Below are 57,671 nucleotides of genomic sequence, written 5' to 3' on the forward strand. Positions count from 1 at the left end.
ATGTTGAAAATGCACAAGATATTATTGATGGTAAGAAAAAACCGGAAGAGTTAGCGGTAAAAGCGGTAGATGATTTTACTTTCCAAGTACAATTAAGCCAGCCGGTACCTTATGCAGTAGAGCTGGTTACTCATTCTTCGTTATTACCTGTGAATAAGGCGGTGGTTGAAAAGTTTGGTGACAGTTGGGTAAAAAAAGGAAATTTAGTTGGTAACGGTGCTTATAAGTTGGTTGACCACGTTATTAATGAAAAAATTGTGTTTGAGCGTAACGCAAATTATTGGAACGATAAAGAAACCGTGATTAATAAAGCGACTTTCTTAGCTATTCCAAATGCTACAACAGACGTTGCCCGTTACCGTGCCGGTGATTTGGATATTACCAACTATTCGTTACCGCCGGAGCAGTTTGCAACACTAAAAAGTGAAATTCCAAATGAAGTGTTTACTGCTAGAACTCTTTCAACATACTATTATGAGTTCAACCATAAAAAAGCACCTTTTGATAATATCAAAGTACGGGAAGCATTAAATTTAGCGTTAGACCGTAATATCATTACTGATAAAGTGCTAGGTCAAGGGCAAACACCAACTTATGTATTTACCCCGACTTATATTCATGAGGGTGAAAAAATCAAACAGCCAGCTTATGCAACAGAATCAATGGCGGATAGAAAAGCGAAAGCATTAAAATTATTAGAGGAAGCCGGTTATAGTAAGTCTAATCCGCTGAAGTTTACTATTCTCTATAATACTAATGACAACCATAAGAAAATTGCGATTGCTGCTTCCTCATTATGGAAACAAGGCACTGACGGTATTGTGGATGTGAAATTAGAAAACCAAGAGTGGAAAACTTTCTTAGATAGTCGTCGTAACGGTAATTATGATGTTTCTCGTGCCGGTTGGTCTGGAGATTATAACCAAGCAACGACTTTCGTAAATTATTTCTTGTCTAACTCAAGTAATAATACAGCGTTCTATAATAATAAGGCCTATGATGATGCGGTGGCAGAATCTTACAAAGCCAATGATGCTAACGGAAGGGCAGAAGCCTATGCAAAAGCAGAGGAGATATTAGCAAAAGATTATGCGATTATGCCAATTTACAACTATGTGAACCCGCGTTTGGTAAAACCTTATGTAAAAGGTTATAGTGGCAAAGATCCACAAGATGATATCCTACTTCGCAATTTATATATTGTGAAATAATGAGCGTAAGGCTGTTTATTGAAAAATAGGCAGCCTTTCTTTTTACTAAAAATGTGAGAGAAAAATGGCGATAAAATTGTTTTCTATTTACGGGAGAGTGCAAGGCGTGGCATTTCGCTTCTTTACCCAGCAAGAGGCGCAAAAGCTCGGGGTAAAAGGTTATACCCGAAATCGTGATGATGGCTCGGTTGAAGTTGTAGCCGAAGCTAATGATGAAATAATGACTGAATTTGAAAAATGGCTCTATAAAGGCTCGCCTTCTGCTCGAGTAGAACGGGTGGTCGCAACTGATTATTTAGGCACAGAGATTTTTAAACGATTTGAAATTCGGCGGTAGTAATAAAAGCAAGCGGTCGAATTTGTTCAAAAAATTGCAAAAATTTTTATAAATTCAACCGCTTGTTGTTTTTATTTTTAAGATTAATCTAACGCTTTTTCGATTTTTTCAAACAGATCACGAGCGAGATTATCTAATTCACGTAAGCGTTCTAACCCACGGCGCATAAGCGTTTGACGTTGGTTGTCATAGCGGGAGAGTTTAATTAACGGCTCAATAAGTCGTGCGGCAACTTGTGGGTTGCTGTCATTGAGCTTAATTAAAATATCTACTAAGAAACGATAGCCTGAGCCATCAATGGCGTGGAAGGCTTTCGGGTTCTGGCTACAGAATGCTCCAACTAATGAACGTAAGCGGTTTGGATTATTGAAATTGAAGCTTGGATGTTCCATCAATCCTTGAACAATTGATAGTACATCTTCGTCCGGACGACTGGCTTGTAACATAAACCATTTATCCATTACTAAACCATCATGCTTCCATTTTTCTTCAAAATCGGCTAACAGAGCATCACGACAACTGAGCTTCGCTTTTGTAGCGGCTTGCAATGCAGCTAGAGTGTCAGTCATATTATCAGCATTTTGATAGTGTTTATGCACAAGCGTGTTACCTAAATCGGTAAAGGCTAAATAGTTTAAGCATACATTCCGTAATGCTCGTTTGGCAATATCTTGTGCAATGACTTGATATTCACCACATTTGTTTTGGTTATACACCTCAAAGAATTTATCTTGCAAGGCTTGAGCAATAGACACTTGCATAAATTCACGTACCAAGGCAATACCTGTTGGGTCAATCGTTTTAAATGATTCTGCAAATTCAGTTTCTTTAGGCAGCGTTAAGGTTAACGCGGTTAATGCCGGATCTTGTGTGCTGTTTTCCAGCACAAACGTTAAGGCATTTGCTAACTCAGTTGAGAAACTTAACGGCTGGTTTTGTTGATAACGGCTTAAATTTTCACGCAATTCATTGGTATAAAGCATTTGGGCTGCATCCCAACGAATGAAGTCATTTTCAGCATGTTTTAACAGTGTTAATAATTGCTCAGAAGTATAGTTATAATCTAAACGAACCGGCGCTGAAAAATCACAAAGCAGAGCTGGCACAGGGCGTTGTGTTACATTATGGAACTCAAATGTCTGATGCTCTGCAGTTACGTCTAGTACATCGCTTACGGTAAGTAATTCATATTGAAGCGGAATCTTTTTCCCGTCATTTTCACCATATAACGCTACTTTAAGTGGAATATGTAGATTTAATTTTTCCAACTGATCGTGAGTAGATGGGGTCATTTGCGAAATATGTAAGCGATAAGCTTTACGTCCGGCATCATATTTATCGGAGATAGTAAGTTCTGGTGTGCCGGATTGGCTATACCAACGGCGGAATTGCTCTAAATTCATACCTGATGCATCTTGCATAGCATCAATGAAATTATCACAAGTCGCTGCTGAACCATCATGTCTTTCTACATAAAGCTGCATCCCTTTTTGGAATTTTTCTTCACCTAATAAAGTGTGAATCATACGAATCACTTCAGCGCCTTTTTCATAGACAGTTACAGTGTAGAAGTTATTCATTTCAATCACTTTTTCTGGACGAATCGGGTGAGCCATTGGGCTGGCATCTTCAGCAAATTGTACGGTACGCAGTAGGCGAACATCTTCAATTCGTTTTACCGAACGAGACCATAAATCGGAAGTAAATTCTTGATCACGGAAAACCGTTAAGCCCTCTTTTAAGCTTAACTGGAACCAATCACGGCAGGTAATACGGTTGCCTGTCCAGTTATGGAAATATTCGTGAGCAATCACTGACTCAATATCTAAATAATCGCTATCTGTTGCGGTTTCGGGTTTTGCTAACACAAATTTAGAGTTGAAGATATTTAAGCCTTTATTTTCCATTGCCCCCATATTGAAGAAATCAACGGCAACAATCATATAAATATCTAAATCGTATTCAAGACCGAAACGCTCTTCATCCCATTTCATTGAGCGTTTTAAACTTTCCATCGCCCAAGGTGCGCGGTCTAAATTGCCTCGGTCAACATAGATTTCAAGTGTCACTTCACGCCCGCTTTTGGTGATAAATTTATCTTGTAATAAGTCAAAATCACCGGCAACTAAAGCAAACAGATAGCTTGGTTTAAAGAATGGATCTTGCCATTCAACCCAATGGCGACCGTCATGTAGTTCCCCTTGGGCAATGCGGTTGCCATTGGAAAGTAAGAAAGGATATTTGTTCTTACTAGCGGTTATTTTTGTCGTATATTTTGCAAGTACGTCCGGGCGGTCAAGCATATAAGTAATTTGACGGAATCCTTCCGCTTCGCATTGAGTGCAAAGCCCATCGCCTGATTTATACAGGCCTTGCAGTGAGGTATTTTGAGTTGGGTTAAGTGCAGTTTCAATTTCAAGCTCGAAGCGATCGGCTGCTACATCGGCCAAATGTAAGGTTAAAGATTCAGCATCTTTTTCGTACGCAGAGAAGGCTTGTCCGTTGAACTTAATCGAGAGGAAATCAAAACTATGCCCATCTAGACGTAGAACCGTTGCTTCTGGATTTTTGCGCTCAACGCTTAATTTTGAAGTTACGAAAGTTCTGTCGGGATCGAGTTGGAAATCAAGATAAATATCGGTAATGGTAAAATCGGGTGCTCGGTAATCTTTTCTTAATTTTGCTTTAGGTTGCATAGGATTTCCTTTGATTTGATGGGCAGAAATGTTACCCGTAGAATTAGCTCGACTATTTTACTAAAATTGTAGCAAATTTTCCAAAAAATCTGACCGCTTGTATCTGTATTTTTAGCTTAAAGAGTACGGCGGTTTTATCGTTTATTTATGTTATATAGCCCAGGCATTCAAACGATGTAGTTGGGAAATACTGAGTAAGATATTGTTGCAAGTAACGCTGGGTTTCTTGCTCAATAATGGTATCTGTACTCGGATATTGGTTGTAGATTAAAGACAGTATGTTAATCCCTCTTTGCTTACATACTTCAAGGCTGAGTAAGGTATGGTTAATACTGCCTAATTTCCCGGATGTGACTAAGATAAGTGGATGACCTTGTTGTTGGATATAATCTAAGGTAGTCTCCGTTTCGTTATAAGGAACTAATAGACCTCCAGCGGTTTCCAGCAAAACATAATCATATTTGGTGCTTAAAAGTTCAGTAGATTGTGTAATGATTTCCGGCAAAATTCGTTGCTGTTCTAATTGAGCAGCAAGATGTGGAGAGCAAGGATAGCGAAAGACATAAGGGCAAGTAATACCTTGTATATCTTCTTCAGTGAGATTAATTCCCTGAATTTTTCGATGAGCGATAATATCATCTGATATCTTTTCACACCCTGTTTGAATCATTTTTTGTGTAATCACCGAGAATCCTTGGGTGGCTAATTTTTTTGCATACCAACCTGTAGCGACTGTTTTGCCAATATTGGTATCAATACCGGCTATAAAAATCACGTTTGTTGTCATTTTATTTCCTTCTCTTTTTTCTTCGCTACACAATAAAGTGGTTCATAGGTCAGAGAGACCTTATCCGTTGCTGTAGTGTAATTTTCCCGATAACTATGATAAAAATTTTGTAAGGTGTTTTTTGTCCAAATAATGTTGTTAGTTGCGGTAACCCCTGTTGATTTCAAATGTTGTAAGACAGCTTTAGGCGAATCTAGCTCTAAGATTATTTTTTCTTGGTTTAGTTGAAGAATATCGAAATCATTTTCTAACCATTGTTGCCATTCATTCATAGAAGGATAGCTTAATCCGATCCCGGTGAGCTGTTTTATTTCTCGTAAGTTATGCTCGGCAAAAGTGCTAAAAAGTAAGATGCCATTAGCTTTTAGCTGAGAGGCACTATGTCGGATGAATAACTGTTTTTCGTGAAACCATTGCACAGCCGAGGCTGAAGCAACTAAGTGATATTTCCCATCAAGCGGGCAGAGTTCAGCATTACTTTGATGGAAATGAAAATTTCCTTGCGGCAGAATTTTTTCTAAAAACGAGCTGCAGTCACATAAATCTTGGATATACCATTGTTTGATTTGGTATTGATTATTTAACGCTCTTGTAAGGTGACCTGTACCACAGCCGATTTCTAAACAAGAGTCGAATTGAATAATAGATTGCTTTGTTAGCAATGAAGTTAGTTTTTGTGCAATCTGTTGCTGGACAGTTGCGTTTTGCTCATATTGATTTAATGCCGCACTAAAACATTTTTGTATCTGTAAAGCGGTTATTTTTTCCATAATTCTTCCCAATCATGAAAATATGGTAGCAAGTAGTGGCCTCCTTCCAACGAGCAAATATTGGTTTGTGGTGAAAAAGTTTTCCAATAGGCTAATTGATTAGCGGTTGGAAAAATCCTATCTTGTGTGCCGATAACCGCGTGAGTCCAAGCGAGTGTTTTTGGCTCTTGTTCATCGTTAATCAATTGATAAAGTGCGGCTAATTCTTGTTGAATTTCAGCAAGCGGCCGTGGCTTTGGCAAATTTTGGTAGTGTTCAAACAAGGTTTTATCGTGGCACATTCTGCGTTCAAATTTTATGCGATTGGCTTCATTTAAACTCTCTAATGTTCCTTTAAACACCGCTTTGGGAATACCAAATTTATCATCATAAGGCAATGCGGTGCCGTTGATAGCTGTGGCACTGGCAAGTGGAATAGGCGGCATTACTTGGTTGGCAACCCAAACGCCCATAGACCAAGCGACCAAGTGAATACAGTCATAGTCAGAAAACTGAAAATCCAACTGAAGATCTTGATAATCATAGCAGATCAGTAAATCATGATTTTCAGGCAATGCTAAATGTTCCACCGCAGCTAGCGGAGTTCCCCAACCGGCAAAATAGACCACTAAATTTGATGAGCGTGGGAAGGTTGAGGGGAAAAAAGCCGTTTTCATCGGTTCTCCTTAGCTAAGCAAGCAATAAATTGCTCAAGTTCTTCAAAGCTGATATCTGCCGTTAAAGATAAACGAATACGAGATGTGCCTTTAGGCACTGTCGGTGGGCGAATAGGCAGGCAATAATAGCCTTGTTGTTGTAAATGTTCTGCTAAACGAACAGTTTTTGCATTATCGCCAATAATGTAAGGAACAATATGGCTGTGGCTCGGCATCGGTAATTGCATTTGTTCGGCTAAAACTTGGCGTAGGTGTTGGCTCAATGCTGCTAAATGTGTACGTTGCTGATGAAACTCAGGCAACTTCTCGAATAAAAAGTGAGTCCACGCAATATTTAATGGAGGCAGTGCGGTAGAAAAGATTAATGGACGCATTTTGTTAATCAGATAATCTTTGATGATCTGATCGCAAACCAAGTAAGCCCCAACTGACGCCAACGCTTTGCCGAAAGTGCCGACAATAAAATCAATTTGTGAAATGCAGCCTAACTCTTCCGATAAGCCTAACCCTTGTTTGCCATAAACGCCGACTGCGTGTGCCTCATCAACATATAACATAATCTTGCCAAACTGCTGTTTGAGTTTGACTAAATGAGGTAAATCCGTGCAGTCACCATCCATACTAAACAGGCTTTCGGTCACAATAATAATACGTTCAAATTCTCGGTGGTTTGTATGAAGAATTTGTTCTAAGTGCGATAAATCATTATGGCGATAGCGTAAAAATTTAACGCCACTTAACCGAATACCGTCAATTAGGCTGGCATGTACTAATTTATCGGCAACAATCAAAGTGTTAGGCGTAGCGATTGCAGGCAGAATACCAATATTGGCGTGATAGCCGCTATTAAACAGCAAGGCACTTTCTCGCTGGAAACGTTGTGCCAATAATTTCTCCAAATCGTCATAAATCGGAAAAGAACCGGTTAATAAGCGAGAAGAAGATGCGGTGAGAAGCGGTTGATTTTCACCATATTTTTGCAAAAATAGTTGGCGTAAATGGTCATCGTTTGCTAACCCTAGATAGTCATTTGACGAAAGGTTCAGCATTGACATTTCATCTCGAATGATATGTTTTCCTTGATGAATTAAAGAGGGAATAGTGCGAAATTGTTCTTGTTGTTTTAATTGTTCTAAGGTAGTAGAAAAAAAATCAAGCATCGTATTCTTCCTTAATAGCAGCAATAAGACCTTGTGTTAATTGGCTAAGTTGAGATGGCTCAATAATAAAAGGTGGCATAATATAAATTAAACGCCCGAACGGGCGAACCCATATACCTTTTTCCACAAAACGGGGTTGTAATGTTTTTATATTGACGGCTTGGTGCATTTCTAATACTCCGATAGCGCCTAAAACACGAACCTCTTTAACGACAGGCAAAGATGCTGCAACTTGAAGTTCTTGTGTTAGCTGTTGCTCAATCTGTTTAATACGATTTTGCCAGTCGGTTTCTAATAATAGCTTAATGCTTTCATTTGCAATAGCACAAGCAAGAGGGTTTGCCATAAAGGTTGGACCATGCATAAAACATTTCGCCTCTCCATTGCAAATTGTTTCGGCAATGTGTTGATTCGTGATAGTTGCAGATAAAGTTAGGTAACCTCCGGTAAGAGCTTTGCCTAAGCAAATAATATCAGGAGTAACATTAGCATGTTCAAGGGCAAACATTTTGCCTGTTCGCCCAAAACCGGTAGCTATTTCATCAAAGATGAGTAGTACCCCGTATTGCCGGCAAAGAGCTTGTGCTTTTTGTAAATAAATCGGAGAGTAAAAATACATACCTCCGGCACCTTGAACAATTGGTTCTAAAATTAATGCGGCAATTTCTTGATGTTTTTCTGCTAACAGATTAGCCAGAGGGGTAATCGCTTGTTCATCCCAAGGCTCATTGAATTTAATAGGAGGTTGAGGCAAAAAATATTGAACGGGTAGGCTGCGATTAAATAAACTGTGCATTCCAGTATGTGGATCGCAAACAGACATAGCATGCCAAGTATCACCATGATAGCCACTGCGAATAGTCGCAAATTTATGCCTTGTAGTTTGCCCGCAAGCATGTTGGTATTGCACCGCCATTTTCATTGCGACTTCTACAGCAACAGAGCCGCTGTCAGCAAAAAATACTTTATTTAAATTTTTTGGTAATAATTTAATAAGACTTTGTGCAAGTTGAACTGCCGGCTCATGTGTTAGTCCGCCAAACATAATATGGCTCATTTGATTTAACTGCTGATGCGCCGCTGCGTTTAAACGCGGATGATTATAACCATGTAGAGCAGCCCACCAAGATGACATTCCATCTATGAGTTGTTTGCCATTTTTAAGCGTGATGATGACACCTTCTGCTTTTTTAACCGCATATATTGGCATGGTGTTTGGAATACTGGAATAAGGGTGCCAAATATATTGATAGTCAAGATCTAAAAGTTGTTGTTCATTCATAATTATAGCTCTTGTCCGGTAAGTAAATCGCTGTTATTACCATTAGCTTAGTAAACAGTATTGTGCCATAAAAAGCGTATTTGTTCTAACTGGCTTCGCGATTAGGTTTTGGTGATTGAATTTAAAAGATAGGTGGGATAAAACAACCAAATGGTAGAATCAGCCCTTCTACTGAAGATAATAGCAAAGGGCCGATTATTGAACTAATGAAATAACTAGTTAGTTTGATGACCTTGGTCTAAATGGACGACATTGATTAAATCATCTACGCCAACATCAAAAGCTTTACCAAAACCTTTAACAAACAAGCCTGCACTTGGCTTGAAACAAAATAGGTTGAAGTCTTGCATTTTTGACAGTTCGTCAATTAAATCACCGTGGCGTGCTTTTAAAGCCGCAACACCGGACTCCCATTCTTCATTTCCGCGTTCAACAATGCGTGCGCTGGCATCAAAAGTGAGACGGCGACGGGCAAAAATTTGACGGCTTTTAGTTTCGTCTTCAATCAGCATTAGAGAAACTTTTGGCACTTCCAGTAAATTACGAGCATGGCGTGCAATGGTTGAAATGAGAACCTGATACTCTCCGTTATTAATGACAAATGGGGCATAGCTGACATTAGGTGTGCCTTCTTTATCTACTGTTGAAAGAACAATAGTTTTAATTTGTTGTTTTAGCTCTTCAATTTCCGGTCCTAAGCGGTTTTGCAAAACCTCTTGGCGATTTGTTGTCATAAAATACCTCCAAAATAACGATTAATCCTTAGGAAATTATTATAATGAATAAATCCTTGTTATCAAGCAATTGAGAATCATTATTGATATTTTTGTGTTTTACCTTTATTATTGATAATGCAGACCAATTAAAAAATAAAGATTATTAGCAATTTACCTAGGGAGAATTATTATGCTAATCAATCAACAATCAATAAATCTTGCTAAATTACGCCCAACGTTATTAGCACTAAGTATTAGTAGTGTTTTAGGGGCTCCAATGCTATATGCAGAAGAGCTAACAACAGAACTATCTGAAGTAAATGTTGTAGCTCAAGAAGAAGTTAAAGCATCTACAGAGAAAAAAAACAAAGAGGCAATTCAACAAGAGCTAATTCAAAATAATCGAGATTTAGTTCGCTATAGCCCTGATGTTGGTATTGTTAACCAAGGACGGCATCAAAAAGGCTTTGCTATTCGTGGAGTAGAAGATAATCGTGTTGGAATTAGTATTGATGGCATAGGTCTTCCTGATTCAGAAGAAAATTCACTCTATAAACGTTACGGGAATTTAAATACCTCTCGTCAGTCTATTGACCCTGAGCTGGCACGTACCATTGAAGTATCAAAGGGTGCGGATTCTTTCAATCAAGGTAGTGGTAATTTAGGTGGTGGTGTCAATTATCGAACACTTGAGGCTTATGATATTGTGCGTGGTGGCAATAAATTTGGTGCTTTATATCGCACAGGTTATGGTACGCGTAATAATGAATGGGTAAACACCTTTGGTGTTGGCTACTTAGGTGAGCAATTGGAAGCTGTATTGCTTTATTCTAATCGTCACGGGCATGAGATGGAAAGTGCAGGGGGGTATACTGTTCCTGAAGATTCATTGCAAACTCGGACAATCGGTAGTAGTAAGCAAACTCCTGATGATGCTACCCATAATAATCATAGTTATTTAGCTAAACTTGCTTATCGTTTTAATGATAAGCATCGTGTTGGTGTATCTTACAGTGGTCAAAATAATAAGAATTATATTATTGAAGACTCAGCGGTGTATTTAAGCTCATATTGGCGTGAAGCGGAAGACCGTAGTAAACGTGATACGGTAAATGTTTTTTATGAATATTTTCCGGAATCAAAATGGATAGCATTAGCGAAGATAGATGTAGATTATCAAGATACTGAAACTGCTGCCTATAACTATGAAGGTACTCGTGCTGAAGCGGCTACAAAATGGAGTCCGGCAAAACAAAGGAAGCCAAGTGATACTAATATTCGTATTTTTAATACCGAGTTAAAACGCTTAAATTTCCGCTTAGATAGCCAAGCATTAGAATTCGGTAAATTAACTCATCAGCTATCTTTCAGAGCTTCTACAGCAGAGCGAGATTTTGATGTTTTGCATAAAGATTCGGTTTACTTATCTGATACTTGGGTAAATTCGCCTAATTCTACAATGATGCATCCAATTAAAACTAAGCAACACGCTTTTTCATTGCATGACAAGATTGATTTAACTCATGATTGGAAAATGATGTTAGGACTTCGTTATGATTGGGCGAAATATGAGCAACAAGAACTAAATGGGCTTGCCTGTCGTAACTGTGTAAAAACAGATAATGCGAAATTTAATAAAATAACTTGGGTGGCCGGTTTGGAAAAACACGTGACTGATGCATGGAAAGTTGCATATAACATTGGAACAGGATTCCGTATTCCGAATGCTTCAGAAATGTATTTTGATTACCGTGATAATGCAGCCGGAGCCTGGGTGTCAAATCCAAACCTAAAAGCTGAGCGTAGTTTAACCCAAAATTTAAGCTTACAAGCTAACGGTAATATTGGACAACTCTCAGTCAATTTACACCATACGAAATATAAAGATTTCTTATGGGAGCAGGAAACATGGGATGTTTTTCGGGCTTACGGTAGAGAGTTCTGGCGTCCGGTGCAGCAAATGCAAAATATTGATTCTGCGAAAATCTATGGGGTAGAAGTAAGTGGTAAATGGAACCTAAATTCTGCTATGTCCATCCCTGGGGGCTGGAAGTTGTTTGGCTCATTAGGTTATAGTAAAGGCAGTATGTCAAATGGTGCAGATCTACTTTCTATTCAACCTATTAAGGCTGTTGTGGGTTTAGACTATGAACAAACTGAAGGTAAATGGGGTATCTTTTCTCGTTTAACCTTCTTAGGGGCGAAAAAAGCGAAAGATGCCAAATATCTCAAAGCCTTGCCGGAACGATGTGTCAAGGAGCAAAGAACGCCTAATCCTTATTACCCACATTGGGGAGAGGAATATGAAGTTCGTTGTACTGAATACTCACATGAGACAGGTTTAGATACTTGGAAACATTTAAATACGAAAGCCTTTATTGTGGATTTATACGGTTTTTATAAGCCAACGGAGAATATCACATTGCGTGCTGGCGTCTATAATTTATTTAACCGCAAATACCATACTTGGGATACTTTACGCGGTTTAAATACAACAGGTGGGGTGGTTAATTCCGTAGGGGTACGTGAAAATTATAAATATGGCGGCTATCCTGGCTTACAGCGTTATTATGAGCCAGGTCGCAATTTCTCGGCTGGCTTTGAATATCGTTTCTAACTACTTATATAACTCAAGAGAGCCATTTGGCTCTCTTTTCTTCAAGGAGAATCTATATGTTATCAACTGAACAACAAACCGCTTTACGTGCTGAACTGGCAGAAAATCCGGGACAGATTTTAGAAATGTTAGCGACAAGATATCAATGCTCATTAGAAGAGGTGATGTTGAATTTACCGGCTGAAATGTTAAAAGTAACAGAAGGCGAACGTTTTGCTGAAATATTACAAGCAATTCACGAATGGGATGATGCTATTACCCTGATTTCTCATACTGAAGATACGATTATTGAATTTGTCGGCAAACTACCAAGCGGTTCAATTTCTCGAGGATTTTACAATTTTGAACATAAAGAAGGCGGTGGCTTGCAAGGGCATTTGCGTTATGAAAATTGTGCCAAAATCTATTTGTTAGATCGCCCGTTTAGAGGAAAACGCACGGTTTCACTTATTTTTATCAATAAAAAAGGCAATGCGATGTTTAAGATTTTCGTTGGAAGAGATAAAGTTGGCGGTGCATTGAAAGAAAACCAAATAAAAGCGTTATATCAATTAATTGGCTAGTAGTGTAGCGGAAGAGAATATGCAAAAAAATGACGATTTTTGACCGCTTGTGATCTCGTTTTATTCTGTCATTTTAAAGAAAAAGGCTGCAATTTTTTGATTTGCAGCCTTTTGGTTTCTAGATTAACCCACCGCTTGTGGTAGATAACCTAATTGAATTAAAAATGGAATCACCATAATGATAATACCTGCAATTAACGCAATTACTAATGCAGCATTACCACCAATTACACGGTAAGGCAAATTAGGATGTTGGCTACGCGCTTTCCATGCTAAGCCGATTGGTAAAATCATACCGTAGAAAGCAAATAACAGGCCTGCATAACCTAACGCCATAATAAAGCCGTCCGGATAGAACAACGCAAACAGAATAGGTGGTAAGAATGTTGCAATGGTCAACCATAAGCGATTTGACGGTAAATTTAGGCGTTTTAATAAATCGCCCACGCCTTCAAAAATCCCTAATGCCACGCCTAAGAATGAAGTAATTAAGGCAAGTACCGAGAATAAACGAACTACTTCACCCAAAATTGCACTACCTGTAATTTGGCTGGTTGCTGTCACCAAACCATTTAAAGTCGGGTCTTGTTTTAAGATAGCAGTAAATTCATTCTGACTTAATACACCGTGAGTGGCTAATTGCCATAGTAGATAAGCTACCAATGGAATCGCCGTGCCGATATAAATCGCTTTACGGATTTTACTGATATCTGCATCTAAATAAGTATTAATCGTTGCCATAATTACATGGAAACCAAAGGCGGTAAAGAAAATCGGTACCGCAGAAATCACAAGTAAGTTATCTAACGGAATAGCAGTTAGATTTTCTAGTTTTGCTTTTGGCAACATCATCATTAACACTGCAATAAAGGCGATAATTTTACCGATGAAAAGCAGGCGGGTTAAACCATCAACAGATTTAACGCCAATTACCACAAACATACCCAAAACAACAGTGAAAATTAAAATGCTGATTTTAAGTTTCATATCCGCATCTGCCATTTCCGGCATAATGCCGGCAAGTAGTGAGCCACCACCGGTAATATAAGCTGAGAGAAGGGCATAAAGCAGAACCAATAAGCTGAAAGTTGCCAGCACACGTCCAATTAAACCAAAGTATTGCTCAGCAAGGCTGGCAACCCCTACGTCTTTTTGTGGCGCAGTTTGATATACTTCCATAAATAATAAGCCCGTATAGGCAAGTAATGCCCACAAAGCAATTAATAGTAATGCAGTAGCGGTAAAGCCCATACCTGCGGATGTTAATGGCATGGCAAGCATACCTGCACCAATAGTGGTGCCTGCAATCATCAATGCACTTCCTAAAATTTTATTTTTCATAATCTTATTTAAGTTAAATTAAAAGGGGAGTTATTCTATCAGAATTTTTTCTGAATGGATCTGAATGCAGCAATTTCTCAGCTAATTTTGCACAATAAGGTTTGCTTTAGTAAACTAAGCATAATTTGCAAAATTTTAGTTAAAAATAACCGCTTGTATGTCCTTATTAAATATGCACTTGCCACAAGTTGGCACACAATTCCAAGATCACCAAACCCTCGGCAACCTTGTCGGACACTCCGATGTGCTTGCCATCAGCCAAGCCGCCCAACAGTTTCACGGTTTGACGGTGGTGGTGACTCCCGACACTCGCACGGCATTACGGCTGGAAAAATCGTTGCCGCAATTTGCGAATTTGCCGGTGCAGCTTTTCCCTGATTGGGAAACGCTTCCGTACGATAATTTCTCGCCGCATCAAGATATTATTTCCGCCCGACTTTCTGCTCTATTCGAACTGCAACAGGGGCGTAAGCAGATTTTTCTGTTGCCAATCAATACCTTAATGCAGAAGGTCTGTCCGCCGAGCTATCTTGCCAACAATGTGTTGCTGATTAAAAAAGGCGACCGTTTTTCAATTCAAAATCTCCGTTTGCAGTTAGAAAATGCCGGTTATCGGGCGGTCGATCAGGTGCTGGAATATGGTGAATATGCGGTGCGTGGGGCAATTTTGGATTTGTACCCAATGGGGGCAGACGAGCCGTTCCGCTTGGATTTCTTTGATGATGAAATCGACACGATCCGCACTTTTGATGTGGATAGCCAACGTACTAAAGCGGAAATTGCTGAAATCAACTTACTGCCGGCACACGAGTTCCCGACAGATAGTGTTGGTATCGAGCATTTTCGCAGCAAATTCCGTGAAACGTTCGGTGAAATCCGCCGTGAGCCGGAGCATATTTATCAGCAGGTCAGCAAGGGCATTTTGAATGCAGGGATTGAGTATTGGCAGCCGTTATTCTTTGCGGAAATGGCGAGCCTGTTTGACTACCTCACTCCGAATACGCTGTTTATTACTTACGCCGATATTCAACAAAAAGCTGAGCAATTTCAACAAGATACACAAAACCGCTATGAAAGCCGCCGAGTTGATCCGATGCGTCCGCTCCTGCCACCTAGTGATCTCTGGTTTGCGATTGATGAAGTGAACCGCTGGCTGAAAGGCTACCCTCGTTTGACAATAACCGCAGAGAAAATTCGTAAATCGGCAGCGAAAATGAATGCAAATGTGGCGAATTTACCTGATCTTGCCATTCAATCCGGAGCAAAAGAGCCGTTTGCCGCTTTCCAACAGTTCCGCCAAGCATTCAAGGGCGATATTCTGTTTTCGGTGGAGAGTGAAGGGCGGCGTGAAACCTTGTTGGATTTGCTTGCTCCGTTGGGCGTGAAGCCGAAGCAGATTTTGCAAATTTCCGATGAAATTGCACCGCTTACGTTGATGATTTCCAATTTAGATCAAGGTTTTGTGATTGAAACAAGCGGTCGAAATTTAGCAATCATTTGCGAAACCGATTTGTTAGGTGAAAAAGTCCAGCAAAAACGCAGCGAGAAAAACCGTAAAACCGTCAATCCCGATACGCTGATCCGCAATCTTGCCGAACTCAAAATCGGGCAAGCGGTGGTGCATTTGGAAAACGGTGTGGGGCGTTATGGCGGTTTGACGGTACTCGATGCCGGCGGAATGAAAGCAGAATACTTGGTGTTGCATTATGCCAATGATGCCAAACTCTATGTGCCTGTTGCTTCGCTGCATTTAATCAGCCGTTATATCGGCGGTGCGGACGAGACTGCCCCGTTACACAAGCTCGGCTCGGAGGCGTGGGCGAAAACCCGCCAAAAAGCGGCGGAGAAAATCCGTGATGTGGCGGCGGAGTTGCTCGATGTGTATGCCAAGCGGGAGAGCCAAACGGGCTTCGCTTTTGCTTACGACAAAGCGGAGTTCGACCGTTTCAGTGCCACTTTCCTTTACGAAGAGACGGACGATCAGAAAATGGCGATCAACGCCGTCATCAGCGATATGTGCCAAGCCAAAGCGATGGACAGACTGGTGTGTGGCGATGTCGGTTTCGGTAAAACCGAAGTGGCGATTCGAGCGACTTTCTTGGCGGTGATGAACCACAAACAGGTTGCGATTCTCGCGCCGACCACCTTGCTCGCCCAGCAACATTTCGAGAATTTTAAAGACCGTTTCGCCAATTATCCCGTCAATGTCGAGGTACTTTCCCGTTTTAAAACGGCCAAAGAGCAGAAAGCGATTTTGGAAAAAGTCGCCGAAGGCAAAGTCGATATTTTGGTCGGCACGCACAAGCTGTTGCAGGACGATGTCGCTTTCCGTGATCTCGGCTTGCTGGTGATTGATGAAGAACACCGTTTCGGCGTGCGTCAAAAAGAGAAAATCAAGCAACTGCGTGCCAATGTCGATATTCTCACGCTCACCGCCACGCCGATTCCGAGAACGCTCAATATGGCGTTGAACGGTATGCGTGATCTCTCGATTATCGCCAGCCCGCCGGCTCGCCGCCTGTCTATCAAGACCTTTGTGCGACAAAGCGATGAAGCGGTGATTCGAGAAGCGATTTTGCGTGAAATTCTGCGTGGCGGACAGGTTTACTACCTGCATAACGATGTCGCCACCATTGAAAACTGTGCCGAAAAACTCAGCCAACTTGTGCCTGAGGCTCGTGTCGTAATCGGACACGGACAGATGCGTGAGCGTGAGTTAGAGCGAGTAATGAGCGATTTTTATCATCAACGCTTTAACCTGCTGGTCTGCTCGACCATTATCGAAACGGGGATTGACGTGCCGACCGCCAACACGATTATCATCGAGCGAGCGGACAAATTCGGTTTGGCACAGCTCCACCAACTGCGTGGGCGTGTGGGGCGCTCACACCACCAAGCCTACGCCTATATGCTCACGCCACACCCGAAAACACTCACCAAAGATGCCGAGCAACGTTTGGAAGCGATGAGTACCATCGACAATCTTGGGGCAGGCTTCGCCCTTGCGACCCACGATTTAGAAATCCGTGGGGCAGGCGAACTGCTCGGCTCGGAACAGAGTGGACAGATTGAGAGTATCGGCTTCTCGCTCTATATGGACTTGCTCGAAAATGCAGTCAAAGCCTTACAGGAAGGGCGTGAGCCAACCTTAGAAGAAATCACCCAAAACCAAGTGGAGATTGAGTTGCGAGTGCCGGCATTAATTCCGGACGACTACCTACCAGATGTGAATATGCGCCTCTCGTTCTACAAACGGATCGCAAGCGCCGAGAGCGATGAACAGCTCAAAGATCTCAAAATTGAGCTAATCGACCGCTTCGGCCTACTGCCGGAAGCCACCAAAAACCTGTTTGCAATTACCCAACTTCGCCTTACTGCACAACCGCTCGGCTTGAAGAAAATCGACGCCGGCATCCACGGCGGTTATTTGGAGTTCAAACCAACCGCCCAGCCCGACCCGATGAAGTTTATCCAGCTTATCCAAAAACAACCGGCGGTATACAGCTTTGAAGGGGCGGTGAAATTCAAGTTCCGCCTGCCACTTGAAGAAAACAGCAAGCGGTTGGAATTTGTCGAGAATTTGCTAAAACAGATTATGGCTGAATAGAAAAAGGCAGAGTTCATCTGCCTTTAGAAATAGCTCAATAGATATATTGATATTTTAGCGACGTGGTAGATGTTCACAGGCAATGCCATCACGATCTCTGTCTAAATTATATGCACCATATTGATGCATATAAGATTGTGCCTGTGCTTGTGTTGCAAAATCAGCACATTTAGCTGCGAGTGCAGAATAAGAAATGAATAAGATTGATAAGGCTAAAAGAGTTTTTTTCACGGATTTTCTCCTAATTATTGACGTAGATGAATTTTCCAAAAACCATAGGATTGACAGATCCTACTATTTGGAGCGGCTTTCCCATAAAGACACTGTTTAGCTTGTGAAACTGCAAATTCAAAAGCATCTTCATAGGAGTATTGTTTGTGCATCAAATCTTCAGCAAATTGTTGTACACGAGGATCTAGCTTGAGTGCCTCATCAATTTCTTCATTAGAGTATGTAAAGGGAGTTATTAATAGGCTAAAATAGAATAAGTAACTGCGAGACATAATTTTCCTTAAAATGATGTTAAATTTATTATGTCATTATCGTTTAATACTCTACAATCAACCCAAAGTGAACATTTCTACCGAATTTATGGAGATTAAAATGAATGTGAATGAAAAAATCCGTTTTTTGCGTGAAGCGAGAGGTTGGTCGCAGGAAGAAATGGCTGAAAGAGTAGGACTTTCCGTACACGGTTATTCCAAAATTGAGAGAGGGGAAACTCAGCTTAATATTTCTCGCCTTCGCCAAATTTGCGAGGTATTGAATTATGATATGTTGGAATTGATGACATTGGGCGAGAAAAATGTGGTTTATTTTCAAGAAAGTGGAAATAATCATAGTATCAATATCATTAATCCAACTTCGGAAAATTTAGTCTCGGAGATTACCAAACTAAAACAGACAATTTCCCATCAAGCGGAGATTATTGAAATGCAAAAGGCACAAATAGAGACATTGAACGCTCTTGTATCTTCAATGAAAAGTGCATAACAAACAACTTGGTATCATATAAAACGATTTTTGCGATCTCTGTCGTAAAAATCGTTTTTTATTTAATAGTATCGAGCGGAAACGAAAACCTACCATTAGTTGGTAACAAGCGGTCGATTTCGGCTAAAATATTGCAAATTTTATGATTAAGGACACGATATGAAACAAGCTCTACTCAACCGCCTCCTGCGCTACACCCAAATCCACACCACCTCCGACCCGAAAAGTAACAGTGTGCCAAGCTCGCCACAGCAGTGGGATTTACTCCATTTATTGCGTGATGAAGTGAGCCAAATGGGATTGACCGAGATTTATCTCGACCCAAACGGCTATCTGTTTGCCACGCTTCCAGCAAACACTGATAAGGCTATCCCTGTGCTGGGCTTGATTGCTCACGTCGATACCTCGCCTGATTTCAACGGTGAAAATGTGAAGCCACAAGTTATTGAACGCTATGAAGGTGGCGATATTCTGTTAAAAGGGAGTGTTGATCGCCTTTCACCAAAAGATTTCCCAAACTTAAACAAACTGATTGGAGACACGCTGGTCACGACCGACGGCACAAGCCTGCTTGGTGCAGACGACAAGTCGGGCATTGCGATTATTCTCTCGGCAATCGAATACTTGCAAGCCAACCCGCACATTCCGCACGGCAAAATCCGAGTAGGCTTTACTACCGATGAAGAGATCGGGCGTGGTGCCGATCATTTTGGTGTCAAAGCCTTTGGTGCCGATGTGGCGTTCACGCTCGATGGAGGCCCACTTGGCGAGCTGCAATATGAGAATTTCAACGCCGATGCTGCAACGGTTACGTTTTATGGGCGTAGTGTTCACCCCGGCACCGCAAAAGACAAAATGATCAACGCCTTAGAGCGAGCCTGTGAATTTCAGCACCGACTACCGCCACATTTAACCCCTGCGACCAGCGAAGGGAGTGAGGGCTTTATTATGTTGCACGGTATTGAAGGCGGGATTGATAAAGCCGAAATTCACTATATTCTGCGTAGCTTCTGTCGTGAAGAATTAGCAAAATTTGGCGGCTATCTAACGCAAACGATGAGCGAAATGCAGCGAATTTACGGCGAAAATTGCGGAAAAGTCGAGATTGTCGAGCAATATCGCAATATGCAGGAAGTGCTGGCGGATTACGGCTATTTGGTTGAGATTGCCGAAAAGGTGATGCGTGAACAGGGGATTGAGCCGAATTTAGAACCGATCCGCGGCGGCACAGACGGCTCACGCCTCTCATTTATGGGCTTGCCTTGCCCGAATTTATTCACTGGCGGCGAAAATTTCCACGGGCGTTTTGAGTTTATTTCGGTCGATACTATGGAAAAAGCGGCGAATGTGGTTGTGGGGATTGCTAAAGGTTTTGCCGAGCATCAATTTTAACACCTGAGCAAAATAGCAAGCGGTCAAATTTGTGCAAAAATTTGCAAAAAAGCCTTATTTTTCGCCATTCGATTTATTTTTAGCGGATTTCTGCGAAATTTATTTGACATTGAAACGGAAATCCATAGAATATGCACCTGTTGAAACGCTACGAGCTTCGTAGCGTTTTTAAATGCGGGAATAGCTCAGTTGGTAGAGCACGACCTTGCCAAGGTCGGGGTCGCGAGTTCGAGCCTCGTTTCCCGCTCCAATTTCTATATCGTGCTGCCCGAGTGGCGGAATCGGTAGACGCAAGGGATTTAAAATCCCTCGCCTTTCGGGGCGTGCCAGTTCAAGTCTGGCCTCGGGCACCATTTAGAAATCAACAATTTAAAATATGCGGGAATAGCTCAGTTGGTAGAGCACGACCTTGCCAAGGTCGGGGTCGCGAGTTCGAGCCTCGTTTCCCGCTCCAATTTTTCTACATCGTGTCGCCCGAGTGGCGGAATCGGTAGACGCAAGGGATTTAAAATCCCTCGCCTTTCGGGGCGTGCCAGTTCAAGTCTGGCCTCGGGCACCATTTAGAAAAATACAAATTTTAAAATCAAAAATTATCGAAGCCCGAGTGGCGGAATCGGTAGACACAAGGGATTTAAAATCCCTCGCCTTTCGGGGCGTGCCAGTTCAAGTCTGGCCTCGGGCACCATTTCGATAATATACCAAATATGCGGGAATAGCTCAGTTGGTAGAGCACGACCTTGCCAAGGTCGGGGTCGCGAGTTCGAGCCTCGTTTCCCGCTCCAATCTCAAAAGTAGATAGCACCACAGGGTGCTTTTTTTATATCTGAAATTACTTATTGTCGTGAATAAGTCTGTGATATATTTCTAAGCGAATCAAGTATGAATACAGCAGGAAATTATGAAAAAAATCACTATCATTGGCTTAGGTTGGCTTGGTTTTCCACTTGCTCAGAAATTACAACGTGATGGCTGGATAGTTGCTGGTACAAAACGTACAATGGGTGATCTGCCGATTGAGTGCTATCCGCTGGATTTTAATCATCTTGCGATTCCACCTGAAATTGAACGTATTTTGGCGGCAGAGGCGATGGTAATAGCTTTGCCACCCTCGATATCTAATGAAGATGATTACCTTTCAGGTATTCAGAAACTTACATCTCTTTCAATTGCTAAGGGGTTAAATCATCTGATTTTTATCAGCTCGACTTCTGTGTTACCCATGTTGCAAGGGGATTTTGATGAAAATACTGTAATCGATCCTAATTCATTGCTTGCTCGAGTTGAAAAGTGGTTGTTAAACCAGGAGATTAATTGCGATATTTTGCGATTAGCCGGGTTAGTGGGCAAACAACGTCATCCTGTTTTTTATCTGGCAGGGAAAACTAATCTGAAAGAAGCTGGACAGCCGGTAAATTTAGTACATTTAGATGATTGTTTATCAGCGATTTCTTTGCTTTTATCCAAGCCAAATGGGCAGAGAATTTTCCATTTGTGTTCGCCTAAACATCCTAGCCGTCAAGCGTATTATAGTGAAATGGCAACACGTTTTGGTTTGGCTGATTTGCATTTTTCCGATGAAAATCAACCGCTTGTAAGAACGGTTAAGGCGAAAAAAATTTGTGATGAGCTTGGTTTTGTTTATCGTTACGAGGATCCTTATCTGTTTGAATTCGAATTAAATAAAAAATAAAGAATAAATTACCTTATAATTTTTATGGTTTTGTGTTAAGATAAGAATTATTCTCAATAAGGTCTAAATATTATGCTTGAAATTTTATTAGAACCTTTCACTTACAACTATATGCAAAAAGCGATTTTTGTCAGTATGGGCGTCGGTTTGGTTTGCGCTTTTCTTTCTGCCTTCTTAATGTTAAAGGGATGGTCTTTAATTGGTGATGCTTTATCGCATGCTGTCGTGCCGGGTGTTGCTATTGCTTATGCGTTAAAATTACCTTATGCCTTTGGAGCATTCTTTTCCGGCATTTTGGCTGCTTTATCTATTATTTGGGTGAAAAGCCTAACTAAAATCAAAGAAGATGCGGTAATTGGTTTTATTTTTACTACTTTTTTTGCTTTGGGGATGTTTATAGTCTCCTTAAATCCAACCGCAGTGGATGTTAATTCTATCGTCATGGGGAATATTTTAGGTATTGCTGATGAGGATTTATGGCAGGTGGTACTGATTATTGCCCTTTCATTAGGGGGATTGGCAGTGTTCTGGAAAGGACTGTTGCTGGTGTTCTTTGATGAGCATCACGCCCTGTCTGTTGGGCTTTCACCATTACGTTATAAAATCATTTTTTTTACGTTATTAAGTGCTTGTGTTGTGGTGGCATTACAAACTGTTGGCGCAATTTTAGTGATTGCGATGGTTGTCACCCCGGGAGCAACGGCATATTTATTGACTGACCATTTTCCGCGTTTAGTGTTGATTGCAATGTGTATCGGTAGTTTAACTTCGGGGGGTGGGGCCTATTTGAGTTATTTTCTAGATGGTGCAACAGGTGCAGTGATCGTCTGTTTGCAAACTATTATTTTTCTTTTTGTTTTTTACTTTGCACCGAAATATGGGTTGATAAACCAAAAAAGTAAAATAAAAGGAGCTTGTGAGCATGCTTGAGTGGATTTTAGAACCGCTGCAGTTTGATTTTATGCAAACTGCCTTGCTCACCGCCATTTTAGTAGCAAGCGTGAGTGCAGTTTTGTCTTGTTATTTGGTGTTAAAAAGCTGGTCTTTGATGGGGGATGCTATTTCCCATGCAGTATTGCCAGGAGTAGTGGTTTCATCATTGATTGGCTTACCTTTATCTTTCGGTGCATTTTTTTCTGGATTATTTTGTGCGTTATCGGTAGGTTATTTAAAGGAAAATAGCCGATTAAAAGAAGATACAGTTATGGGTATCGTGTTTTCAGGTATGTTTGCTTTAGGCATTATTCTGTTTACAGCCTTTAATACTGGAGAGCATTTAACACATATTCTATTTGGAAATTTATTAGGTGTGAGCCAGAGTGATTTAATACAAACTTTATGTATCAGTCTATTTACTTTGCTTGTTATTTTGTTAAAACGTAAAGATTTCCTACTCTATTGCTTTGATATGAATCAGGCAAGGGTAGTAGGGTTACCTGTTAAGCTGCTGCATTATGGATTGCTATCATTACTTGCCTTGACAATTATCAGTGCAATGCAAGTAGTTGGTGTGATTTTGGTGGTAGCAATGCTGATTACACCAGGAATTACTGCCTATTTGCTCACAACTCGCTTTGATCGGATGTTATTTATTGCATTGGCTGTTGCAATTAGCTCTTCTGTGGTCGGCACGTTGCTTAGCTATCATATTGATTCCGCCTCTGGCCCAACGATTATCTTGTTACAAGCGGTCATATTTTTGTTAAGTTTTGCATATTCCAAATTAAAAGCCTAAAAAAAAGAGGGAATGTTTAAATTCCCTCTCTATATTTTTAGCTGTTTACTTCTTTCTGATAATGCAGTAAACCGCCAAATACCCTTTCTAAATTTTGATTATTAAAGGTTTCTTCCGTTTTACCGGCAGCCCTTAGTGTACGATTGATCATTAAAATCTGATCGCAAAAACTCGGCACGCTGGCAAGATTATGGGTAGAAACTAAAATCAAATGTCCCTCATTTTTAAGTTGCCTAAGTAGCTCTACAATTGCATTTTCTGTCTTAACATCCACACCGGTAAAGGGTTCATCTAATAAGATGATTTTACTCTCTTGAGCTAATGCTCGGGCTAAAAACACACGCTTTTTCTGCCCACCGGAAAGCTCCCCAATTTGTCGGCTTTTAAGATGCAAAACATCTACACGCTGCATTGCTTGTTCCACTTTCAGCTTATCCGTTTGGCTTGGGCGGCGTAAGAAATTCATATAGCCGTACCGCCCCATCATCACCACATCATAAACGGAAACCGGGAATTGCCAGTCCACTTCTTCACTTTGTGGCACATAAGAGACCAAGTTTTGCTTGAGTGCTTGAGAAATAGGTAATTGTCCAAGTTTAATTGAGCCGGTTAGAGGTTTAACCAGTCCCATTAAACTTTTGAAAAGAGTCGATTTCCCCCCTCCATTTACGCCGATTAATGCACAAATTGTGCCGTTTTCAAGATGAAATGATACATCTTGTAAAGCGAGATGCCCGTTATTATAACGGACAGATAAATTTTCGACAGAAATGGAGGCTGAAACAGTTGTCATAGTTAAATCTTATTATTTTTTGCTACGCTCGAAACCTTCAACAATAGTACCGATAGTCACTTTAAGTAAATCTAAATAAGTTGGTATAGGGCCATTTTTCTCAGATAGTGAATCCACATAAATTACGCCACCATATAATGCACCGGTTTCTTTTGCGACTTGTTTAGCCGGCTTGTCTGAAACCGTACTTTCACTAAAGACAACAGGAATCTTATTTGCTTTTACACCATCAATAACTTTTTTAACTTGTTTTGGTGAACCTTGCTCTTCTGCATTGATTGCCCATAAATAAAGCTCTTTTAGGTTGTAGTCTTTAGCCAAATAACTAAATGCACCTTCACTGGTTACTAACCAACGTTGTTGTTCCGGAATAAAGGCTAAACGTTGGCGTAGCGGTTCGGCAATACCTTTTACTTTTTCAGAATAGGCTTTAGCGTTGGCATTATAAGTGTCTGCGTTTTTAGGGTCGTATTTTACTAAAGCCGCACGGATATTTTCAATGTAAATTAATGCATTTTCGGTAGACATCCAAGCGTGCGGATTCGGTAGATTTTTATATTCACCTTCGGTGATTGGCATTGGGGTAATCCCTTCTGTCACCACAACTGCCGGTTTGCCTTTCACGTTTTCAAAGAAACGCTCAAACCAGCGCTCAAGGTTCATACCGTTCCATAAAACTAAATCGGCTTTCTGAGCTTTAACAATATCTTTTGGGGTAGGTTGATAATCGTGAATCTCAGCACCTGGTTTGGTAATTGATTCAACTGTGGCTTTATCACCGGCCACATTTTGTGCAATATCTTGAATAACAGTGAAGGTTGTAACAACTTTAAAAGGCTCTGCCATTGCCATAGCTGCACTTAAACCAAAAGTTAATACAAATGCTTTTTTAATATGTGATAGTTTCATTTTCAGCCTCCTTAATGTTATTGAGAATGAGAATTATCGTTTGTTATTCTATAGATTATTTTGAATGATGTAAATAGTCTTATTTTTCATAAGGTTATTGTTGATATGTCTGGTCAAGTATTTATTTCGTAAATATCAAAATTTCGATTAAAAATTGCTGGCTTAATGAACAAAGAGTCAGTAAAATTGCCGACTTCAAAAATCATATTGCAAAACTAACCTTTTGCCGTAATACGTGTAATAACGAGGCTTTCAATTTTATGTCAGAACAAATTGTGGGTGCAGTGTCTGCTGCAGAGCAACCAAAAGAAAAAATCAATCTATTAAACCTTAACCGCCAAGAAATGCGTGAGCTGTTTGCAGAAATGGGTGAAAAGCCTTTCCGAGCTGATCAGCTAATGAAGTGGATTTACCATTTTGGCGAAGATAATTTCGATAATATGAGCAATATTAACAAAGTATTGCGTGAGAAATTAAAACGTATTGCGGAAATTAAGGCCCCTGAAGTCGCGGTGGAGCAACGCTCTGCTGATGGTACCATTAAGTGGGCAATGCAAGTGGGCGATCAACAAATTGAAACGGTGTATATTCCGGAAGACGACCGTGCAACTCTATGTGTCTCTTCACAAGTAGGCTGTGCTTTAGCCTGTACTTTCTGCTCAACGGCTCAACAAGGTTTTAACCGTAACTTAAGTGTAGCGGAAATTATCGGGCAGGTATGGCGTGCTTCTAAAATTATCGGAAACTTTGGTGTGACCGGCGTTCGCCCAATCACCAATGTGGTAATGATGGGCATGGGAGAGCCATTACTGAATATGAATAACGTAATTCCAGCAATGGAAATTATGTTAGATGATTTCGCCTATGGTTTATCCAAACGCCGTGTGACGCTTTCAACGTCGGGTGTTGTACCGGCATTAGATAAAATGCGTGAACAAATTGATGTGGCATTGGCAATTTCGCTTCACGCCCCGAACGATGAATTGCGTGATGTGTTAGTGCCGATTAATAAAAAATATAACATCAAAATGTTGATGGAATCGGTAAATAAATACCTAGAGGTTTCTAACGCTAACCACGGCAAAGTAACGATTGAATATGTGATGTTAGATCACGTTAATGATAGTACCGAGCATGCCCACCAGCTTGCTGAGGTGCTAAAAAACACACCGTGCAAAATTAACCTTATTCCTTGGAACCCGTTCCCACAAGCACCTTATGGCAAGAGTTCAAACTCGCGTACAGACCGATTCCAAAAAACCTTAATGGAATATGGCTTTACCGTTACGGTGCGTAAAACCCGAGGCGATGATATTGACGCCGCTTGTGGACAGCTTGCTGGCGATGTTATCGACCGAACCAAACGTACCCTAGAAAAACGCAAGTTTGGACAAGGGATTGAGGTAAAAATGCATTAATTTTTTAATTTAATCTTGATTTCTCTATTAAGACAAACAGAAAAGCTGGTTGTTGTATAAGACTTTTCCCTCAATTTCGGGGAAATAAAGATATACAATCAACCAGCTTATTGGAATAGAGCATATCAAATAAATACACCACAGGATCATCTTAAAAGCTGTAGATAATTATTCATAGAGATGGTTTTGCCTCAACGTCCATGCTAATTCTAAGTAGATAAAGATTGTTACATCACTAAACGTAGCAAGAAAAATCAATAATGAAGATAAGCTGTTTATTTCGTACATCATAATAGCTCCAACTATAAGAAAAATTTTCTCTTGACCTTAAATCTACTCTAACCTTTATTATGCTAGTACCTTATTAGGTTATCCATTATTAAGTTTATTGAGGAATACTATGAGAAAATGTGCAGTATATCTAATTCCGTTATTATCTGTTTCAACTGCTTTCGCAGGAGAGGGGATATTTTCTGTTGGAGTAAGTGGTAGTATTGGTACTACTCCCTATATAGGTTACAAAAATAAACAGGATGCACTTCCGATACTCCAATACCAAAATGATCATTTTTATATTCAAGGTCTAGGAGCAGGTATTAAATTTTGGCAATCGCAAGATCAAAACCAAGAGCTTCTTTTAGGTGCTTCCTATTCGCCTCATTCTTTTAAAGCAAGTAAAAGTAGTGATGAGCGTATGAAAAGGCTTAATAATCGAAAAGCAACAGTAATGGCGGATGTTGTCTACAATATTCACTCGCTTTACGGTAGCCTGGAAAATGCTTTGTCTTGGGATATTCTAGGCAGAAGTAAGGGGATTTTAGCAACAACACAATATGGTATTTATTGGGACATTGCACCGAAGCTTACAATTAAAACGGCAGTTGGTTTAGCCTATGCTAACGCTAAATATAACCGATACTATTACGGCGTATCGGAAATAGAAAGCCAGCGAAGTGGTTTTCGAACCTATAAGCCTAAAAGCTCAATCCAACCTTACATTGAATTAACAGCAAATTACGATTTCACTAAAAATCTCAGTGTATTTGCATCAATTCGTAGTGATAAACTTGCCAAAACTATTCGTAATAGTCCGATTACCAATGATAAATACCAAAGCGAAGCTAGCTTAGGCCTTTTATATAGTTTTTAATTTCCTCCCTCCGCAAGCGGTCAATTTTTGTTAAATTTTTACTTTTATTGACCGTTCCCTTTTTCTTGCCTTGCATTTTTTCCCTTAAACAATAACATAATGATATTTAAAGGTTAAGCTAGATTTAAAATTAAATAATGAAAAGAAAAACAGAAGAGAGTCGGTGGCTGGAAGGTGGGCTGAGTTTGAAAGAAGTTTCTCAAATACTGGGAATACCAGCTTCTACCTTACGTTATTGGGATAAAGAAGGGATAGTAGCATTTGAACGTAACCAGCAGAACGATTATCGCCAGGTATCGTTGTTCACTATTTTAGATTTGCTTGATGTTTTGGATTACAGGGAAATGGATGTGCCGATTGACAAAATCAAACAAGCGCCACACATGACAACAGATGAGCTATTATCGTTATTGGATAAAAATCGCACAGAGCTGAAAGCTAAAATTGTCAAATTGCAGCAGACCTTATGTAAAATCGACCTCAAAGAACAGGCGTTGCAACGTTTGAAAATATTGGAACAGAGGAAACCAGCTCTGGTTTACCGCCAAATGCCAACTATTTATAAGGTAGATTTGCAGGATATGGATGATGTTAGAAAATATCTCGTTCCTATGCAGGCGGCGGATTTACTGCATGCCAATGATCTCAGTTATTGGAGGGCAGGTATGATAACGGAGAATAGCTGCGGAAAGATCCTTCGTTCCGCTGATATTAAACCGATGCCTTATCTCAATGGGTTATTGCGTTTTGAACGCAATAACAGGAAAGAGAATAGTAGTGAACTATTCAATCTTGCTCGTAGTATGGGCTATTGTCCGCAATATACTATTTTTCAATTTCTTGCTGTTGCTAATCATCCCGAATACGGATTATGCGATTACCATGAGTGTTGGATAGAATTAGCCGAGGGCTAATTTATTTTTGGATAAAGCTCTTGTTCCATCTCTTATACAGAATTAAATTGGTCGCTGGATCTTATGAGAATAATAATCCTAGGGAGCTTAATCCGAAAATATCAAATGCTGCGTGTGCTAAAAAAAACGGTACTAGCACTGGAATTTTTCGGCGAAATAGCCAGAACGACACACCTAACGTAGTGATAGTTAGAGCTCCTGCCAAGCCTTGATAAGTATGGAGGATAAAGCGCAAGAACAGGCTGAATATAACAGCTTTGGGTAGCATTTCCTGTTTTATGGTGAAAACTAAGCCCATAAAGAAGATCTCTTCAAAAAAGCCGTTAAGTAGCGAAGTTATGATCAATTCGAGCGTATAGTGTGTGCTTTTGTAATCGCTTTGTTCTGCTTCAGGATAGTGTTCGGGGATTATAAAGGCGTGCATGTACTGGTATAAGTCCGCAACTAGCCCGGCACCGACGAATAAAAGTAAGGCGAGTGGTATAGTGTTTCGGTTTATTTTGAAATTCAGAACGCTGAAATCAAACTTGCGCCAACGCAGATACAACCATGCGATAACCAACAAAAATAGTTGCATGCCGAAGGTTTTCCAATTAGCTAAATCATTGATAGACAGATTTTCGGGAACTACTTGATTCTGTTGCAGGAGTATAAAGTACCACTTTATGGAAGAGTATGCGGAAATACCGAAAAAGATAATTGCCAGTAGTACGATATCAACGAAGGTAAGGTGTTTTATTTTTGAATTAGACATAATTATTTCTCCTTTTAATAAATAATTTTTATCTATCTTTAAAGTAGAGATAATTGAATTACTACTATTTCTACAGTATTAGATATCACCATTTTTATATATAAATTGGGGGAAGTCTATTCTATGAATTTTTGTATTTTACTTTACAACTCGTTTTTTATCAATAACTTTTGACTAAAAATAGCTTAAAAACTTACATATAATAAAGATTAAAGTGGGTTTAAGATCAAGCTAGAAATTCAACGCAGATATTTCAATTTTTACCAGTAAAGCTTATGTTTAAAAGAGGATATACTTTGTGTCTTTAGGCTGTAATGTTTCTACGTTGAGATCGAAATGATAACGGAGTGAGTACCATTAAAAAATTATTTAAGTAGCAATAAGTATTTTTGCGATCTGCATCGAAAAATCAGTATTAAAAATTTCCCTTAGCTTGCAAAAATCACTAGTCTTAGCGGTTATTGAACAGTAAAATTTAGCCTTTTGATGATAGGAGAGCGCTATGTTTGCAAAATTTTTTAGAAAAATAACCGCTTGTGCTGCTATTTTATTATTAGCAGCTTGTTCTTCTAACCAAGAAGTATCTTCCGAATCAGCATTTAATCGCTCGGAAGCTGTAAAAGCCCGAATCAATCTTGCTTTAGCTTATTTAGATCAAAACGATTTCCCTAAAGCGAAACAGAATATTGATAAAGCCCTTGCTCACGATGAAAAAGATTATTTGCCTTACTCGGTACTTGCTTACTATTACCAACAAACAGGTGAGGTAGAAAATGCAGAAAAAGCGTATCAGCAGGCCTTAAATTTAAGCAAAAGTCGTCCTGACGTGCTGAATAATTACGGCACCTTTTTGTGTAAACAAGGTCAATTTCAACAGGCTTATCAACAATTTGAAAAAGCGATACAAAGCCCTAAGCCTTATTATCATCAAGCCGATAGTTTAGAAAATATTATTCTGTGTGCAAAAAAAGAGCCCAATCCGCAGAAAGTGATCGAAACATTAACCCAGCTCGAAAAATTAGATAAAGCTCGAGCAAATTTATTGAAGGAAAATCAATGACCCAATTAAACAGTGAGTTAAATCGTCAAATTAGCCAGATTATTGCGAGCGAATTAAATGTTGCTTCAAACCAAATTTTAGCGGCCATCACCTTGCTGGATGAAGGGAACACAATTCCCTTTATTGCCCGTTATCGCAAAGAGGTCACAGGTGGGTTGGACGACACTCAATTACGTCATTTTGAAACACGCCTTATTTACTTGCGTGAGATGGATGATCGCCGTCAAACTATTCTGAAATCTATTGAGGAACAAGGCAAATTAACCGAAGAATTGAGAGAAAAAATCTTAAATTGCGAAAGCAAAACCGAGTTGGAAGATCTCTATTTGCCTTACAAACCTAAACGCCGTACTCGCGGACAAATTGCGATTGAAGCAGGACTTGAGCCGTTGGCGGAAAGTTTGTGGAACGATCCAAGCCAAATGCCTGAATTACTTGCTGAGCAGTTTATTAATGCTGAAAAAGGCATAGCCGACAGTAAAGCAGCGTTAGATGGGGCAAGATATATTTTAATGGAGCGTTTTAGTGAGGATGCAGAATTACTTGCAAAACTTCGCCAATATTTGACCGCTTACGCCACGCTTGAATCCAACGTTATTGAGAGCAAAGAGGAAGAAGGTGAAAAATTCCGTGATTACTTTGCTCACAGTGAGCCTTTTAAAACCGTGCCTTCTCACCGTGCTTTAGCAATGTTTCGTGGACGTAACGAGGGCATTTTATCTCTTTCTCTTAATGCTGATCCGCAAGCGGAGGAAGGCAGTAAAACCAGTCATTGTGAAGAGATCATTCGCAGCCATTTAGGGGTGATATTCAACAATCAACCGGCAGATAAATGGCGTGAGCAAGTAATTGCTTGGACGTGGAAAATCAAAGCAGCCCTGCATTTAGAAACGGAATTAATGGGAAGCCTACGTGAAAAGGCGGAAGAAGAAGCGATTGATGTTTTTGCTCGTAACTTATCGGCATTGTTAATGGCTGCTCCTGCCGGTGCAAGAAACACGATGGGTTTAGATCCCGGCTTGCGTACGGGGGTGAAAGTCGCGGTGGTGGATAACACCGGAAAATTGCTCGATACCACCACAATTTATCCACACACGGGGAGAGAAGCAGAGGCCCAAGTAGCCATTTTCACACTGATTAAAAAGCATAATGTAGAGCTGATTGCGATTGGTAACGGTACCGCCTCACGTGAAACCGAGCGTTTTGCTAAAGAAGTGATTAAAGAGATCAAAGAGAACAAACCGCAAACGGTGGTCGTGAGTGAGGCCGGCGCTTCGGTTTATTCAGCTTCGGAATTTGCGGCAAATGAGTTCCCGAATTTAGATGTGTCACTGCGTGGTGCGGTATCCATTGCTCGCCGTTTGCAAGATCCATTGGCAGAATTGGTGAAAATTGAACCTAAAGCCATTGGTGTGGGGCAGTATCAGCACGATGTAAACCAATCACAATTAGCTCGTAAATTAGATGCAGTAGTGGAAGATTGTGTAAATGCGGTTGGCGTGGATTTAAATACTGCTTCTGCTGCTTTACTTGCCCGCGTGGCAGGGATGACCAAAACGCTTGCACAAAATATTGTCGCTTATCGTGATGAAAACGGCCGTTTTAACAGCCGTTCTGATCTGAAAAAAGTGCCACGTTTAGGGCCTAAAGCTTTTGAACAATGTGCAGGCTTTATGCGAATTATCGGCGGTAAAAATGCTTTAGATGCGTCAAGCGTTCACCCTGAAGCTTATCCGATTGTTGAAAAAATCTTACAAGCAACCACCTCAACTTTGGCAGAATTAATGGGAAATACCACTAAAATTCATTCACTGAATGCTAAAGATTTTGTGGACGAACAGTTTGGTTTACCAACGGTTAATGATATTTTCAAAGAGTTAGAAAAACCAGGGCGTGATCCGCGCGGTGAATTTAAAACCGCAAGTTTTATGGACGGTGTAGAAGAGATTTCTGACCTCAAGGTAGGAATGATCTTAGAAGGCACGGTTACAAACGTAGCAAACTTCGGGGCATTTGTGGATATTGGCGTTCACCAGGACGGTTTAGTCCATATCTCAATGCTTTCCAACTCTTTTGTGGAAGATCCGCATACAGTAATTAAAGCCGGTGATGTGGTGAAGGTAAAAGTATTAGAGGTGGATGTGGCTCGCAAACGTATTGCATTATCTATGCGTTTAGATGATAAACCTGCAGAGAAAAGTGAGACAACAAGCGGTCGAAATTCAGCAGAAATTCGCAAAAATCCGGCAAAAAATGACCGCTTGCGTTCGGATAATCGCAATAGCTTCGGCAATAATGCCTTTGCCGATGCGTTGAAAGGGTGGAAGAAGTAATCAAAATAACCTAGCACGAGCCGTGCTAGGTTCGTTAATCCCAGCCCCTCAGGGGCTGAAGAAAGAGCCGCAGAGCGGCTCAGATTAAATAACTCTATACGGCTCGTATAGGGTTTGGTAATGGTCTTATTTTTATCAATTATCCACCAAATTTCCGATTCATATAATCAAACGCAGCTGTTGGCAAAATTCGTCTTAACCACCAAAACAATTTGGTCGGAAAAGTTACCTGATAGCGTGCTTTGGGCTTTTTATCATTCAAGGCTTTTAAGCACGCTTCTGCACAAGCTGAGGCAGGTAAAGTAAAAGGATTTGCATTGCTTTTTGTGGTTAAGCGTTGGTATTGCGTTTGGTTTAGCGCTTTATGATAAGAGTTTTCCACATCAATATACTGCTCTAATTTCGCCACTGAATTAGGGCGGAATCGGCTTTGAATCGGGCCAGGTTGGATAAGCGAAACATAAATATTTGAGCCGTGTAATTCACAACGCAAGGTATCTGCTAAACCTTCCAAGGCAAATTTAGTGGCATTATAAGCTCCACGATAGTGCATAGCCGCAAAACCTAAAATACTACTGTTGATTAATATTCTGCCGTGATTTTGCTCTCGGAAGATTTTCATTGCCTGATTAATTACTTCCCATGCCCCGAACACGTTAGTTTCAAAAATTTCACGCAGGGCTTCTCTCGGCACATCTTCTACACAACCGGGCTGACCGTAGCCGGCATTGCAAAAAATTGCATCTAATTGACCGCTTGCTCGAATATAATCGAAAGCCTGTTGGATTTGGTTGCTATCAGTAACATCAAGCAAAATCGTTTCAAACCCTTCTGCTTGTAAACGTGCAACATCTTCAACTTTACGGCAACTAGCGATAACTCGCCAGCCTGCTTGTTTTAAATGTGCTGCTGTTGTATAACCGATACCTGATGAGCAACCTGTGATTAAAATTGTCTTCATCTTATTTTATATAGCTGATAAAACCGTCTAAACTTTCGCTTTCAGGTGCTAAGTTGATCTGTTCGTCTTCTATTGGTGAACCCACCATTAACAGAGCAATGATTTTATCACCCTCTTGGCAGTCAAAAGCGGTACGAAGCGAAGAGCCGTTTACCCATTTGTTTGTGATCCAAACTGTATCAAAACCTAACGCATTGGCGGCAAGTTGAATGGCGTAAGTGGCACAACCGGCAGAGAGCATTTGTTCCCACGCAGGTACTTTGGCGATGTTATGGTCTAATTTTGCTACAACACCGATAATCATTGGCGCTCGGGAGGCTAATTTTTCTGCTTTTGCTAAATGTTCTTCGCTCAGATTGAATTCAGCCACAGCAGCTTTGAAATGTTCACAAATTTTTGGCATTCCGCTTTTTTCAATGACCACGAAATGATAAGGCTTTAAGCGACCATGATCCGGAACCCGTAATCCTGCTTTTAAAATTTGTTCAAGTTGTTCTGCATTTGGGGCTTTATCGCCAAATTTTTTATTGGAACGGCGACGCTGTAATAAATCTAATATTTGCATAAAAAATACCTATAGATTCAGGGGTAAGAGTGGTAAAAGCATATCATATTTTACTCATTGCGCGATTGCTTTATACTATGTCCCGAATTATTTTATATAATTTTATTAGGAGACAAGCTTATGTTTAAAGTTTTTAATATTTTTTATCGCATTTTCCGATGCATTAGAGAGTGTGTTATCAACCTCTTTTTTGTGCTTTTTATCTTAATGCTTATACCGATTTTTGCCTTTATTTCAGAAGGTACACAATCGACAAAGCCGATTTTTACTCAAGGGGCATTACGCCTAAATTTAGATGGGTATTTAGCGGATAATCGAGAACAATTTGCCGATTTTTATCGCTTAATACAATCTGAATTAGGTGACAGCAAGTCGCTTAAAATTTCTACTTTTGATGTGGTACAAGCCATTAGACAAGCTAAAGATGATCCTAAAATTACCGGATTAGTGCTGGATTTAAGTGCGTTGCAAAATGCGGATTTTTCCTCTTTGGATTTTGTTGGAAATGAAATTAAGCATTTTAGAACATCCGGTAAGCCGGTAATTGCAGTAGGTGAGCAATATTCGCAAAAGCAATATTATTTAGCTTCTTTTGCTGATGAAATTTATCTTAATAAAGCAGGTACCGTTGAGTTAAAAGGCTTAAGCTATACTAATACTTATTTTAAAGCCTTGCTCAACAAAATTGAGGCTGAGCCACATATTTTCCGTGTTGGCACTTATAAATCTGCAGTTGAGCCCTTTATTCGAGATGATATGTCTCCTGAGGCTAAGCAAAATGCTGAAGGCTGGCTGAAAGATACTTGGCATAAAGCGGTAACAACCATTGCAGAAAACCGCAATATAACTCCCCAAGAAATTGATTTAACCCCAGAGGTTTATATTGAAAAATATAAGCAAGCTAAAGGGAATGACGCTGAGTTTGCTCTTAAGCAAAAATGGGTGACAAAATTGGTGTCTAACCACGAAAGCCAAAGTATGTTAATTTCCCTGTTTGGTAAAAACTCAGAAAACAGCTACAACCACGTTGAATTTAGTGATTATCTTTATGAGCTAAATGACCGCTTTAATAATATAAATAAACCTAAAATTGCGGTAATAAATGTGGAAGGCGAGATTATGGATGGCGAGAGTGATGAATCCAGCGTAGGAAGTGAAACTGTGGTGAAATTACTACAAAAAGCCCGAGAGGATAGCAATGTTCAAGGCTTGTTGTTGCGTATTAACAGCCCAGGTGGTAGTGCAATGGCATCGGAAATCATTCGCCAAGAAGTCGAAGAATTTCAAAAAGCGGGTAAACCTGTCGTAGCTTCAATGGGTGACATTGCAGCTTCGGGGGGATATTGGATTGCCGCGACCAGCGATAAAATTATTGCCAGCCCAAATACGCTCACCGGTTCTATCGGTATTTTCGGTTTAGCGGTCACTTTTGAGAAAACAGCGAAAAAATTCGGTGTAACTGAAGATGGCATTGCGACTTCTGCTTTAGCTCAGAAAGTTGGGTTAAAAACCTTACCAAAAGAGCAGGGAGAAGTGTTACAAATTGGCATTGAAAATGGATACGAACGCTTTTTGGAATTGGTTGCCCGTGGCAGAAAAATGTCAAAAGAAGCCGTAGATAAAGTCGCTCAGGGCCAAGTTTGGTCTGGTAATGAGGCGTTAAAACATGGATTAGTGGATGAGTTAGGTGATTTTAATACCGCTTATTCGACGCTATCTACTTTAATTAATCAAAAACGTCAGACTGAAAATCAGCCTGAAATCGAGCAGTTGGATTTACAATGGTTTGTTGAAGAAGATAACAGTCTGTTAGGCACTTTAGCCCGTGATTTTAAAACTCAGTTACAGGTGAAATTAGTGAGCTGGCTTGATTTACCGTGGCTTAAAAAATCAGCCCAACAAGTTGATATACTCTCACGATTTAATGATCCAAAACAGATGTATCTCTACTGTTTAAATTGTGGGAAAATAGATTAGAGGTCTGACAAGCGGTTAAAAATTGCAAAAATTTTGCCAAAAAAGACCGCTTGTTGATATATACTAAAAATTCTTGTCGGAGTGCCGTAAGGCTGAGATCGCAAATGCGAGATCCGTGGAACCTGTAGGTTAGTACCTGCGTAGGGAACAAGTTTTACCAAATTTAGAGATTGATTGCTGCCTTATCAACTAAGGTTTTCAATCAATCTTTTGTTACCGATTACCACATCTCTGACAAGCAAACCCTTAACTCTAAAATGAGGATTTTGCGATGTCTATTTCTAACTCTCATCATTCAGCTAAAGTGATTTGGACGGTTGCCGGCTCGGATTCCTGTGCCGGAGCAGGTTTACAAACCGATTTACATACGTTTCACGATTTCAATTTGGTTGGTTGCTCGGTGGTCACTTCCGTGACTGCTCAACACCCGCATGGCGTGCTTTGTGTAACGCCTGTTGATGATTACACTTTCCGCCAGCAGTTTGAGGCTTTGCTCATTCAAGGTTACCCGAATGCAATTAAAATCGGCTTGCTTTGTTCCCAAAATCAGGTGGAAATTCTGTGCGACTATATCCAAAAAATCCGTGTAGAAAGCCAAGAATATTGCCAAGTAATTTACGACCCAGTGGCGGTAGCAAGTAGTGGGCAAGCCTTATCAGATAGTATTTTGTTACCTATTGTGCAGAAAAAACTTTATCCCTTAGTGGATTTAATTACCCCAAATGGTATGGAATTAGCCTTGCTGAGTGAAACAGAAATTGTTACTTTTGAGGATGTAAAAACTGCCGCTCAAAAACTATTTGCTCAAGGCATAAAAGCCGTATTAGCCAAGGGCGGACATTTTGAATGGCAAGGCGAAACAGTAAGCGATTATTTACTCACTCCACAAGAGAGCTACTGCTTTTCCCACCAGCGTTTGCAAAGCGTGAATACTCACGGCACAGGCTGTACCTTTGCTTCTGCAATCGGAGCGATGTTGGCAAAAGGCTTTGCTTTGCCAGATGCCGTTACCCTTGCCACAGCTTATCTGCAGCAAGGCCTATCTGAAACGGAAGGAAAAGGACAAACTGCGTTAAGTTCTCTTTGCCACACAGGCTACCCAAGCGACATTACCTTTTTCCCAAAAACTACATTAATGTCGGCCCTCCTTCATTTACCGCAGCAAGCCTTTACTCCAACCGATTATCAACTTGGGCTTTACCCTGTTGTGGATAGTTTTGAGTGGATTGAGCGTTTAATTTCAGCTGGCGTGAAAACCTTGCAAATTCGCGTGAAAAATCGACCGCTTGCAGAGATTGAAAATGAAATCGCCCAAAGTGTTGCCCTTGCCAAAAAGCATAATGTACGTTTGTTTGTGAATGATTACTGGCAATTAGCCTTGAAATATCAAGCTTATGGTGTGCATTTAGGACAGGAAGATTTGGCCGCGGCGGATCTCAATGCTATCCAACAAGCTGGCTTGCGTTTAGGTGTTTCTACCCATGGTTATTTTGAAATTATGCGAGCCTTAGCGGTTAAACCCTCTTATATCGCTTTTGGCCACGTTTTCCCTACCCAAACCAAACAAATGCCATCTCAACCGCAAGGCTTAATTAATTTAGCGAAGTATGCAGATTTGGTTGCGCCACTCCATATCCCAACGGTTGCTATCGGCGGTATTCAGCAAGCCAATATTGAGCAAGTAATGAAATGTGGCGTAGGCAGCGTAGCGGTGGTGAGTGCGATTACTCAGGATCAGGAGTGGCAACAAGCGGTCAAAAATTTAGAAAAATTTGCAAATGGCGGCAAAAAAGGAGGCAACGATGAGTAGAAGTTTAAGTTCGCTCAACAGCGGCTTGATTTGGGCGGGAGCGGGCATTAGTGCCAGTGCGATTGTGGTCGGCACGTGGATCGCCCCGCTCGGCTGGCAACAAGGTTTACTGGCGATTGTTTTAGGGCATTTACTCGGCGGCATTTTATTTTTTGCTGCAGGTTTTATTGGGGCTAAAACAGGCAAAAACGCCATGCAAACGGTGCAGATTTCTTTTGGTAAAGGCTCGGTATTTTTCTCTCTCGCTAATGTGTTGCAACTGATTGGCTGGACCGCGATTATGATCTACACAGGGGCAGAAATCAGCAACGCTCTAAGCCTTGCCTTGTGGGATTTGTCTGCTTTCAGCCTTTGGGCGTGTGTGCTTGGTGTGTTGATTATTCTTTGGCTTTTTAGCGGTTCTAATCAGGTTGGTAAATTAAAGCTATTTACCTTAATTGCAATGTTTGTGCTGACATTATGGCTTAGTCTAAAAGTGTTAAACGGACAGAATCAGATTGCGGCTTCAGGTAATATGCCCTTTAGTACTGCTGTTGAGCTCGCAACCATTATGCCGCTTTCTTGGCTGCCACTGGTTTCCGACTATACCTCTAAAGCGAAAAAACCGCTTGCGGCAACACTTTCGGCAAGTATTGGTTATCTAATTACCAGTGCATGGATGTATGCGTTAGGGCTGGGAATGGTACTGTTTACTGGGCAAAGCGAAATTGCCCCGATGCTCCTGCTAACAGGCATGAGCTTGGTCGGCATTATAGTAATGATTTTGTCTACTGTTACCACGACTTTCTTAGATGCTTATTCCGCAGGAGTGAGTGCAAGTAATATCAGCACTAAATTAAAAGAAACCCCGACAGCTATTGCTGTTACCTTGATTGGTACGGTGTTAGCCTTAAGCTTGCCGGTGACCCAATATGAAAACTTTTTACTACTAATCGGCTCTGTATTCGCGCCAATGATTGCGGTGCAAATTGCTGACTTTTTCGTACTAAGACGCACTGAATCCCAACAAAATATGGATTGGCTGGCTTTTGGACTTTGGTTTATCGGTTTTATGCTTTATCACGGTTTATCTTATAGTAATGTGCATTTACCACTTGGCTTAACCATTCCTGTGATGTTAGTGATTTTTGTAACAACGGTTATTGTGAGAAAAGTCACAAAATAGAAAAATAAGCGGTTCAATTGGAGTGAAAATTTGCTAGAATTGGACTGTTTGTTTTAAACAATAAGGAAAGTTTATGAAGAATTTTAAATTATCCCCCATCACTCTTGTGTTAATTTCTGTTGGTATGGCTGCAAGTACGGCACAGGCTGCAAACTGTGAGAATATGACTATTACAGAAGGCTTTGCTGCTAAAGATCAAACGATCCAAAGTAATACTTGTACTTATGATTTGTCTGGTACAAATACACAAGATCCTGAAATAGAACTCAAGGGTACTAATGCTGTATTTGATAATGCTACAGTATTAGGAGATGGGAGTAAAAAATCAAAACGCTATTGGAGATTTGGTTCTAATATCGATTTATTTTCCGTTTTAGACAATTCTTCAGCAGTATTTAATAATAGTACATTATCTCTTAACTCTCTAGATTCTGAACGTTCAACGAATAATTTGTTAGATGTTGATAAATCAACATTAACATTAAATCATACTAAGCTTACGCATAATTCAGGTGGTAATGCAAAAATAGTCTATGCAGAGAATAATGCAACGGTTAACATAAATAATAGTGAGTTAAAATCTTCTACTCCGGAGAATATAAGTACTTTTTACTCTAATGTAGTACAAGTAAATGGATTAAATAATTCTACTATTAATGTTATGAATTCCACCTTATCTTCTCATAATGATAGTCGTCTTATTTATTTAAATAATTCAACCTTAAATTTATCCTCTTCAAAACTTTCTAATACAGGTAAGAAAAATGGAGGAGATATGATATCAGCAATAAAATCTAATGCTATTATCAAAGATTCTTCAGTTAATCTTACTGAATCAGATACAATTATTGATGCAACAGATTCAACATTCACAATTACAAATTCTACACTTGCTCATACGAAAGAAGTAGCTGGAGAATCTAGTTTCTTTGTCAATGGTAATATTCTTTTGAAAAATACAACAATGAATATTAAGGATAGTACTATAACAAATAAAAATGGTGATGGAATATTTATTGTTGGTAACTCTACACTTTCTATTACTAATACAAAAGCAGATGCTAATAAGTCAAAAGCTTTTCTTTTCGGAGAGGATAGATCAGATGCAGATGGTAATAGTAAAATTATTATTAAAGATAGCACTTTAAAAGCTGAACGAGGATTTATTCCGATAGATTCTAGGGCTACAACCAACCTTGATATTCAATTAGAAAATAGTACCATAGAAACAACAGCACTAAGATTTGAAGGTCGATATAATCCAGGTAACCATCAGTTAACCTCTAAAAACTCAGAATTAAGTGGTTATATTGATGATGCAAAAATGTCTGTTGAATTAAATGATTCTACTTGGACATATTCTTCAGATCTAGCACGAGATATTAAAGATTTATCAGGGAATAATTCAGAAATTAATATTGAGAAATCTCAGTATTTTTCTAATTTAGTGATCAATGGTAATTTAAGCGGAAATCTCCATTTTGGATTAAATACCGATCTTGCTTCTGAAAAAGGAAATAGTGTTATTGTCAAGGGTAAATCTGATGGCAAACATACGATTACGGTTAAAGATAGTGGTAATGAACCTAAAGCTGAAGGTGGAAAATTAACGTTAGTAAAAACTACTGATGGCATTGCAGCATTTTCGTTAAAAGATAAAGATTTTGTGGATGCCGGAGCTTACCGTTATCACTTAAATAAAGAAGGAACAGATTGGGTTCTTTCTAATAAGGTAACTCCAAAAGAGGATCCGAATGAACCAACCCAACCAATAGTACCTGTGAGCCCTGAGCCAACACCAGCGAAACCTGCTGATCCAGTACCACCTGTAGAGCCTACAACTCCACCGGCAAAACCGGCTCAGCCAGTGACACCACCAACGGTAACACCAGCGATCCCAATCTCACCAAGCCAGCCAGCCGTTCCAACTTCGCCTAGCGTACCAACAACCAGACCGGCATTGGCGGAATTGAGCGAAACCTCGAATGCCTTGGTGTTGCTTCGCCAAGCTCAGGGCTTGTTGCTCACGCAGAATTTACAAGGTATTCACCAACGTTTAGGCGAGTTGAAAACCGATAAAGCAGGTAATGTTTGGGTGAAAAATATTAATAGCCGTACAGAAGCGAAAGCCCAAAATGTTGCAGCGGATAGCCGTTCTTCGGGCTTTGAGATGGATTCCCACAGCCTACAAATTGGGGCAGATCGTGCGGTAAGTGATAACTTCCGTTTAGGCGGATTTGTTGGTACGAGTCGTGCAGATGTGGATTTCAACGGCGAATATGGCAAGGGTAAATTACGTTCGCAAGCGGTCGGATTTTACGCCACGTTTGCAAATGCAGACGGCTGGTATGTGGATAATATCGGCAAGTACGAACGTTTAACCGCACAGGCATCAAATGAAAAACGTAAATACAATGCTTTTAGCTTATCAAGTGAAGTGGGTAAACGCATTGCGTTATCGAATGATTGGACGGTTACGCCACAAGCTCAGTTGGCTTATCACACCATCAACGGCAAGGCAGATGAAAGTCGTTTAAGTCTGTTCACCGCTCGTGCAGGTGTACGTGTTGGAAAAGGTTTTGCCTTCGCTAACGGGTGGCACTTACAACCTTATGCTGAGCTAAATGCGATAGCAGAAAAAGCGAATAATGCTAAAGTGCGTGTAAACCAATACCAATTTGATGTGCCGGAAAATCGTGGACGATTCCAAACCTCAATTGGTTTTACCGCAGGTAATGGCAGCCACCGTGTAGGTTTAGAGGCTTCCACTACGCATGGTAAACAGTTAAAACAACCAATTTCGATTTTGGCTAACTATCGTTATCAGTGGTAATTGTTAATCAGCAAAGTTAGATAGGTAAGCGGTCCAATTTGTAAAAAGAAATGCAAATTGGACCGCTTGTTTTATTGCGGTTTTGCTAGATTTCTGTCAATTCTAAATCTTTGGTTTCGTGAACCTGCCATAACGCCCAGAAGCTCAGCAATGAGGCGACCGATAAATATCCACCCACGCCAAACAGCCCAAAGTTTTCGTTAATTTTTACCGCAATAATGGTGAACACGCTCGCCCCTAAAATGCCGGCGACAGTATAGGCGAGTGAAGCTCCTGTGTAGCGGACTTCCGTTGGGAACAGTTCGGGCAAAATCACTGCCATCGGGCCGTAGCTTAAGCCGATTAATATCATGCCAATTGCCAAAAAGATAAAGATTGAGGTTGGCGTGCCGTTTTCTAAGAAAAACGGCATGGTTAAGCCGTAAATCACTGTGGCTCCTGTGGCAATCAGCAGTAATAAACGGCGGCCGATTTTATCGGAATAGAGACCTGAAAAGAAAATCGCAATGCCGAAAATCACCGAGGTAATCAGCAAATATTGGGTGTAGAGATTTGCCGGCAAGCCTAAACCTGTGACATAACCCGCTTTGGAAACTGCCACCGGGCTTTTTACAAAAATTGGGGTGAAAGCAACTAAGATATAAAATAATACATAGCCGGCGGTGGCAATTAACACGCCAATCGTAAAAGGTTTTAGGTGGCGGCTAAACAGCACTTTAAGTGGTGTATAGCGGTTTTTGCCTTGTTGTTCTGCTTTTAAGAAAATCGGGCTTTCACTGATTTTTAAACGGATATATAAACCGATAAAAATCATCACCAGTGAGGCGATAAACGGAATTCTCCACGCCCAGTCGAGAAAGGCTTGTTCGCCGTAAATGAGGTTCACCAAATAAAAAGCCCCGTTCGCCAGTAATAAGCCGATTGGTGCCCCCATTTGCGGAAAAATCCCAAAAAATGCCCGCTTGTGTGTTGGTGCGTGTTCTGTGGCAACTAATGCAGCCCCTCCCCATTCACCGCCTAGGCCTAATCCTTGACCAATTCGACATAAGCAGAGCAAAATGGTTGCCCAAATGCCGATAGCGGCATAGTTTGGTAATAATCCAATGGCAACGGTAGAAAGTCCCATTAATAAAAGTGATGCAATTAGCGTTTGCTTTCTACCATACTTATCGCCGAAATGCCCAAAAATAATTGACCCCATCGGTCGGGTGAAAAAGGCAAGGGCCAGCACCGAAAGGGACATTAATTGGTTGGATACCGGATCATTACTATTAAAAAATTGCACGTTAAAAACTAATACGGCGGCCATTGTGTAGATGTAATTATCAAAATATTCAATAGCGGTCCCCACCATTGAGGCAACAGCGACTTTAAGTGGAGAAGATCTAGACATATGCCACCTTTGCTAACTTTTCAACGGTTTCAGGCGTGATCTCGCCAAGCTGATCCAACAAATTTACCGCAAATTGTCCGTGTTGTGTTGGGCGAAGCTCTCGTGTGGCAAGCTCGCCAGCAACGGTATAAATAGTAAAAGCTTCTACTAAGGCGGCAAAATAGCTTTCTTTATTGGCAACAGCTAAAAATGCTCCACAAATGGCACTTAATAGGCAACCGGAAGCGGTAGTTTTAGGAAACATAGGCGTGCCGTTCTGTAATAATGCAGTTTGTAAGCCATTGCTTATCACATCGGTTTCGCCACTGATAGCGGCAAGGGTTTTATATTGTGTCGCAACTTTTCGGGCGATTTCTTGCAAGCTATGTCTGCCTTCACCAGCATCAACCCCTTTAGCGTGCCAATCCACATTGGCAAGTGTAGCAAGTTCACCGGCGTTGCCACGAATAGCGGTAAATTGTATTTCGCTTAATAATTTTTCCACCGTTTGGTGGCGAAATGGCGTGGCTCCAACGCCAACAGGATCTAACACGACAGGAATCCCTAAACGGTTAGCGGTTTTGCCTGCCAGTAACATCGCATCCACTTCTTTGCCGATTAAAGTGCCGATATTAATTACTACCGCAGAACTGAGATTAGGCACGCTTTCCATTTCCTCAATGGCAGCGGCCATAATCGGTGAAGCACCGAGGGCAAGTAAGCCGTTGGCGGAAAAATTAGCGGCAACAATGTTGGTAATGTTGTGTACAAGCGGGTTAATTTGCCGAATTTTTTGCAAATATTGCGTTTGATATGAAAAGGGAGTGGTCATCGTTATTCCTCATTGTGTGAAAAAATACGAGCCAACACGAACGGGAATAGAATGGTTTTACGCCTTTAGTTTCCTACGTCAGTGCTAACTGCATCAGGTTCAACGGGTATTTCTCAGCTTATTTAAAAGCACCCCGACTAAATGAGGTTTTAATATAATCACTAAAAAAGCGGTTGTAAAGCAGATTACAACCGCAGGCGTGTTAAGCTGCTTCTTTATGATAAAACCGCAAGCTATGTTCTTTTTGGCGGGCGGAGCTAAAGGCGGAAACCCGTTTTAAATAGCCGATTACCCTTGTGCCATAATCAATATTGTGTGAGCCACATTGGCTGCAATAGCGTAAGGTACGTTTGTCAATGTGGCTACATTCATTGCAAATAGTGATTTTGACGTTAATACAGAAATAATTACAGCCTGTTTTAGCTGCAGTATCTAATAGTAAGCGGTAGCCACCGGCGTTTAAAGCCTCATCAAGATTGAGATGGAGAGCCGAACCACCGTCTAACCACTCTACTAATTCTTTGCCGTGTAGTAGAAATTTATCTAATGCATTGGTGCTTTCATCTTCGACGACATAGAAGTAGGAATTGTAGCAATCACGCGGTACGAAATAACCGTCTGCTTTATCCCATTTGGCATTTTTTACTCCGAGGTTTTCTGCCGGCACAAATTCGGTGTTGAATTTCACACCGTATTTTTTACTTGCCGCTTGGTTGGCTTGAAAAATTGTTTTTAGCCGAGATTGCACAAATTTAATATAGTCAGAGTTATAGCCGACAGTTAATCCTTGTGATTCCGCTGCTTCTGCCATTCCGTTAATGCCGATAGTCAGAAATTGTTTATCAAGTGAGATGAAGCCGGCATCGTAAACAGGTAGCATTCCGTTGGCTAAATACTCTTCCATTAATTTGCGGTAAGCGTATTGATATTTGTGGATCTTGCTGACTTCTGTGGCTAAATCACGTTTATCTTGTACTAAACGGTTCATATTAATCGTAATGACATTTATTGACCCTGTTGCCACACCGCCAGCACCGAGCGAGTAAGAGAAGGTGTGATCGCTAATTTCATTACGTAGGCGGCAGCAAGAGGCAAGGGAATCAGGGTTATCTGACTGATAAATAAAAAATGAGTTTCCTCGTGAGAGTTCTTGAGCCATTTGGTTGGCAAATTCATCATCTTTGCATTTTCCGTTTGCGGTTAGCATGGCTGCGGTGACAACTGGGAAGGTCAAAATGGCTTTGCTGCGTTCTTTATTGAACCATTTCATAAAGAATAGCTGTAATTTGGCGGTAGTTTCCCAGTTCGGCTTTTCAAAATCAGGAAAGACAAAATTGCCAAACATTGCCTCAAAATAGAATTTGTCATATAGCGAGATATTCCAAAATACACTTTGATAACCTCGGGCTGCAGCAGGTTGGTTGATGCTGTAAACTACTTGTTGTAGGTGATTTTCTATTTCTCGGCTGTGAGTTTTTAAGTAGTTATCACCAAAATCTTTACGAGCAAAATAGTCAAAATAAGTGAGAAACTCAACGGTTGCAACCGCACCTGCAAACTGAGAACTGACGGCAAAGACAAAGTTGATAAAAGACCCACAGAAAGAAGCTAAATGCTTCGGTGCTTTAGATTCGCCGCCTAATTTACTTAATCCGTCACGTAAGAATGGGTACATAGTGATAGATACGCAGTAAGGTTTTAGGCTGGTTTCATCGTGAACATAAATTTCGTGTGCTTCGATCTGGCGTATGTATTCTTGTGCGGTAGCCTTATCAAATAATGTTTCAATTTTCTGACTGACTTTAGCACGGTTGATCTGCACAAAAAAATCTTTCATCAATTCATTTTCCATTGTGGCAATATTTTTTTGTGTCACATTCGCATTGGCATCCATTTTGGAACCGTCAGCCGCATTTTGTGCTTGGATGTAATGATCAATAAAAGCTAATTTTCCGTTTAATTGTTCTTGTTGTAAGCGAATCATATTAAGTCTCCTTTTATAAATAGATGATTGAGGTTTTGGTTGCTGCGTAAATCTATAAAGCGTTGATTAGTCGTTAAGCTTTCTAATCCGCCACGTTCAGCAATCCAACGACCTGTCTTTAAATAGGTTAATTCGGCTAATAAACATTCGGGAAGCTGATCTTTTTCCAATCCTGTATAAAGACAAGTTTTTAGCCCTTGCTGTTTGGCAAGACTTAGGAGTGGTGTTAATTTTTCTGCTTTCCATTCTCCCCCCATAAAGAGAACGCAACTAATTAAACCCTGATAACGTGTTAAGCGATGAGATAGGTATTCCGGTGTCAGCACTGTCCCGTTACAGGCTTTCCAGCTATCAGCACTATGACAGCCTTTGCAGCCAAGCGGGCAGCCCGTAATTAGAAAAGCAAGCGAGGTTTCATTCGGCACTTCTTGCCAAACAATTTGCTCTGAGTTGAATCTAAGGTTTTCCATATCTATTGGCATTAACACAATATGTTGTGTTTTTTAACATTATTTAACACTATATGTAGTATATTAGATCTGTTGAACTTTAAAATAAAGAGCAAAAAAAGAAAAAAATCAGTTGCAATTTGAAGAAGTGAATAAAATCAAAAAGATAGAGAATTGTAAATTTTGGAAATAAAAAAACCGTGTATTTTGCTACACGGTTTATGAAAAGTTTGGCTAATTGATCTCTATAATATCAAAAACTTTTTCTAATTGATGAGTTAAAAGTGAGAGTTGGCGTTTACTTGCTAATGTAAAATTTAGGTTAAAAATAGAATCTGTTGATTCTACATTTAAATTTTTTACTTCAAAGCCTCGGTGCCGGATAACCCTTAAAATCCTTTCTAAGGTTTCGGGACGTTTATTTGCGGTAATAGTTAATTGGTACTCTTCCATGTTACTCTCCTATACATCATCGTCCAACATATCAGCATTGCAGGCACCCGGTGGCACAAGCGGCCAAACGTTATCTTCTTGTGGAATGCAAACATGCAGTAAATAGGCTCCTTTGGCATTGAGAAAGCGATTGATAGCGTCCGAGACTTCATTTGCTTTTTCAATGCGTTCACCCTCAATATCAAAGGCTTTTGCCAGCATCACAAAATCAGGATTATCATCTAAAATGGTATGACTGTGGCGACCGTGAAAGAATAGTGATTGCCATTGACGAACCATTCCCAAGCGTTGATTATCTAAAAGTAGAATTTTCACCGGCAGATTGGCACGTTTGATCGAGCCTAACTCCTGAATATTCATCATAATGGAACCATCGCCTGTAATCACAATCACCTGATCATTCGGGCGGGCTTTAATCGCTCCGATAGCCGCAGGCAAGCCAAACCCCATGGAACCAAAGCCGGCTGAGGTAATGTAGTTTTTCGGATCGTGATAAGTTAAATGCTGTGCCGACCACATTTGGTGCTGGCCGACATCGGTAGTGACTACGCTGTTTTTCGCTTTACGCTCGGAAAGCGTATTTAATAATGCCACGGCATTAATATCGCCTTCATCTGAATTCTCTTGATATTGGAAATCAAATTGCTGTTTTAAATTGCGGATATCTTCACGCCAGGCGTCAATAGAAAGCGGTTGAGCTAAATAGTTTACAGCTTCGATCAGATCGCCTTGTAAAGCTACTTGAACTTTACGTAGTTTATTGATCTCGGCATTGTCAATATCAATATGGATCACTTTAGCGTGGGGAGCAAAAGTGTCTAACTTACCGGTTACACGATCATCAAAACGTGCACCACAGGCAATCAGCAAATCGCACTCTTGAACAGCATAGTTCGCTGCTTTAGTGCCGTGCATGCCGATCATACCCATATAAAGCGGATCGGTAGGATCAATAGTGCCTAAGCCTTTTAGGGTGGAAACAGATGGAATATTTGCAATTTTTACGAAATTTCTGACCGCTTGCACACCATCAGCCATGCCCACACCGCCACCGACATAAAGCACAGGACGTTTTGCTTCTATTAATAATTTTTTGGCAGCAAGTAAGTTCTCCGGATTTTGTAAAGCGGGCTTTTCTTTTGGATAAACAATCGGCTCAGCAGAGGTAGCAGCTAATTGCACATCGCGAGGCACATCAACTAAGACCGGCCCGGGTCTGCCACTTTGGGCAATTTGGAACGCGAGAGCTAAAATTTCAGGCAATTCCTGGATATTTTGAACGATAAAACTGTGTTTAGTACAGCCGAGTGATAAACCTAATACATCTGCTTCTTGGAAAGCATCTGTGCCGATTAAATGGCTTGCCACTTGCCCTGTAATTGCAACAATAGGGATGGAGTCTAATGCAGCATCGCCTAAGCCGGTAATTAAGTTAGTCGCACCAGGGCCGGAGGTAGCAATACAAACGCCTACTTTTCCAGTGGAGCGCGCATAGCCAATAGCTGCCATTGCTGCGCCTTGTTCGTTACGGCAGAGAAGATGATCTAAACCCGAGTCGTAGATGGCATCGTAGGTAGGCATAATCGCGCCTCCCGGATAGCCAAAGAGAGTTGTGACACCGTGAGCTTTTAAGCTCTCGGTAATTAATCTTGCACCATTCATTGATGTTGTGCCTCTTAAGGTTTTTATTATTTTAAAAGAAGGTGATATAGATACCATAAATTCGCAGTTTTTTAAACTTTATTTTCGGTGAAACTAAGCCGTATTTTTCGCGTGACTTAGCTAAATAAAAGTCGTTTTTATTTAGCTAAGAGAAGGGGTTAACACTTAAGAGGTATTTTGCGAAATTTTCTTGATTTAATTCAATAAATCTTCATTTTCAGATAGTCGGTTTGACTTAAATTTCATATTCTCACTAATGAATTATTAGGATTATCTTATTAATTTAATAGGAAATATCCTTACTTTTATCTAATGATTTTTTTACCTGCGTGGGAGAACCAAAATGAAATTTTTAGCAAAAAGCCTAGCCGTGGCGACAATTTCAATATTGGGGTGTTTTCAAACTGCTTTAGCTGAAGAAGCAAAAACAGAATCGCTAACAGATAAAGCGATGAAACACGAAAAATTAGGCATAACGGTTGAATCTGCAAATCATCTTTTTGCAGAAAAATACCCATTACAATATAACTCTTGGAAGGCAACTTCTAGTTCAACCGATCGAGGTAGTGCGTTAGAAGCTGATCCCCGTTATGTGATTTTATGGGCAGGTTATGCATTTGCTAAAGATTATAATAAGCCTCGTGGGCATTATTATGCAATTACAGATGTGCGTGAGATTTTACGTACAGGTGCTCCTAAAGATGAAAATGATGGTCCTCAGCCGATGGCGTGTTGGGCGTGTAAAAGCCCTGATGTAGCACGTTTAATCGAAGAAAAAGGTGAGCGTGGCTATTTTGATCCAAAATGGGCGAAATATGGTTCGGAAGTCGTTAATCCAATCGGTTGTGCAGACTGCCATGACACTGCATCAGAGGAATTTAAGCAAGGTAAAGCTGCCTTACGAGTAGCTCGTCCGCATGTATTACGTGCTTTAAATACTATCGGCTGGAAATTTGAAGATCTCGATAAACACGGTAAACGTCCGGCTGTGTGTGCAAATTGCCACGTTGAATATTACTTTAAAAATAAAACAGATGTGACCTTCCCTTGGAAGAACGGGATTGATGTTGATAGCATCGAAAAATATTATGATGAAATCAATTTTACCGACTGGACTCACGCCTTATCTAAAGCGCCAATGTTGAAAACGCAGCACCCGGATTTTGAGGTTTGGGCACAAGGTACGCATGGTAAAAACGGTGTAACCTGTATTGACTGCCATATGCCTAAGGTGAAAGATAAAGATGGAAAAGTTTATACCGAACATAAAATCGGCAATCCATTTGATAACTTTGAAGCGACTTGTAAAACTTGTCATGAACAAAGTAAAGAAACCTTGGAAAAACGTGTTAAAGAGTACAAACACGAAGTAAAAGAAGCGATGATTCGTTTAGAAGATCAATTAGTGAAAGCTCACTTCGAAGCGAAAGCTGCATGGGATGCAGGCGCAACAGCAGAAGAGATGAAAGATATCTTAACTGCAATCCGTCACTCTCAATGGCGTTGGGATTATTCAGCCGCAGGTCATGGTAACCACTTCCATGCACCGGATGTCATGTTACGTACTATCGCAACAGGTATCGACCGTGCTGCAGATGCTCGCTCTCAATTAGGTGTAGTATTAGCGAAACATGGCGTAACAACTCCTGTAGCCATTCCAGATATTTCAACCAAAGAAAAAGCACAAGTGGCGATTGGTTTAGATATTCCAAAAGATAAAGCTGCGAAAGAGGAGTTCTTAAAAACTGTAGTTCCTCAATGGGAAAAAGAAGCTCGTGCTAAGGGCTTATTACCGGCAGAAGAAACAGCAGCACCAAAAGCAGAAGCAAAATAATGTAGCTTGAGGTGAACTATGAAAAACTTAATTTCAAAAACAGGGCGAGCAATCGCCCTCATACAAGCGGTCGTATTTGCAGGTTTTTTTGCAATTCCAACCGCTAATGCGGTAATGCCGGAGCAACCAAAACCTCTTTGGGTCGAGCAAACATCAGATGGTGCAAAAATTTCAAATGATGCACGCCGTGACCCAAACAAATATTGTACCCAATGTCATGAATCGGCTAATGCAACTGGTAAGCCTTTCCACCACGGGGGTAAGCATTTCCAACAAGATGTAAAAAGCCCGAATAATGGTCAGCCGATTACCTGTGTAAGTTGTCATGGCAACATTTCTGAAAGCCACCGTAAAGGTGCAAAAGATGTAATGCGTTTTAATCCTCACGGTAAAGCAAGCAATCCTTCACTTGAGCGTTCTGTTAACGAGCAGAATCAAGTCTGTACCGCTTGCCATACTCCGGAGAAATTACGTGAAAAATTCTGGGCTCATGATACTCATGCAACGAAAATTTCTTGTACTAACTGCCATGAATTACACCCAGAGAAAGAGCCAATGAAGGCGATTAGTGAAAAAGACAGAATCAAACTCTGTGTTGATTGCCATACTAAAATTCATTCAGGAGAATTTAAAAATCCTGAAATGAAAGCCACAGAAGCAAAAGGAACAAAATAATGACTTGCACCCGTAGAGATTTCGTCTCAGGGGCAGGTGCTATCGCAGTTGTGGCAAGTACAGGCCTTGCCACTTCTATAACTCTTGCTACTGAGAAAGAACAAAAGAAAATTCGCTATGCGATGGTACACGATGAAACATCTTGTATCGGCTGTACAGCTTGTATGGATGCGTGCCGTACTACCAATAATGTGCCGGCAGGCGTATCTCGCTTAGAAATTATCCGTAGTGAACCTTTTGGTGAATTTCCTAACGTACAATATGAGTTTTTCCGCCAATCTTGCCAACATTGCACTAATGCACCTTGTGTGAGTGTTTGCCCGACGGGAGCCTCATTTATCGATCCACAAACCGGTATTGTTGATGTTCACGCAGATTTGTGTGTTGGTTGCCAATACTGTATCGCGGTTTGTCCATATCGTGTACGTTTTATTCATCCGGAGAAAAAATCGGCAGATAAATGTAACTTCTGTCGTGACACCAACTTGGCTGAGGGCAAACAACCGGCTTGTGTTGAGGCTTGCCCGACCAAAGCATTAACCTTTGGTGATATGAATGATCCTACAAGTGATATTTTCCATAAAGTGAAAAACAATCCGGTTTATCGTACGAAAACATCGCTAGGCACAGAGCCGAACTTGTATCACATTCCATTTGGTAAAGGAGAGCATAGATAATGAATGAATATGTACCTTTCCAAACCCCAAACCTCGTTTGGGATGGCACAATCGCAATTTACTTATTCCTACTTGGTATTTCATCAGGTGCGGTTCAGTTAGCGATTGCTTACCGCAATAGTGGCGTAAAAATCGAAAAGCCAAGCCAAAACTGGATTATCCGTAGTGCAGCAATTTTAGGCACTTTACCAACTATCATCGGCTTGTTATTACTGATTTTTCACTTAACGAAACCGTGGACATTCTGGAAATTAATGTTCAATTATAACTTTACATCCGTGATGTCGATGGGGGTAATGTTATTCCAGCTTTATATGGCCGTTCTTGTTGTTTGGATTGCTATTATGTTTAAAGATTGGCTGGCGTGTTTTGTAAACCGCTATCTACCAATGTTTAAATTTTTGCTGGGTTGGATTGATTTTGCAGAAGCTAAACTCTTAAAACCGATTGAGTTTATTCTATTTGTATTGGCCGCAGTATTAGGTGCTTACACTGGATTCTTATTATCAGCCTTAGTTAGTTATCCGATGTTAAACAATCCTGTGTTACCAGCATTATTTTTAGCATCTGGTGCATCATCAGGCATTGCGGCAACTTTCCTTATGGTGTTAATTGCCGGTAAATTATCGGGCGAAAGCCATGAAGTTCACTTTATGCACAAATTTGAAGTGCCGATTATGGTAACTGAATTAGGCTTAATTGTGGCCTTCTTCGTGGGCTTACATTTCGGCGGTGCAGATAAATCATTGGCATTAGCTAATGCACTTTCAGGCTTCTGGGGAACGGTTTTCTGGATTGGTGTGATGCTGATTGGTATTGCAATTCCACTGACTGCAAATATTTTTGGTAGCCATCGCTTGAAACATAATGTGAAATTTATTATTTTAATTTCCATTTTTGACTTAATCGGTGTACTCTGTTTACGTTACTTTATTCTTTACGCTGGACAGCTTACGGTTGCGAGCTAAGGAAAAGTTAATCGGTAATTTGGTAGGGGAGGGTTTTAACCCTCCCGTTTTATTCATAGATTAGAAGATAGAGATAAAATCTTTTCCTACCAAACCTTTACAAGCGGTCATATTTTGGATTTATTATGCTACCGGAACTGGGCTATTTTTCACTTTTAATGGCTGCACTAACAGCTATTTTCCAAGTCAGTTTTTCTTTATGGGGAGAAGTACGCAAGCAATATCATTGGCTGGCGTTGGCACCTCTTTTTACTTATTTACAAGCTACTTTCACCACACTTGCTTTTTCTATTTTGGTCTATGCATTTTTAACTGATGACTTTTCAGTTACCTATGTCTCTTCCCATTCTAACAGCCAGTTGCCTGATTTCTTTAAGTTCGCAGCAACTTGGGGCGGACATGAAGGCTCAATGCTATTTTGGTTGACCGCACTTGTTATTTGGTCGGCAGTTTTTTGCAAATTTTCTCAAAAAATTGACCGCTTGTTTGCTAATCGAGCCTTAACGATGCTAGGTGTAATCGCACTTGGCTTTTTGCTTTTTATTTTACTTGTTTCTAACCCGTTTGAACGTGCTTTTCCTGTGCCACCGGAAGGCAGAGATCTTAATCCAATGCTGCAAGATATTGGCTTAATCTTCCATCCTCCTTTGCTCTATTTAGGCTATGTTGGTTTTGCGGTAAGCTTTGCAATGATTGTATCAGCTTTACTTTGCGGTGGAATGGATGCTGCCATTATGCGTTGGATTCGCCCGTGGACAATGATCTCGTGGGGATTTCTTACTGCAGGCATTATTTTAGGCGCTTGGTGGGCGTATTATGAACTTGGCTGGGGCGGCTGGTGGTTTTGGGATCCTGTGGAAAACGCCTCATTAATGCCTTGGCTACTGGGTACTGCATTAGTGCATAGTTTGATCGTGAGCCAGCAGCGGGGGATTTTCTATTATTGGACGATCTTGCTCGCCATTTTTGCTTTTGCTTTAAGTTTGCTCGGCACTTTTATTGTGCGTTCGGGCATTTTAACCTCGGTTCATGCCTTTGCGGTTGATCCTGATCGCGGTATGGCATTATTGGTGCTGTTTTTCAGCCTCAGTTTTATTGCTTTGGCGTTGTTTGCTTTTAAGGTCGATTTATGGCAAGGCAAGGTACAGTTTAATTTGTTCTCAAAAGAAACCGCATTTTTGATGATCAACGGTTTATTAAGTGTTGCAACCTCGGTGGTTTTGCTCGGCACATTCTACCCGATGATTTTCACCGTGATGAATTGGGGGAGTATTTCGGTAGGAGCACCTTATTTTAATAATGTGTTTGCTCCGCTCACTTTGCTGCTGATGATTGTAATGGGGTTGGCAGTTGTGCTGCGTTGGAAGCAGATCCCTATTAAACAGATTTTAGTAAAATTATGGCTATTACCTGTGGCGATTGGCCTAGCATTAGCCTTGATTTATCACACGATTTCCCAACGTCCGCATTTTGAGTTGGCGTTACTGCCTGTGGTGTTTGTCAGCCTTGCGATTTGGATTATCTTAACTCATCTTCCGTATTTGCAATTTATGTTTAAAATCAGACCGCTTGCAATGCGTTTGGCACATATTGGATTTGCTATTTGTGTTATTGGGGCAATGATGAACAGTTACTATGGCGATGAGGTCGGCGTACGCTTAAAGCCAAATGAGCAGGCAGAGCTTGGAGGTTTTACCTTTAAATATGAAAACTATAATGATTTAATCGGCCCAAATTATACGGCGGAACAAGCTGTTTTCTCCATTAGCAGAGCGGGTGAAAACCTTGCGACTGTTACTCCTGAAAGACGTTATTATGACGTTCGTACGATGACTATGGCAGAAGTCGGGCTATATCATCACTATTTAGACGATATTTACATTGTGATGGGCGATAAATTCGGTAATTTGGAATACGCCTTCCGGCTGCACTACAAACCTTATGTGCAAGCCTTGTGGTTGGGAGGGATTATTATGATTATTGCTTCATTATTAGCATTATTGGGTTATCGTAGAGAATATAAAAAATGAAAAAAATGCTGTTGTTAATTCCGCTTTTTCTGCTGATTGCACTTGCCGGCTTTCTTACCGTGCCACTTATGAATAAAGATGCTATCGCTCCGACTGAAGATTGGCAAGGCAGGCCTTTCCCTGAGTTTGTGGGCAAGAACTTACTTGATGGTAATGCCCATTTAAACAGCAACTCATTGCCTAAAGAGCCTTATATTCTCAATGTTTGGGCGAGTTGGTGTACGTGGTGTATTAAGGAATTTCCAATTTTATTAGAACTAAAACAAAAGGGCGTGCCGATTGTAGGCCTGACTTATAGCGATCGCCCTAATGATGCGATTAAAGCATTGGAAAATTGGGGCAACCCGTTTAGTTTGGTTATTGATGATTATGAAAAAGGCTTTTTGATTCAAACGCTGAAAGTTTCTTCCGCACCTTCCAGCTATTTGATTGATCGCCATGGCATTGTGCGTTATCAGCAAAAGGGATACAACCCGGATTTTGCTCAAGATTTTCTGCCGAAATTAGAGGCTTTGAGAAATGAAAAGTAGCCTAATACGATATTTGCAAAAAATTTGGTTAATTCTACCGCTTGTATTGGGAGCGATGTTGTTTATTCATCAAGCTCAAGCCCAAATGGTGGATACTTTTGAGTTCAAAAACGAATCAGATCGTGTGCGAGCAGTTGCTCTCGCCCGTTCACTACGCTGCTTGCAATGCCAAAATCAAAATTTGGTGGAATCTAATGCTACTGCCGCTTATAACTTGAGAATCGAAGTGTATGAAATGGTCAATCAGGGTAAAAGTAATGAGGAAATTATCCGCATTATGACCGAACGTTTCGGCAGTTTTGTGAATTACGATCCGCCACTCACAGGCCAAACATGGCTACTTTGGGGATTACCTTTAGGGCTAATCAGCCTGTTATTTATGGCAGTTTTGTGGCGAACTAGACGAAAATAGAGCAAAAAATGGAAACCCGTGAACAATTAAGCAGAGAAAGTTATCAACAAGCGGTCAAATTTGCCCAACGTTTTGCAGAAGAGGCACGTCAAGAATTTGAGCGTGAGGCTCTGCAACGCTATCAATTTGAAAAAACGCAATTTGAGCAAAGTCAGTTGCAAAAAAACGGACAAAATCGACCGCTTGCTAAGACCACATTAATCAGTCTATTGGCGATTTTTGTTCTGTCGTCAGCTTATTATTGGCAGAGTGGGCGTTACCAAGCCGTGCAAGAGGGTATTTCGGCTCACCAAGCATTCCAGCGGCAAAGCGTTGAGTACCCGACTGAATCCAAAAACGATCGATATATTGTTAGCCTACAAAATCAGCTTCGAGAAAACCCGAATAATGGCGATCTGTGGTACGAATTGGGGCAAGCCTATACCTTAAACAATGATTTTGATTCGGCATTAATTTGTTATGATAATGCCGAAAAATTGCTCGGCAAGCGTCCTGCCGTTTTAGGTGCTGTAGCAACTGCTCGCTATTACGACAACGGACAGAAAATGACGCCAGAAATCCAAGAGATAATTGACCAAGCCCTCTTGTTAGATAAAACCGAAAGTGCCAGCTTGTTATTATTGGCTTCAGACAGTTTTCTTAATAACCGCTATCAAGAGGCGTTGGATTATTGGCGAAAAGTGTTGGATGGCAATAATGAATCCATCGACCGCCGAGCGGTAATCCAAAGTATGGAAATGGCTCGCCAAATGTTGCAAGGGCAGCAGAGAAAGTAAAATAAAAAAGCTGATGGAAACATCAGCTTTTTTATTGAGAGTAAGTAAAAAGTTATTGCAGAATTACATAGAAATTTGCTCCATCACGCACAATATTGAGTGCGATTACCGATGGTTTTGCTTCTAAAATTTTGCGTAAATCAGCAATATTTTCAACTGAATGGCGGTTTACGCCGATGATAATATCGCCTTTTTTGAGACTTCGCATTTCAGCAATCGAGCCTTTTTCTACGTTAGAAATTTCAACTCCTTTCATGCCTTTGGCGTTATAGTTATTAAAGTCAGCCCCTTTTAAAGCCGGAAGTAGGTTTGAGGCAGTGACTTTTGCTTCAGAATCGGATTGCAATGTTACTTTAGCCTTTGCTTCTTTGCCGTCACGTAAGTAAGTTAATTCAATCTCTTTTCCAACACCTGAGGTTGCTATTTTAGCTCTCAACTCACTGAAGCTACGGACTTTTTGACCATTGATTTCAGTAATTACATCACCTGCTTTAAAGCCGGTTTTTGCAGCGGCGGAATCCGGTAACACTTCGCTAACGAAAGCACCTTGTTGGGTGGAAATATTAAACTCTTTAGCGAGATCTGCATTTAATTCGCCTCCTCTAATGCCCAGCATTCCGCGTTTAACTTCGCCAAATTCGATAATTTGTGTGACAAGGCTGTTTGCCATATTGCTTGGAATAGCGAAGGCAATACCTGCATTTCCTCCACTTGGAGAAATAATAGCAGTGTTAATACCGATTAATTCGCCATTTAAGTTAATTAAAGGACCACCTGAGTTACCTTGGTTTACTGCGGCATCGGTTTGGATATAGTTTTCAT

48 protein-coding genes, 6 tRNA genes, 1 pseudogene and 2 riboswitches (1 of these 57 running past the window's edge) are annotated in these 57,671 nt (G+C 40.6%); of the genes and pseudogenes, 33 read left to right on the top strand and 22 right to left on the bottom strand.

Going from position 1 to position 57,671, the window contains the following annotated elements:
• Window positions 1-2: 2 nt before the first annotated feature.
• Together A4G16_RS00005 and A4G16_RS00010 are read left to right on the top strand one after the other, a co-directional pair.
• Window positions 3-1,211: pseudogene (locus A4G16_RS00005) on the top strand (ABC transporter substrate-binding protein); the annotation flags it as partial.
• Between the two features lie 64 nt (window positions 1,212-1,275).
• Window positions 1,276-1,548, top strand: a complete 273-nt coding sequence (locus A4G16_RS00010; RefSeq protein WP_042802097.1) for an acylphosphatase — start codon at window positions 1,276-1,278, stop codon at window positions 1,546-1,548.
• Window positions 1,549-1,631: 83 nt separating this feature from the next.
• Here A4G16_RS00010 and pepN read toward each other — a convergent pair whose 3' ends face one another.
• From pepN to hutZ, 7 genes are all read right to left on the bottom strand, one after another.
• Window positions 1,632-4,244, bottom strand: a complete 2,613-nt coding sequence (gene pepN / locus A4G16_RS00015; protein WP_165888154.1) for an aminopeptidase N — start codon at window positions 4,242-4,244, stop codon at window positions 1,632-1,634.
• Window positions 4,245-4,389: 145 nt separating this feature from the next.
• The gene (gene bioD, locus A4G16_RS00020) at window positions 4,390-5,031 is read right to left on the bottom strand and encodes a dethiobiotin synthase (RefSeq protein WP_165888155.1); all 642 of its coding nucleotides are present in this window, start codon (window positions 5,029-5,031) and stop codon (window positions 4,390-4,392) included.
• Window positions 5,028-5,801: a malonyl-ACP O-methyltransferase BioC gene (gene bioC, locus A4G16_RS00025; RefSeq protein ID WP_165888156.1), complete on the bottom strand. Its 774-nt coding sequence runs from the start codon at window positions 5,799-5,801 to the stop codon at window positions 5,028-5,030. Before bioC ends, bioD begins: the two co-directional genes overlap by 4 nt.
• Window positions 5,789-6,457 carry a DUF452 family protein gene (locus A4G16_RS00030; RefSeq protein ID WP_165888157.1) on the bottom strand — a complete coding sequence of 223 codons (669 nt, stop codon included), beginning with the start codon at window positions 6,455-6,457 and terminating at the stop codon, window positions 5,789-5,791. The genes bioC and A4G16_RS00030 overlap by 13 nt, the downstream gene beginning before the upstream one ends.
• Entirely contained in the window at window positions 6,454-7,617 is a 1,164-nt protein-coding gene (locus A4G16_RS00035) for an 8-amino-7-oxononanoate synthase (RefSeq protein WP_165888158.1), read from the bottom strand. The genes A4G16_RS00030 and A4G16_RS00035 overlap by 4 nt, the downstream gene beginning before the upstream one ends.
• Window positions 7,610-8,899, bottom strand: coding sequence for an adenosylmethionine--8-amino-7-oxononanoate transaminase (gene bioA / locus A4G16_RS00040; RefSeq protein ID WP_165888159.1), 1,290 nt, complete (start codon window positions 8,897-8,899; stop codon window positions 7,610-7,612). Before bioA ends, A4G16_RS00035 begins: the two co-directional genes overlap by 8 nt.
• A 215-nt stretch (window positions 8,900-9,114) precedes the next feature.
• Window positions 9,115-9,633 (bottom strand): heme utilization protein HutZ, encoded by a 519-nt coding sequence (gene hutZ, locus A4G16_RS00045; protein ID WP_165888160.1) that lies wholly within the window; start codon window positions 9,631-9,633, stop codon window positions 9,115-9,117.
• 172 nt (window positions 9,634-9,805) lie between these two features.
• Between hutZ and A4G16_RS00050 the strand changes: the two genes are divergently transcribed.
• Together A4G16_RS00050 and hutX are read left to right on the top strand one after the other, a co-directional pair.
• Complete coding sequence (locus tag A4G16_RS00050) at window positions 9,806-12,232, top strand: TonB-dependent hemoglobin/transferrin/lactoferrin family receptor (protein ID WP_237052373.1); 2,427 nt, start codon at window positions 9,806-9,808, stop codon at window positions 12,230-12,232.
• A 56-nt stretch (window positions 12,233-12,288) separates the two neighbouring features.
• Entirely contained in the window at window positions 12,289-12,795 is a 507-nt protein-coding gene (gene hutX, locus A4G16_RS00055; RefSeq protein ID WP_165888161.1) for a heme utilization cystosolic carrier protein HutX, read from the top strand.
• Window positions 12,796-12,918: 123 nt separating this feature from the next.
• On the opposite strand, the gene A4G16_RS00060 is transcribed toward hutX, so the two are convergent.
• Window positions 12,919-14,136, bottom strand: a complete 1,218-nt coding sequence (locus A4G16_RS00060; protein WP_165888162.1) for an aromatic amino acid transport family protein — start codon at window positions 14,134-14,136, stop codon at window positions 12,919-12,921.
• A 157-nt stretch (window positions 14,137-14,293) separates the two neighbouring features.
• Here A4G16_RS00060 and mfd point away from each other — a divergent pair, with 157 nt between their 5' ends.
• Window positions 14,294-17,743, top strand: a complete 3,450-nt coding sequence (gene mfd / locus A4G16_RS00065) for a transcription-repair coupling factor (RefSeq protein ID WP_165888163.1) — start codon at window positions 14,294-14,296, stop codon at window positions 17,741-17,743.
• A gap of 54 nt (window positions 17,744-17,797) precedes the next feature.
• Here the strand turns inward: mfd and A4G16_RS00070 are convergent, their stop codons facing one another.
• Both A4G16_RS00070 and A4G16_RS00075 read right to left on the bottom strand, forming a co-directional pair.
• The gene (locus tag A4G16_RS00070) at window positions 17,798-17,974 is read right to left on the bottom strand and encodes an excalibur calcium-binding domain-containing protein (RefSeq protein ID WP_165888164.1); all 177 of its coding nucleotides are present in this window, start codon (window positions 17,972-17,974) and stop codon (window positions 17,798-17,800) included.
• A 14-nt stretch (window positions 17,975-17,988) separates the two neighbouring features.
• Window positions 17,989-18,246 carry a hypothetical protein gene (locus tag A4G16_RS00075; protein ID WP_165888165.1) on the bottom strand — a complete coding sequence of 86 codons (258 nt, stop codon included), beginning with the start codon at window positions 18,244-18,246 and terminating at the stop codon, window positions 17,989-17,991.
• A gap of 13 nt (window positions 18,247-18,259) precedes the next feature.
• On the opposite strand from A4G16_RS00075, the gene A4G16_RS00080 reads away from it, so the two are divergent.
• From A4G16_RS00080 to A4G16_RS00130, 11 genes are all read left to right on the top strand, one after another.
• Entirely contained in the window at window positions 18,260-18,736 is a 477-nt protein-coding gene (locus A4G16_RS00080; protein ID WP_165888166.1) for a helix-turn-helix domain-containing protein, read from the top strand.
• Between the two features lie 159 nt (window positions 18,737-18,895).
• Window positions 18,896-20,128 carry a peptidase T gene (gene pepT / locus A4G16_RS00085; protein WP_165888167.1) on the top strand — a complete coding sequence of 411 codons (1,233 nt, stop codon included), beginning with the start codon at window positions 18,896-18,898 and terminating at the stop codon, window positions 20,126-20,128.
• 174 nt (window positions 20,129-20,302) lie between these two features.
• Window positions 20,303-20,378: transfer RNA gene (locus tag A4G16_RS00090), tRNA-Gly, on the top strand.
• A 16-nt stretch (window positions 20,379-20,394) separates the two neighbouring features.
• Window positions 20,395-20,481, top strand: a tRNA-Leu gene (locus A4G16_RS00095).
• Between the two features lie 25 nt (window positions 20,482-20,506).
• Window positions 20,507-20,582 (top strand) — tRNA-Gly (locus A4G16_RS00100).
• Window positions 20,583-20,600: 18 nt separating this feature from the next.
• Window positions 20,601-20,687: transfer RNA gene (locus A4G16_RS00105), tRNA-Leu, on the top strand.
• 39 nt (window positions 20,688-20,726) lie between these two features.
• A tRNA-Leu gene (locus A4G16_RS00110) sits at window positions 20,727-20,813 on the top strand.
• A gap of 21 nt (window positions 20,814-20,834) precedes the next feature.
• Window positions 20,835-20,910 (top strand) — tRNA-Gly (locus A4G16_RS00115).
• 116 nt (window positions 20,911-21,026) lie between these two features.
• Window positions 21,027-21,818: a GDP-L-fucose synthase gene (locus A4G16_RS00120; protein ID WP_237052374.1), complete on the top strand. Its 792-nt coding sequence runs from the start codon at window positions 21,027-21,029 to the stop codon at window positions 21,816-21,818.
• A 72-nt stretch (window positions 21,819-21,890) separates the two neighbouring features.
• A complete protein-coding gene (locus A4G16_RS00125; protein ID WP_165888168.1) occupies window positions 21,891-22,748 on the top strand; it encodes a metal ABC transporter permease in 858 nt (285 codons plus the stop codon).
• On the top strand, window positions 22,741-23,553 hold the full coding sequence (locus A4G16_RS00130; RefSeq protein ID WP_165888169.1) for a metal ABC transporter permease: 813 nt from the start codon (window positions 22,741-22,743) through the stop codon (window positions 23,551-23,553). Before A4G16_RS00125 ends, A4G16_RS00130 begins: the two co-directional genes overlap by 8 nt.
• A 37-nt stretch (window positions 23,554-23,590) precedes the next feature.
• On the opposite strand, the gene A4G16_RS00135 is transcribed toward A4G16_RS00130, so the two are convergent.
• Complete coding sequence (locus A4G16_RS00135) at window positions 23,591-24,346, bottom strand: metal ABC transporter ATP-binding protein (protein ID WP_165888170.1); 756 nt, start codon at window positions 24,344-24,346, stop codon at window positions 23,591-23,593.
• 12 nt (window positions 24,347-24,358) lie between these two features.
• A complete protein-coding gene (locus tag A4G16_RS00140; protein WP_165888171.1) occupies window positions 24,359-25,255 on the bottom strand; it encodes a metal ABC transporter substrate-binding protein in 897 nt (298 codons plus the stop codon).
• Window positions 25,256-25,515: 260 nt separating this feature from the next.
• Here A4G16_RS00140 and A4G16_RS00145 point away from each other — a divergent pair, with 260 nt between their 5' ends.
• The 3 genes from A4G16_RS00145 to A4G16_RS00155 all read left to right on the top strand — a co-directional run bounded on the left by A4G16_RS00145 (window position 25,516) and on the right by A4G16_RS00155 (window position 28,737).
• The gene (locus tag A4G16_RS00145) at window positions 25,516-26,673 is read left to right on the top strand and encodes a bifunctional tRNA (adenosine(37)-C2)-methyltransferase TrmG/ribosomal RNA large subunit methyltransferase RlmN (RefSeq protein ID WP_165888172.1); all 1,158 of its coding nucleotides are present in this window, start codon (window positions 25,516-25,518) and stop codon (window positions 26,671-26,673) included.
• 400 nt (window positions 26,674-27,073) lie between these two features.
• On the top strand, window positions 27,074-27,823 hold the full coding sequence (locus tag A4G16_RS00150; RefSeq protein ID WP_165888173.1) for a MipA/OmpV family protein: 750 nt from the start codon (window positions 27,074-27,076) through the stop codon (window positions 27,821-27,823).
• A gap of 137 nt (window positions 27,824-27,960) precedes the next feature.
• Complete coding sequence (locus A4G16_RS00155; RefSeq protein WP_165888174.1) at window positions 27,961-28,737, top strand: MerR family transcriptional regulator; 777 nt, start codon at window positions 27,961-27,963, stop codon at window positions 28,735-28,737.
• Window positions 28,738-28,798: 61 nt separating this feature from the next.
• Here the strand turns inward: A4G16_RS00155 and A4G16_RS00160 are convergent, their stop codons facing one another.
• Window positions 28,799-29,491, bottom strand: coding sequence for a CPBP family intramembrane glutamic endopeptidase (locus A4G16_RS00160; RefSeq protein WP_165888175.1), 693 nt, complete (start codon window positions 29,489-29,491; stop codon window positions 28,799-28,801).
• 502 nt (window positions 29,492-29,993) lie between these two features.
• On the opposite strand from A4G16_RS00160, the gene pilW reads away from it, so the two are divergent.
• Together pilW and A4G16_RS00170 are read left to right on the top strand one after the other, a co-directional pair.
• On the top strand, window positions 29,994-30,551 hold the full coding sequence (gene pilW, locus A4G16_RS00165) for a type IV pilus biogenesis/stability protein PilW (protein ID WP_165888176.1): 558 nt from the start codon (window positions 29,994-29,996) through the stop codon (window positions 30,549-30,551).
• Window positions 30,548-32,884 carry a Tex family protein gene (locus tag A4G16_RS00170; protein WP_165888177.1) on the top strand — a complete coding sequence of 779 codons (2,337 nt, stop codon included), beginning with the start codon at window positions 30,548-30,550 and terminating at the stop codon, window positions 32,882-32,884. The genes pilW and A4G16_RS00170 overlap by 4 nt, the downstream gene beginning before the upstream one ends.
• Window positions 32,885-33,023: 139 nt before the next feature.
• Here the strand turns inward: A4G16_RS00170 and A4G16_RS00175 are convergent, their stop codons facing one another.
• Together A4G16_RS00175 and A4G16_RS00180 are read right to left on the bottom strand one after the other, a co-directional pair.
• Window positions 33,024-33,845: an SDR family NAD(P)-dependent oxidoreductase gene (locus tag A4G16_RS00175; protein ID WP_165888178.1), complete on the bottom strand. Its 822-nt coding sequence runs from the start codon at window positions 33,843-33,845 to the stop codon at window positions 33,024-33,026.
• Window position 33,846: 1 nt separating this feature from the next.
• Window positions 33,847-34,410 carry a nitroreductase family protein gene (locus A4G16_RS00180; protein WP_165888179.1) on the bottom strand — a complete coding sequence of 188 codons (564 nt, stop codon included), beginning with the start codon at window positions 34,408-34,410 and terminating at the stop codon, window positions 33,847-33,849.
• Window positions 34,411-34,530: 120 nt separating this feature from the next.
• Between A4G16_RS00180 and sppA the strand changes: the two genes are divergently transcribed.
• The 4 genes from sppA (at window position 34,531) to A4G16_RS10920 (ending at window position 42,195) form a co-directional block, all read left to right on the top strand.
• Entirely contained in the window at window positions 34,531-36,387 is a 1,857-nt protein-coding gene (gene sppA, locus A4G16_RS00185; protein WP_165888180.1) for a signal peptide peptidase SppA, read from the top strand.
• A 67-nt stretch (window positions 36,388-36,454) separates the two neighbouring features.
• Window positions 36,455-36,551: riboswitch (TPP riboswitch) on the top strand.
• Between the two features lie 107 nt (window positions 36,552-36,658).
• Window positions 36,659-38,197 carry a thiamine phosphate synthase gene (gene thiE / locus A4G16_RS00190; protein ID WP_165888181.1) on the top strand — a complete coding sequence of 513 codons (1,539 nt, stop codon included), beginning with the start codon at window positions 36,659-36,661 and terminating at the stop codon, window positions 38,195-38,197.
• Window positions 38,190-39,362: a putative hydroxymethylpyrimidine transporter CytX gene (gene cytX / locus A4G16_RS00195; RefSeq protein WP_165888182.1), complete on the top strand. Its 1,173-nt coding sequence runs from the start codon at window positions 38,190-38,192 to the stop codon at window positions 39,360-39,362. Before thiE ends, cytX begins: the two co-directional genes overlap by 8 nt.
• A gap of 73 nt (window positions 39,363-39,435) precedes the next feature.
• Window positions 39,436-42,195 (top strand): autotransporter outer membrane beta-barrel domain-containing protein, encoded by a 2,760-nt coding sequence (locus tag A4G16_RS10920; RefSeq protein ID WP_237052375.1) that lies wholly within the window; start codon window positions 39,436-39,438, stop codon window positions 42,193-42,195.
• An 85-nt stretch (window positions 42,196-42,280) separates the two neighbouring features.
• Here the strand turns inward: A4G16_RS10920 and A4G16_RS00205 are convergent, their stop codons facing one another.
• The 6 genes from A4G16_RS00205 to ilvG form a co-directional block, all read right to left on the bottom strand.
• Window positions 42,281-43,588, bottom strand: a complete 1,308-nt coding sequence (locus tag A4G16_RS00205) for an MFS transporter (protein WP_165888183.1) — start codon at window positions 43,586-43,588, stop codon at window positions 42,281-42,283.
• Complete coding sequence (gene thiM / locus A4G16_RS00210; protein ID WP_165888184.1) at window positions 43,581-44,399, bottom strand: hydroxyethylthiazole kinase; 819 nt, start codon at window positions 44,397-44,399, stop codon at window positions 43,581-43,583. The genes A4G16_RS00205 and thiM overlap by 8 nt, the downstream gene beginning before the upstream one ends.
• Window positions 44,400-44,452: 53 nt before the next feature.
• A riboswitch (TPP riboswitch) is annotated at window positions 44,453-44,545 on the bottom strand.
• Between the two features lie 56 nt (window positions 44,546-44,601).
• A complete protein-coding gene (gene nrdD, locus A4G16_RS00215; RefSeq protein WP_165888185.1) occupies window positions 44,602-46,383 on the bottom strand; it encodes an anaerobic ribonucleoside-triphosphate reductase in 1,782 nt (593 codons plus the stop codon).
• The gene (nrdG, locus tag A4G16_RS00220) at window positions 46,380-46,853 is read right to left on the bottom strand and encodes an anaerobic ribonucleoside-triphosphate reductase activating protein (protein ID WP_165888186.1); all 474 of its coding nucleotides are present in this window, start codon (window positions 46,851-46,853) and stop codon (window positions 46,380-46,382) included. Before nrdG ends, nrdD begins: the two co-directional genes overlap by 4 nt.
• A gap of 213 nt (window positions 46,854-47,066) precedes the next feature.
• Window positions 47,067-47,285, bottom strand: a complete 219-nt coding sequence (gene ilvM, locus A4G16_RS00225) for an acetolactate synthase 2 small subunit (protein ID WP_027075046.1) — start codon at window positions 47,283-47,285, stop codon at window positions 47,067-47,069.
• Window positions 47,286-47,294: 9 nt separating this feature from the next.
• Window positions 47,295-48,947: an acetolactate synthase 2 catalytic subunit gene (gene ilvG / locus A4G16_RS00230; protein ID WP_165888187.1), complete on the bottom strand. Its 1,653-nt coding sequence runs from the start codon at window positions 48,945-48,947 to the stop codon at window positions 47,295-47,297.
• Between the two features lie 343 nt (window positions 48,948-49,290).
• Here ilvG and nrfA point away from each other — a divergent pair, with 343 nt between their 5' ends.
• The 8 genes from nrfA (at window position 49,291) to A4G16_RS00270 (ending at window position 56,849) form a co-directional block, all read left to right on the top strand.
• Window positions 49,291-50,781 (top strand): ammonia-forming nitrite reductase cytochrome c552 subunit, encoded by a 1,491-nt coding sequence (nrfA, locus tag A4G16_RS00235; protein WP_165888188.1) that lies wholly within the window; start codon window positions 49,291-49,293, stop codon window positions 50,779-50,781.
• A gap of 18 nt (window positions 50,782-50,799) precedes the next feature.
• Window positions 50,800-51,456 carry a cytochrome c nitrite reductase pentaheme subunit gene (gene nrfB, locus A4G16_RS00240; RefSeq protein ID WP_165888189.1) on the top strand — a complete coding sequence of 219 codons (657 nt, stop codon included), beginning with the start codon at window positions 50,800-50,802 and terminating at the stop codon, window positions 51,454-51,456.
• Window positions 51,456-52,133: a cytochrome c nitrite reductase Fe-S protein gene (nrfC, locus tag A4G16_RS00245; RefSeq protein ID WP_165888190.1), complete on the top strand. Its 678-nt coding sequence runs from the start codon at window positions 51,456-51,458 to the stop codon at window positions 52,131-52,133. The genes nrfB and nrfC overlap by 1 nt, the downstream gene beginning before the upstream one ends.
• Window positions 52,133-53,101, top strand: a complete 969-nt coding sequence (gene nrfD, locus A4G16_RS00250; RefSeq protein WP_165888191.1) for a cytochrome c nitrite reductase subunit NrfD — start codon at window positions 52,133-52,135, stop codon at window positions 53,099-53,101. Before nrfC ends, nrfD begins: the two co-directional genes overlap by 1 nt.
• A 125-nt stretch (window positions 53,102-53,226) precedes the next feature.
• Window positions 53,227-55,131: a heme lyase NrfEFG subunit NrfE gene (nrfE, locus tag A4G16_RS00255; RefSeq protein WP_165888192.1), complete on the top strand. Its 1,905-nt coding sequence runs from the start codon at window positions 53,227-53,229 to the stop codon at window positions 55,129-55,131.
• Entirely contained in the window at window positions 55,128-55,661 is a 534-nt protein-coding gene (locus A4G16_RS00260; protein WP_165888193.1) for a redoxin family protein, read from the top strand. Before nrfE ends, A4G16_RS00260 begins: the two co-directional genes overlap by 4 nt.
• Window positions 55,651-56,073 carry a heme lyase NrfEFG subunit NrfF gene (gene nrfF / locus A4G16_RS00265; protein ID WP_165888194.1) on the top strand — a complete coding sequence of 141 codons (423 nt, stop codon included), beginning with the start codon at window positions 55,651-55,653 and terminating at the stop codon, window positions 56,071-56,073. The genes A4G16_RS00260 and nrfF overlap by 11 nt, the downstream gene beginning before the upstream one ends.
• 8 nt (window positions 56,074-56,081) lie before the next feature.
• Complete coding sequence (locus A4G16_RS00270) at window positions 56,082-56,849, top strand: cytochrome C biogenesis protein (RefSeq protein ID WP_165888195.1); 768 nt, start codon at window positions 56,082-56,084, stop codon at window positions 56,847-56,849.
• A 52-nt stretch (window positions 56,850-56,901) separates the two neighbouring features.
• Here the strand turns inward: A4G16_RS00270 and A4G16_RS00275 are convergent, their stop codons facing one another.
• Window positions 56,902-57,671, bottom strand: the 3' portion of a protein-coding gene (locus A4G16_RS00275; RefSeq protein WP_165888196.1) for a Do family serine endopeptidase. The gene runs 622 nt beyond the window's last position; 770 of the gene's 1,392 nt are visible here — the last part of the coding sequence; the start codon falls outside the window, past its right edge; its stop codon occupies window positions 56,902-56,904.

It is taken from the genome of Mannheimia granulomatis (genome assembly GCF_011455695.1).
GTDB classification, from domain to species: Bacteria; Pseudomonadota; Gammaproteobacteria; order Enterobacterales; family Pasteurellaceae; genus Mannheimia; species Mannheimia granulomatis_A.

Excerpts from the sequence above, each read along its gene's own strand:
- nrfE (WP_165888192.1), top strand. The coding sequence starts at position 53,227 with ATGCTACCGGAACTGGGCTATTTTTCACTTTTAATGGCTGCACTAACA.
- pepN (WP_165888154.1), bottom strand. The coding sequence starts at position 4,244 with ATGCAACCTAAAGCAAAATTAAGAAAAGATTACCGAGCACCCGATTTT.
- A4G16_RS00175 (WP_165888178.1), bottom strand. The coding sequence starts at position 33,845 with ATGAAGACAATTTTAATCACAGGTTGCTCATCAGGTATCGGTTATACA.
- nrfF (WP_165888194.1), top strand. The coding sequence starts at position 55,651 with ATGAAAAGTAGCCTAATACGATATTTGCAAAAAATTTGGTTAATTCTA.
- pilW (WP_165888176.1), top strand. The coding sequence starts at position 29,994 with ATGTTTGCAAAATTTTTTAGAAAAATAACCGCTTGTGCTGCTATTTTA.
- pepT (WP_165888167.1), top strand. The coding sequence starts at position 18,896 with ATGAAACAAGCTCTACTCAACCGCCTCCTGCGCTACACCCAAATCCAC.
- A4G16_RS10920 (WP_237052375.1), top strand. The coding sequence starts at position 39,436 with ATGAAGAATTTTAAATTATCCCCCATCACTCTTGTGTTAATTTCTGTT.
- nrfB (WP_165888189.1), top strand. The coding sequence starts at position 50,800 with ATGAAAAACTTAATTTCAAAAACAGGGCGAGCAATCGCCCTCATACAA.
- A4G16_RS00140 (WP_165888171.1), bottom strand. The coding sequence starts at position 25,255 with ATGAAACTATCACATATTAAAAAAGCATTTGTATTAACTTTTGGTTTA.
- thiM (WP_165888184.1), bottom strand. The coding sequence starts at position 44,399 with ATGACCACTCCCTTTTCATATCAAACGCAATATTTGCAAAAAATTCGG.
- hutZ (WP_165888160.1), bottom strand. The coding sequence starts at position 9,633 with ATGACAACAAATCGCCAAGAGGTTTTGCAAAACCGCTTAGGACCGGAA.
- A4G16_RS00170 (WP_165888177.1), top strand. The coding sequence starts at position 30,548 with ATGACCCAATTAAACAGTGAGTTAAATCGTCAAATTAGCCAGATTATT.
- A4G16_RS00080 (WP_165888166.1), top strand. The coding sequence starts at position 18,260 with ATGATGTTAAATTTATTATGTCATTATCGTTTAATACTCTACAATCAA.
- A4G16_RS00030 (WP_165888157.1), bottom strand. The coding sequence starts at position 6,457 with ATGAAAACGGCTTTTTTCCCCTCAACCTTCCCACGCTCATCAAATTTA.
- A4G16_RS00060 (WP_165888162.1), bottom strand. The coding sequence starts at position 14,136 with ATGAAAAATAAAATTTTAGGAAGTGCATTGATGATTGCAGGCACCACT.
- A4G16_RS00260 (WP_165888193.1), top strand. The coding sequence starts at position 55,128 with ATGAAAAAAATGCTGTTGTTAATTCCGCTTTTTCTGCTGATTGCACTT.
- A4G16_RS00180 (WP_165888179.1), bottom strand. The coding sequence starts at position 34,410 with ATGCAAATATTAGATTTATTACAGCGTCGCCGTTCCAATAAAAAATTT.
- A4G16_RS00120 (WP_237052374.1), top strand. The coding sequence starts at position 21,027 with ATGAAAAAAATCACTATCATTGGCTTAGGTTGGCTTGGTTTTCCACTT.
- sppA (WP_165888180.1), top strand. The coding sequence starts at position 34,531 with ATGTTTAAAGTTTTTAATATTTTTTATCGCATTTTCCGATGCATTAGA.
- A4G16_RS00155 (WP_165888174.1), top strand. The coding sequence starts at position 27,961 with ATGAAAAGAAAAACAGAAGAGAGTCGGTGGCTGGAAGGTGGGCTGAGT.
- A4G16_RS00035 (WP_165888158.1), bottom strand. The coding sequence starts at position 7,617 with ATGCTTGATTTTTTTTCTACTACCTTAGAACAATTAAAACAACAAGAA.
- nrfA (WP_165888188.1), top strand. The coding sequence starts at position 49,291 with ATGAAATTTTTAGCAAAAAGCCTAGCCGTGGCGACAATTTCAATATTG.
- A4G16_RS00145 (WP_165888172.1), top strand. The coding sequence starts at position 25,516 with ATGTCAGAACAAATTGTGGGTGCAGTGTCTGCTGCAGAGCAACCAAAA.
- A4G16_RS00125 (WP_165888168.1), top strand. The coding sequence starts at position 21,891 with ATGCTTGAAATTTTATTAGAACCTTTCACTTACAACTATATGCAAAAA.
- A4G16_RS00160 (WP_165888175.1), bottom strand. The coding sequence starts at position 29,491 with ATGTCTAATTCAAAAATAAAACACCTTACCTTCGTTGATATCGTACTA.
- ilvG (WP_165888187.1), bottom strand. The coding sequence starts at position 48,947 with ATGAATGGTGCAAGATTAATTACCGAGAGCTTAAAAGCTCACGGTGTC.
- thiE (WP_165888181.1), top strand. The coding sequence starts at position 36,659 with ATGTCTATTTCTAACTCTCATCATTCAGCTAAAGTGATTTGGACGGTT.
- bioC (WP_165888156.1), bottom strand. The coding sequence starts at position 5,801 with ATGGAAAAAATAACCGCTTTACAGATACAAAAATGTTTTAGTGCGGCA.
- nrfC (WP_165888190.1), top strand. The coding sequence starts at position 51,456 with ATGACTTGCACCCGTAGAGATTTCGTCTCAGGGGCAGGTGCTATCGCA.
- ilvM (WP_027075046.1), bottom strand. The coding sequence starts at position 47,285 with ATGGAAGAGTACCAATTAACTATTACCGCAAATAAACGTCCCGAAACC.
- A4G16_RS00075 (WP_165888165.1), bottom strand. The coding sequence starts at position 18,246 with ATGTCTCGCAGTTACTTATTCTATTTTAGCCTATTAATAACTCCCTTT.
- nrdD (WP_165888185.1), bottom strand. The coding sequence starts at position 46,383 with ATGATTCGCTTACAACAAGAACAATTAAACGGAAAATTAGCTTTTATT.
- A4G16_RS00270 (WP_165888195.1), top strand. The coding sequence starts at position 56,082 with ATGGAAACCCGTGAACAATTAAGCAGAGAAAGTTATCAACAAGCGGTC.
- A4G16_RS00135 (WP_165888170.1), bottom strand. The coding sequence starts at position 24,346 with ATGACAACTGTTTCAGCCTCCATTTCTGTCGAAAATTTATCTGTCCGT.
- nrdG (WP_165888186.1), bottom strand. The coding sequence starts at position 46,853 with ATGGAAAACCTTAGATTCAACTCAGAGCAAATTGTTTGGCAAGAAGTG.
- bioD (WP_165888155.1), bottom strand. The coding sequence starts at position 5,031 with ATGACAACAAACGTGATTTTTATAGCCGGTATTGATACCAATATTGGC.
- nrfD (WP_165888191.1), top strand. The coding sequence starts at position 52,133 with ATGAATGAATATGTACCTTTCCAAACCCCAAACCTCGTTTGGGATGGC.
- mfd (WP_165888163.1), top strand. The coding sequence starts at position 14,294 with ATGTCCTTATTAAATATGCACTTGCCACAAGTTGGCACACAATTCCAA.
- A4G16_RS00150 (WP_165888173.1), top strand. The coding sequence starts at position 27,074 with ATGAGAAAATGTGCAGTATATCTAATTCCGTTATTATCTGTTTCAACT.
- A4G16_RS00050 (WP_237052373.1), top strand. The coding sequence starts at position 9,806 with ATGCTAATCAATCAACAATCAATAAATCTTGCTAAATTACGCCCAACG.
- cytX (WP_165888182.1), top strand. The coding sequence starts at position 38,190 with ATGAGTAGAAGTTTAAGTTCGCTCAACAGCGGCTTGATTTGGGCGGGA.
- A4G16_RS00205 (WP_165888183.1), bottom strand. The coding sequence starts at position 43,588 with ATGTCTAGATCTTCTCCACTTAAAGTCGCTGTTGCCTCAATGGTGGGG.
- A4G16_RS00130 (WP_165888169.1), top strand. The coding sequence starts at position 22,741 with ATGCTTGAGTGGATTTTAGAACCGCTGCAGTTTGATTTTATGCAAACT.
- bioA (WP_165888159.1), bottom strand. The coding sequence starts at position 8,899 with ATGAATGAACAACAACTTTTAGATCTTGACTATCAATATATTTGGCAC.
- A4G16_RS00010 (WP_042802097.1), top strand. The coding sequence starts at position 1,276 with ATGGCGATAAAATTGTTTTCTATTTACGGGAGAGTGCAAGGCGTGGCA.
- hutX (WP_165888161.1), top strand. The coding sequence starts at position 12,289 with ATGTTATCAACTGAACAACAAACCGCTTTACGTGCTGAACTGGCAGAA.